Source organism: Pseudomonas sp. NKUCC02_KPG (assembly GCF_019345465.1).
Taxonomy (GTDB): Bacteria; Pseudomonadota; Gammaproteobacteria; order Pseudomonadales; family Pseudomonadaceae; genus Aquipseudomonas.
The window spans coordinates 167304-222106 of sequence record NZ_JAHKRC010000002.1 but is presented as its reverse complement, the minus strand read 5'-3'; the positions used below and the strand labels follow the sequence as shown (position 1 = coordinate 222106).

Annotated in this window: 66 protein-coding genes (2 of these 66 cut by a window edge); 19 read left to right on the top strand and 47 right to left on the bottom strand. The window is 55.1% G+C overall.

The window, feature by feature from the left end:
- From KO536_RS03945 to KO536_RS03795, 31 genes are all read right to left on the bottom strand, one after another.
- Positions 1-1151, bottom strand: partial view of a hypothetical protein gene (locus tag KO536_RS03945; protein WP_219261158.1) — the beginning only. Its footprint begins 1156 nt before the window's first position; only the first 1151 of its 2307 coding nucleotides appear in the window; the start codon lies at positions 1149-1151; its stop codon lies off the left edge, out of view.
- A gap of 118 nt (positions 1152-1269) precedes the next feature.
- Positions 1270-1731: a hypothetical protein gene (locus KO536_RS03940; RefSeq protein WP_219261157.1), complete on the bottom strand. Its 462-nt coding sequence runs from the start codon at positions 1729-1731 to the stop codon at positions 1270-1272.
- A 17-nt stretch (positions 1732-1748) separates the two neighbouring features.
- A complete protein-coding gene (locus tag KO536_RS03935) occupies positions 1749-4805 on the bottom strand; it encodes a host specificity factor TipJ family phage tail protein (RefSeq protein WP_219261156.1) in 3057 nt (1018 codons plus the stop codon).
- Positions 4744-5178 (bottom strand): C40 family peptidase, encoded by a 435-nt coding sequence (locus KO536_RS03930; RefSeq protein WP_219261155.1) that lies wholly within the window; start codon positions 5176-5178, stop codon positions 4744-4746. Before KO536_RS03930 ends, KO536_RS03935 begins: the two co-directional genes overlap by 62 nt.
- A gap of 2 nt (positions 5179-5180) precedes the next feature.
- Positions 5181-5660 carry a DUF1833 family protein gene (locus KO536_RS03925; RefSeq protein WP_219261154.1) on the bottom strand — a complete coding sequence of 160 codons (480 nt, stop codon included), beginning with the start codon at positions 5658-5660 and terminating at the stop codon, positions 5181-5183.
- A 10-nt stretch (positions 5661-5670) separates the two neighbouring features.
- The gene (locus KO536_RS03920) at positions 5671-9087 is read right to left on the bottom strand and encodes a phage tail tape measure protein (protein ID WP_219261153.1); all 3417 of its coding nucleotides are present in this window, start codon (positions 9085-9087) and stop codon (positions 5671-5673) included.
- Between the two features lie 59 nt (positions 9088-9146).
- Positions 9147-9650, bottom strand: coding sequence for a hypothetical protein (locus KO536_RS03915; protein ID WP_219261152.1), 504 nt, complete (start codon positions 9648-9650; stop codon positions 9147-9149).
- 36 nt (positions 9651-9686) lie between these two features.
- On the bottom strand, positions 9687-9863 hold the full coding sequence (locus KO536_RS03910) for a hypothetical protein (protein ID WP_219261151.1): 177 nt from the start codon (positions 9861-9863) through the stop codon (positions 9687-9689).
- Positions 9864-9937: 74 nt separating this feature from the next.
- Positions 9938-10267 (bottom strand): gene transfer agent family protein, encoded by a 330-nt coding sequence (locus KO536_RS03905; protein ID WP_219261150.1) that lies wholly within the window; start codon positions 10265-10267, stop codon positions 9938-9940.
- A 39-nt stretch (positions 10268-10306) separates the two neighbouring features.
- Positions 10307-10807, bottom strand: a complete 501-nt coding sequence (locus tag KO536_RS03900) for a phage tail protein (RefSeq protein ID WP_219261149.1) — start codon at positions 10805-10807, stop codon at positions 10307-10309.
- A 55-nt stretch (positions 10808-10862) separates the two neighbouring features.
- Positions 10863-11249, bottom strand: a complete 387-nt coding sequence (locus KO536_RS03895) for a DUF3168 domain-containing protein (RefSeq protein ID WP_219261148.1) — start codon at positions 11247-11249, stop codon at positions 10863-10865.
- Positions 11242-11745, bottom strand: a complete 504-nt coding sequence (locus KO536_RS03890) for an HK97-gp10 family putative phage morphogenesis protein (protein WP_219261147.1) — start codon at positions 11743-11745, stop codon at positions 11242-11244. The genes KO536_RS03895 and KO536_RS03890 overlap by 8 nt, the downstream gene beginning before the upstream one ends.
- A 3-nt stretch (positions 11746-11748) precedes the next feature.
- Positions 11749-11919, bottom strand: a complete 171-nt coding sequence (locus tag KO536_RS03885) for a hypothetical protein (RefSeq protein ID WP_219261146.1) — start codon at positions 11917-11919, stop codon at positions 11749-11751.
- 3 nt (positions 11920-11922) lie between these two features.
- Positions 11923-12249: a phage head closure protein gene (locus tag KO536_RS03880; RefSeq protein WP_219261145.1), complete on the bottom strand. Its 327-nt coding sequence runs from the start codon at positions 12247-12249 to the stop codon at positions 11923-11925.
- Positions 12246-12563, bottom strand: a complete 318-nt coding sequence (locus tag KO536_RS03875; protein ID WP_219261144.1) for a head-tail connector protein — start codon at positions 12561-12563, stop codon at positions 12246-12248. Before KO536_RS03875 ends, KO536_RS03880 begins: the two co-directional genes overlap by 4 nt.
- Positions 12556-12969, bottom strand: coding sequence for a HeH/LEM domain-containing protein (locus KO536_RS03870; RefSeq protein ID WP_219261143.1), 414 nt, complete (start codon positions 12967-12969; stop codon positions 12556-12558). Before KO536_RS03870 ends, KO536_RS03875 begins: the two co-directional genes overlap by 8 nt.
- Before the next feature lie 41 nt (positions 12970-13010).
- Positions 13011-14216: a phage major capsid protein gene (locus KO536_RS03865; RefSeq protein WP_219261142.1), complete on the bottom strand. Its 1206-nt coding sequence runs from the start codon at positions 14214-14216 to the stop codon at positions 13011-13013.
- A gap of 10 nt (positions 14217-14226) precedes the next feature.
- A complete protein-coding gene (locus KO536_RS03860) occupies positions 14227-14880 on the bottom strand; it encodes an HK97 family phage prohead protease (protein WP_219261141.1) in 654 nt (217 codons plus the stop codon).
- Positions 14858-16069 carry a phage portal protein gene (locus KO536_RS03855; protein ID WP_219261140.1) on the bottom strand — a complete coding sequence of 404 codons (1212 nt, stop codon included), beginning with the start codon at positions 16067-16069 and terminating at the stop codon, positions 14858-14860. The genes KO536_RS03860 and KO536_RS03855 overlap by 23 nt, the downstream gene beginning before the upstream one ends.
- Positions 16069-16260, bottom strand: a complete 192-nt coding sequence (locus KO536_RS03850; protein WP_219261139.1) for a hypothetical protein — start codon at positions 16258-16260, stop codon at positions 16069-16071. Before KO536_RS03850 ends, KO536_RS03855 begins: the two co-directional genes overlap by 1 nt.
- Positions 16257-18053: a terminase large subunit gene (locus tag KO536_RS03845; protein ID WP_257622770.1), complete on the bottom strand. Its 1797-nt coding sequence runs from the start codon at positions 18051-18053 to the stop codon at positions 16257-16259. Before KO536_RS03845 ends, KO536_RS03850 begins: the two co-directional genes overlap by 4 nt.
- Complete coding sequence (locus KO536_RS03840) at positions 18007-18465, bottom strand: phage terminase small subunit P27 family (protein WP_257622769.1); 459 nt, start codon at positions 18463-18465, stop codon at positions 18007-18009. The genes KO536_RS03845 and KO536_RS03840 overlap by 47 nt, the downstream gene beginning before the upstream one ends.
- Before the next feature lie 140 nt (positions 18466-18605).
- Positions 18606-18923, bottom strand: coding sequence for an HNH endonuclease (locus KO536_RS03835; protein WP_219261138.1), 318 nt, complete (start codon positions 18921-18923; stop codon positions 18606-18608).
- Positions 18923-19252: a phage holin, lambda family gene (locus KO536_RS03830; protein WP_219261137.1), complete on the bottom strand. Its 330-nt coding sequence runs from the start codon at positions 19250-19252 to the stop codon at positions 18923-18925. Before KO536_RS03830 ends, KO536_RS03835 begins: the two co-directional genes overlap by 1 nt.
- A gap of 208 nt (positions 19253-19460) precedes the next feature.
- A complete protein-coding gene (locus tag KO536_RS03825; protein WP_219261136.1) occupies positions 19461-20024 on the bottom strand; it encodes a hypothetical protein in 564 nt (187 codons plus the stop codon).
- Positions 20024-20239: a hypothetical protein gene (locus KO536_RS03820; protein ID WP_095023624.1), complete on the bottom strand. Its 216-nt coding sequence runs from the start codon at positions 20237-20239 to the stop codon at positions 20024-20026. The genes KO536_RS03825 and KO536_RS03820 overlap by 1 nt, the downstream gene beginning before the upstream one ends.
- Positions 20240-20241: 2 nt before the next feature.
- A complete protein-coding gene (locus KO536_RS03815; RefSeq protein WP_219261135.1) occupies positions 20242-21537 on the bottom strand; it encodes a site-specific integrase in 1296 nt (431 codons plus the stop codon).
- The gene (locus tag KO536_RS03810) at positions 21534-21743 is read right to left on the bottom strand and encodes a hypothetical protein (protein WP_219261134.1); all 210 of its coding nucleotides are present in this window, start codon (positions 21741-21743) and stop codon (positions 21534-21536) included. The genes KO536_RS03815 and KO536_RS03810 overlap by 4 nt, the downstream gene beginning before the upstream one ends.
- A complete protein-coding gene (locus KO536_RS03805) occupies positions 21736-22431 on the bottom strand; it encodes a replication protein P (RefSeq protein WP_219261133.1) in 696 nt (231 codons plus the stop codon). Before KO536_RS03805 ends, KO536_RS03810 begins: the two co-directional genes overlap by 8 nt.
- A complete protein-coding gene (locus KO536_RS03800) occupies positions 22428-23201 on the bottom strand; it encodes a DnaT-like ssDNA-binding domain-containing protein (protein WP_219261132.1) in 774 nt (257 codons plus the stop codon). Before KO536_RS03800 ends, KO536_RS03805 begins: the two co-directional genes overlap by 4 nt.
- A gap of 239 nt (positions 23202-23440) precedes the next feature.
- Positions 23441-23641 carry a Cro/CI family transcriptional regulator gene (locus KO536_RS03795; protein WP_153434356.1) on the bottom strand — a complete coding sequence of 67 codons (201 nt, stop codon included), beginning with the start codon at positions 23639-23641 and terminating at the stop codon, positions 23441-23443.
- Positions 23642-23746: 105 nt separating this feature from the next.
- Between KO536_RS03795 and KO536_RS03790 the strand changes: the two genes are divergently transcribed.
- The 4 genes from KO536_RS03790 to KO536_RS24185 all read left to right on the top strand — a co-directional run bounded on the left by KO536_RS03790 (position 23747) and on the right by KO536_RS24185 (position 26147).
- Positions 23747-24526, top strand: coding sequence for a S24 family peptidase (locus tag KO536_RS03790; RefSeq protein WP_219261131.1), 780 nt, complete (start codon positions 23747-23749; stop codon positions 24524-24526).
- A 294-nt stretch (positions 24527-24820) separates the two neighbouring features.
- The gene (locus KO536_RS03785; protein ID WP_095028357.1) at positions 24821-25204 is read left to right on the top strand and encodes a LuxR C-terminal-related transcriptional regulator; all 384 of its coding nucleotides are present in this window, start codon (positions 24821-24823) and stop codon (positions 25202-25204) included.
- Between the two features lie 376 nt (positions 25205-25580).
- On the top strand, positions 25581-25928 hold the full coding sequence (locus tag KO536_RS03780; protein ID WP_219261130.1) for a hypothetical protein: 348 nt from the start codon (positions 25581-25583) through the stop codon (positions 25926-25928).
- Between the two features lie 81 nt (positions 25929-26009).
- Positions 26010-26147, top strand: a complete 138-nt coding sequence (locus KO536_RS24185) for a hypothetical protein (RefSeq protein WP_257622767.1) — start codon at positions 26010-26012, stop codon at positions 26145-26147.
- A 174-nt stretch (positions 26148-26321) separates the two neighbouring features.
- On the opposite strand, the gene KO536_RS03770 is transcribed toward KO536_RS24185, so the two are convergent.
- Positions 26322-26681, bottom strand: a complete 360-nt coding sequence (locus KO536_RS03770; protein ID WP_219261129.1) for a hypothetical protein — start codon at positions 26679-26681, stop codon at positions 26322-26324.
- Positions 26682-26692: 11 nt separating this feature from the next.
- Here KO536_RS03770 and KO536_RS03765 point away from each other — a divergent pair, with 11 nt between their 5' ends.
- On the top strand, positions 26693-27331 hold the full coding sequence (locus tag KO536_RS03765; protein ID WP_219261128.1) for a hypothetical protein: 639 nt from the start codon (positions 26693-26695) through the stop codon (positions 27329-27331).
- 30 nt (positions 27332-27361) lie between these two features.
- Here the strand turns inward: KO536_RS03765 and KO536_RS03760 are convergent, their stop codons facing one another.
- Positions 27362-27937: a hypothetical protein gene (locus KO536_RS03760; protein ID WP_219261127.1), complete on the bottom strand. Its 576-nt coding sequence runs from the start codon at positions 27935-27937 to the stop codon at positions 27362-27364.
- 48 nt (positions 27938-27985) lie between these two features.
- Between KO536_RS03760 and KO536_RS03755 the strand changes: the two genes are divergently transcribed.
- Complete coding sequence (locus tag KO536_RS03755) at positions 27986-28366, top strand: hypothetical protein (protein WP_219261126.1); 381 nt, start codon at positions 27986-27988, stop codon at positions 28364-28366.
- A 197-nt stretch (positions 28367-28563) separates the two neighbouring features.
- Here KO536_RS03755 and KO536_RS03750 read toward each other — a convergent pair whose 3' ends face one another.
- Positions 28564-29232: a DUF2971 domain-containing protein gene (locus KO536_RS03750; protein ID WP_219261125.1), complete on the bottom strand. Its 669-nt coding sequence runs from the start codon at positions 29230-29232 to the stop codon at positions 28564-28566.
- A gap of 51 nt (positions 29233-29283) precedes the next feature.
- Between KO536_RS03750 and KO536_RS03745 the strand changes: the two genes are divergently transcribed.
- The 7 genes from KO536_RS03745 to KO536_RS03720 all read left to right on the top strand — a co-directional run bounded on the left by KO536_RS03745 (position 29284) and on the right by KO536_RS03720 (position 35708).
- Positions 29284-31233, top strand: a complete 1950-nt coding sequence (locus KO536_RS03745; RefSeq protein ID WP_219261124.1) for a DNA cytosine methyltransferase — start codon at positions 29284-29286, stop codon at positions 31231-31233.
- Positions 31234-31538: 305 nt separating this feature from the next.
- Entirely contained in the window at positions 31539-31970 is a 432-nt protein-coding gene (locus tag KO536_RS03740; RefSeq protein WP_219261123.1) for a hypothetical protein, read from the top strand.
- A gap of 166 nt (positions 31971-32136) precedes the next feature.
- Positions 32137-32643, top strand: a complete 507-nt coding sequence (locus KO536_RS03735; protein ID WP_219261122.1) for a hypothetical protein — start codon at positions 32137-32139, stop codon at positions 32641-32643.
- Between the two features lie 81 nt (positions 32644-32724).
- On the top strand, positions 32725-33651 hold the full coding sequence (locus tag KO536_RS03730; RefSeq protein WP_257622766.1) for a phosphohydrolase: 927 nt from the start codon (positions 32725-32727) through the stop codon (positions 33649-33651).
- A 65-nt stretch (positions 33652-33716) separates the two neighbouring features.
- Positions 33717-34214 (top strand): hypothetical protein, encoded by a 498-nt coding sequence (locus KO536_RS03725; protein ID WP_219261121.1) that lies wholly within the window; start codon positions 33717-33719, stop codon positions 34212-34214.
- Positions 34215-34254: 40 nt separating this feature from the next.
- On the top strand, positions 34255-34659 hold the full coding sequence (locus KO536_RS24485; protein WP_254925009.1) for a hypothetical protein: 405 nt from the start codon (positions 34255-34257) through the stop codon (positions 34657-34659).
- Positions 34545-35708, top strand: coding sequence for a tyrosine-type recombinase/integrase (locus tag KO536_RS03720; protein WP_315264841.1), 1164 nt, complete (start codon positions 34545-34547; stop codon positions 35706-35708). The genes KO536_RS24485 and KO536_RS03720 overlap by 115 nt, the downstream gene beginning before the upstream one ends.
- Positions 35709-36255: 547 nt before the next feature.
- Here the strand turns inward: KO536_RS03720 and KO536_RS03715 are convergent.
- The 3 genes from KO536_RS03715 to KO536_RS03700 form a co-directional block, all read right to left on the bottom strand.
- On the bottom strand, positions 36256-36573 hold the full coding sequence (locus KO536_RS03715) for a Fic family protein (RefSeq protein ID WP_257622765.1): 318 nt from the start codon (positions 36571-36573) through the stop codon (positions 36256-36258).
- A gap of 1729 nt (positions 36574-38302) precedes the next feature.
- Positions 38303-39202: a hypothetical protein gene (locus tag KO536_RS03705; RefSeq protein ID WP_219261118.1), complete on the bottom strand. Its 900-nt coding sequence runs from the start codon at positions 39200-39202 to the stop codon at positions 38303-38305.
- Positions 39195-40214 carry a hypothetical protein gene (locus KO536_RS03700; RefSeq protein WP_219261117.1) on the bottom strand — a complete coding sequence of 340 codons (1020 nt, stop codon included), beginning with the start codon at positions 40212-40214 and terminating at the stop codon, positions 39195-39197. Before KO536_RS03700 ends, KO536_RS03705 begins: the two co-directional genes overlap by 8 nt.
- Before the next feature lie 479 nt (positions 40215-40693).
- Here KO536_RS03700 and KO536_RS03695 point away from each other — a divergent pair, with 479 nt between their 5' ends.
- The 6 genes from KO536_RS03695 (at position 40694) to KO536_RS03670 (ending at position 46989) form a co-directional block, all read left to right on the top strand.
- Positions 40694-40915 carry a CopG family transcriptional regulator gene (locus tag KO536_RS03695; protein ID WP_307876312.1) on the top strand — a complete coding sequence of 74 codons (222 nt, stop codon included), beginning with the start codon at positions 40694-40696 and terminating at the stop codon, positions 40913-40915.
- Positions 40908-42407 carry a DNA cytosine methyltransferase gene (locus tag KO536_RS03690; RefSeq protein WP_219261115.1) on the top strand — a complete coding sequence of 500 codons (1500 nt, stop codon included), beginning with the start codon at positions 40908-40910 and terminating at the stop codon, positions 42405-42407. The genes KO536_RS03695 and KO536_RS03690 overlap by 8 nt, the downstream gene beginning before the upstream one ends.
- Entirely contained in the window at positions 42373-44043 is a 1671-nt protein-coding gene (locus KO536_RS03685; protein WP_219261114.1) for an McrB family protein, read from the top strand. The genes KO536_RS03690 and KO536_RS03685 overlap by 35 nt, the downstream gene beginning before the upstream one ends.
- 2 nt (positions 44044-44045) lie before the next feature.
- Positions 44046-45701, top strand: a complete 1656-nt coding sequence (locus tag KO536_RS03680; RefSeq protein ID WP_219261113.1) for a DUF2357 domain-containing protein — start codon at positions 44046-44048, stop codon at positions 45699-45701.
- Between the two features lie 15 nt (positions 45702-45716).
- On the top strand, positions 45717-46187 hold the full coding sequence (locus tag KO536_RS03675; RefSeq protein WP_219261112.1) for a very short patch repair endonuclease: 471 nt from the start codon (positions 45717-45719) through the stop codon (positions 46185-46187).
- Between the two features lie 490 nt (positions 46188-46677).
- The gene (locus tag KO536_RS03670; protein WP_219261111.1) at positions 46678-46989 is read left to right on the top strand and encodes a hypothetical protein; all 312 of its coding nucleotides are present in this window, start codon (positions 46678-46680) and stop codon (positions 46987-46989) included.
- A gap of 37 nt (positions 46990-47026) precedes the next feature.
- Here the strand turns inward: KO536_RS03670 and KO536_RS03665 are convergent, their stop codons facing one another.
- The 10 genes from KO536_RS03665 to KO536_RS03625 all read right to left on the bottom strand — a co-directional run.
- Complete coding sequence (locus KO536_RS03665; protein ID WP_219261110.1) at positions 47027-47821, bottom strand: DNA adenine methylase; 795 nt, start codon at positions 47819-47821, stop codon at positions 47027-47029.
- Between the two features lie 150 nt (positions 47822-47971).
- Positions 47972-48499: a lysis protein gene (locus KO536_RS03660; protein ID WP_374105685.1), complete on the bottom strand. Its 528-nt coding sequence runs from the start codon at positions 48497-48499 to the stop codon at positions 47972-47974.
- Positions 48496-49029 (bottom strand): glycoside hydrolase family 19 protein, encoded by a 534-nt coding sequence (locus KO536_RS03655; protein WP_219261109.1) that lies wholly within the window; start codon positions 49027-49029, stop codon positions 48496-48498. Before KO536_RS03655 ends, KO536_RS03660 begins: the two co-directional genes overlap by 4 nt.
- A 56-nt stretch (positions 49030-49085) precedes the next feature.
- Complete coding sequence (locus tag KO536_RS03650; protein ID WP_219261108.1) at positions 49086-50123, bottom strand: phage late control D family protein; 1038 nt, start codon at positions 50121-50123, stop codon at positions 49086-49088.
- Between the two features lie 67 nt (positions 50124-50190).
- Positions 50191-50400, bottom strand: coding sequence for a tail protein X (locus tag KO536_RS03645; RefSeq protein ID WP_219261107.1), 210 nt, complete (start codon positions 50398-50400; stop codon positions 50191-50193).
- Positions 50375-51220 carry a phage tail protein gene (locus tag KO536_RS03640; protein WP_219261106.1) on the bottom strand — a complete coding sequence of 282 codons (846 nt, stop codon included), beginning with the start codon at positions 51218-51220 and terminating at the stop codon, positions 50375-50377. The genes KO536_RS03645 and KO536_RS03640 overlap by 26 nt, the downstream gene beginning before the upstream one ends.
- A gap of 9 nt (positions 51221-51229) precedes the next feature.
- The gene (locus tag KO536_RS03635) at positions 51230-53863 is read right to left on the bottom strand and encodes a phage tail tape measure protein (protein WP_219261105.1); all 2634 of its coding nucleotides are present in this window, start codon (positions 53861-53863) and stop codon (positions 51230-51232) included.
- Positions 53864-53898: 35 nt separating this feature from the next.
- Complete coding sequence (locus KO536_RS24180; protein ID WP_254925087.1) at positions 53899-54021, bottom strand: hypothetical protein; 123 nt, start codon at positions 54019-54021, stop codon at positions 53899-53901.
- Positions 53996-54310 (bottom strand): phage tail assembly protein, encoded by a 315-nt coding sequence (locus KO536_RS03630; RefSeq protein ID WP_257622763.1) that lies wholly within the window; start codon positions 54308-54310, stop codon positions 53996-53998. Before KO536_RS03630 ends, KO536_RS24180 begins: the two co-directional genes overlap by 26 nt.
- A 12-nt stretch (positions 54311-54322) precedes the next feature.
- Positions 54323-54803, bottom strand: partial view of a phage major tail tube protein gene (locus tag KO536_RS03625; RefSeq protein WP_150628529.1) — the 3' portion only. It continues 23 nt past the right edge of the window; 481 of the gene's 504 nt are visible here — the last part of the coding sequence; its start codon lies beyond the right edge, outside the window; it ends in the stop codon at positions 54323-54325.

Sequence of the window (54803 nt, the reverse complement as noted above, 5' to 3'; positions counted from 1 at the left end):
GCATACTCGCCCGTTAGATTGAGGACATAGCCGCGAGAACCGACGGACAATGACTGCCCTGTGATGATTTTCTGCAGGAGTACCTTGCCCTCATTGATGCGAAAACCGTTAGGTAAGATGCTGTACGACTCTACAACGCCACCGGATTCCCGCAGGCAGCGCACTACGTTACCGGCGCCGACTATCGGGGCCAGCCAATTCGCGCCGGCTGGAGTCAACTGGCGATAGGACTGTCCATCGTGAACCATGACCTGTTGTTCGCCCTCAGCGGTGATCTCGCGGACCAGCCATTGCGGCGGCGCGAACTCCACCGACGCCCCCTGTGAACTCTCCACCAGATCCAGCCGGGCGGTGATGGCCACCAAGCCGGCACTCGTCGTATCACGATCAGCCTCAAGCGCTGTAATTCGTTCGTCCGGCGTGATATCGCTGGTCGCCAACACGACAGAACCGCCCGACACGATCACCATTGGATGCGGGTAGTTACGACTACGCGGCCTTTTCTTCGGCTTCTGGCGAGCGGCCAACGATGATTGATCCAGATACTGTGCATGTTCGTGGCTTGAATGAAAGATGCCATCGCGATCCAGGTAGGCCAGCATCTGATTGCCAACGCTAACCGCGAAACGAGTGCCCGTCCTCCCGCGGGGAAGCCGACGCGACGCACCCCATTCCAATCGCGGCAAACGCGAGGCTATATCGTCCACTGCCGCTGCGCTCGAATAACGCTTAACCTCTTGAGCTGCTCCACCGACATTTTCGTACTCAATGATATATTCCCGGCTGTTCGGCGAAACCACCGTAAAAGACTGGCCCGACACCGTATCCCTAAGACCCTCAGCGATATCCGCCTTGCGGCCTATGTTCAAATTAAATGTGTCCCGAGCTGCTTCGGCATCAACTCGGGCGATGCTTGCTCTGTTAGCTTCGCCTTTAGATCTTTCAGCTTCTTGCTCAGAGCGCACGGCTGCATCAATTGCAGGAATAGCCAGGGCTGCATCCTCAATCCACTTCAGGCTTTTGCGCGATCGCCCAAGCCGGTCGTCGTATTCGTAATCGTCACCATTGGCAAACTTGTCGAGGTTCTCAGCGTTATCGCTCAAGTCTTTTGCCGCAGTTGATCCAACTGGGTTGCCGGTGTTATTGGCCATGTGAATATTTCTCGCAGACACGCCTACGGCACTGCAATCAAGGCAGTGTTTAGGTCGTGAGTGTTGATAGTTCCGGCGAGCTGCCGGCAGATATACGTGAGGGTGTGTAGTAGCGGCGTTATTCGGTCTGCTCAGGCCACTTCTGATTCATGGCCCTGTCGAAAATGTCTGCATCAATGATGTAGTCCGGTATTTCCACCACCAAATCCTTGTCAACCAATGGACGCTTGAACAGCCGTAGCTGCGCAGTAAACTTCCAAAAGTCCTCACCCACCAGCACGGGGCCGGAGTAGATATCGACGAAGTTCGCACGGTAGTTTTCGAACCCCAGCGGGGTCAGTAGCGGACACTCGAACGGCAAAGTTCCAGATAGCAAGACATGCTCAAACCAGCCTTCAAACAACTGGGCCTCAGCCGCTGTAAACAACCAGGTAACCAGCACCTCGGTCGGTGTGCTGACGAAGGCGCGGCGCTGGATGGATCGACCGGTAACCAGCTTTGTGCTGGTCATCGGACTGACAGGATCAAAGCCATACCCTTCCCGCTGCGGGGTCGGCAGGTCTTCAGGGTATACAAGCATGGTTATTTGATCCTTTATCAGTCCGGCGCCATCGCATGGTCATAGGTGTAAACACGGCCGTCATAGGGCATCCCCTTCATTGAGACATTGCCATTGGATGGGTCGGCAGAGGTCACTAAAACCGGATAAGCCCACTTGCTTTCTGGCCCGAACAAAAGGTGTGGTGACTCCAACGCAAAGCTGGTGTCCGGAACAAAGTCCAGGTCATCAATTCTGACGTGAATATCATCAACCTGTGTCGCTGGATATGGGCCAGACAGCGTACCGTCAAGGCGTCTGACGCCAATCTTGTGGGCGCCACCGGCAGACCAATCCAGTGGTTCTGACGACTCAAGTATCAACCCGCCAATGACCGGCTGAACGCCAAATAACAGCGCACTCTGGCAAAGCCCCGGTGTATTACTGGCCACCGCGCAAAAGCTCAAGTAACCCGAGTTGCGCCCTGCCAGCGTGGTCGCCCAGGTGTAAGTATCCGATCGGAACAGTTGGTGCCCCCGGCGGCGCATACCCCACCGATAGGCGCGGTCTCGATCAGTCACCCCGGGCAGTTTTACCTTCTCGACTTTCAGCCCAAGGTCGTTCGGCCAACGGCATTCAACGGTTTCCCATGCCCAGCTTTTACTCGAGTAAAACTCAACGTCCACACCATCGAAGTCATTGATCGAAGGAAGCGGACCGCTGATTTTCAAGGCCGTGGTCATGTTCTGCGGCGAGTAGGTTTGGGTCTTAGGGCCGTACTCGCGCTCAAATACGGCTCTAGGCTCATCACGGACTGGCCTGATGAGCCCGTTAGCGATGGTCAGCTCAGCCCAGCCACAGGCGAGCGCATTGTTCAGCGCTTCCTTGACAATACTTGAGGCATCAATCGTCTCGTCGTAGAGCTGGCCATCGGCAACACAGGACGCGTGCAACTGGTCAAACTCTTCAAGGTCGATATCGGCGTCGGTGTAGCCCAGGGACTTGAGCACATTCAGCACCCACGGCACGATGTCGCGTGTAGGTGCAGGTGCTTGCCAGGCGCCGCCGCTGCGCAGGGGCAGGATTCGGGTGGCCTCTAGATTCACCTGGCTCTCTGATTGCGCTGAGAGTCGGTCAGCACCACGGATTTTGGCCGAGATGACTGTCATGCCCGGATAGCTGGTTGGGCGAATCTGACGCAACCCGCGCAGGCTGTACCACATCATGTCGTCGTTGACCTCGTCAGCGTTCGCGCCGCCGATCTTGGGTAGGCGCTTGAGGCGACACTCAGGGCGCATCGGATAAGGCAGCTCATGTCGGAAGGTAAAGCCCTGGGCGTCACGCGAAGCACCACTCACCCATTTCGACAATACCGTCCAAGCACCGGCCATATCCGCATCCCGGTATTCAAACTGGTGGCCTGATGAAATAGCGTACATGTCCCCTTTCTTTCCGAGACCAATCAGGCCGTTGGCCGCAAAGACGGAGTACTCGATGGCGGTGACCTTCTCCCCGACCGGGCTGCAGACGAAGGGACCGCGGTACCCACCCTGCAGGCTGGAGGGATCGAGGTTGATCACGCTGTTGACGCTTTCCAGATAGCTGAACCCAGGCCAATCCTCATCAACAGCACCTGCAGAGGTCAGACGCTCGACCTCAATAATGGAACTACCGATGGCTGTGATGCGATACCGCAACCCTCTAGGACCAATGCAGGCCAAGCCAGTGCCCAGCGCAAGGCCATTCGCAGGCGCGCCGCCGTCATAGTTCAAGGTCATCTCTGCGGGGTGCTCAGGCGACCCGCTGGTTGGCGCAGTGCCGGTGCTGCTGATTGGACTGCTGCCGAAAAGAGTCGCGTCCGTCGAAGTCAGCGGCATGCCGGTAAAAGCGGACGTTTCCGTGAGCAGTAGTCGGCCCAGCGAGGCGCTGGCAATGAATGGCGCAGCGTCCTTGGCAGCGTTGAACGCCGACACCAGACCGGCAAGGTCGGTTGTCGCAGTGTTCAGGGTGACCGGGTATGCCGTCCCGCCTCGGCTGACAGTGAGCGTCAACGGTGTCACATCAAAGTCGTAGCGTGACGGAGCACTGGAGCCCCGCAGCGTTGAAGCCGTACCTGCGCCGGGCGGTATTGCAGGCGCATAAGGCGTGTAGCTGTTGACGATGTACAACCCGCCGTTGGCACCCACGACCTCGATCGGCATGCCGACTTCAGGATTGAGCATCCCCAGCGGGCCTTGAACGATGTCACGTCCCGCGCCGCCATCGATGACCGTGTATTCGTAGTAAGCCAGCGCACGAATCACCAAGCCGCTGACCCAATCCGCAGGGAACGCGCCCGCTCCCGCAGGGATCGAGATGGTTTCGCCGTTGAACTGGTAGGCCGAAGCCCGCGCCGATGGAGTGATGCTGTTCGAAACCGTCAACTGCAGGCCAGCCGATCCGCTTGAACTCGCTCCCACTTCGGCCACGTTGTACCAGAGCATCGATGCGGTATCGCCCGACACATCCGCACCAGGCGGATAGATCGTCACGCGTGCATCGGCACCCAGCGAAATCAGTGGAGTTTCTCCCACCTTGATCTTGCTGATTGGGATATCCAAATCACCCGCCGAGACGTACAGCAGCATCTCGATCCACTGCTCCCGTGGAGAAACAAACCAGGTGCGTGGTTCAGCCAAGTAGGACGGGTATACCTTTTGGTGTCCAGCGATCTGGCGAATGGTGTCGCCCAGCTTGACCTTGTTGCCCTTGGCGCTGGCCTCGGTCAGGGGGCTGCCCTGCACAGTAGAGTTCGAAGGCATGCCGGGCATCTTCGGCACCATCATCTTCATCACCGCCTTCGCGCCCGCAAACAGGGCGTAAGTGATACTGAAGGGGTCGGTACCCTTGGGCTCGCGATAGATCTCGACATGGTCCGACGGCTTGAAAGCCACCTTATGCCAGCGCTTCGCTTCAATCAGTTCGTCATTCAGCACAATGCTGATCGGAGGCGACTCCATCCGCTGGTAGCTGGGCGACTGCTCGATCAGCCACTGCTCCAGCGTCATGCGACGGTCAGTCGTGTAGGTGACCATCGGCGCCGAGCCGGCCATCTTGTTCGGGAAAAATTCGATCACGGTAGAAGACCACCCTTGGAAAGTCAGTTTCAAACTCACGGACGGTGCGCAGTCGTACACCGCCAGGGTTGGTGTCCAGCACCTTGAGCCTGCCATCAGCCTCGACCACCACGCCGACATGCAGGCACAGCGCGCCACGGAACACCGCCGCAATGGCGCCGACTTCTGGAGGGCACGTTTCCATGCCCTGCTTAAGGTCGTGGTAAGCGTGGGTGTTCTCGCGCAGCCGGTCCTTACCTACAGCGCCCAGGCTGGGCAGCAGAGGCAGGCCCAGTAGCTGATGGCGAACCGCGATGCAAAGCCCCCAACAATCGAAGGCAATAGGTCCCCGGCCGCCATCCCGGTAAGGGGCGGATAAGTATTTTTTGAGCATGGTTAGATGTACTTCAAGCCAGGTGCGACCAATGTGGTGAGCTTGTCTCGCGGGAACCCAATGTTCAGCAGGTCAAAGAACCCGCAGGAGAACTTGGCGGTGTTGTCGGCGTACTCTCGATCCAGCACCGTGAGGTGGTAAATCGATGTTGGATAACTCAGATCGCTCAGCAGGTATTCGCGGTGAGTGATGTAAATCCGTTTCCCAGCAAGCCGGTATTCCTCGACGACCTTCTGCACGTTGCCCAGAGTGTTATCAATTTCGATGTTCAGGCTTTGGTATCCGCTGCCGTCACTCTTGGGCAGCGCATCCCCCATCGCCACACCCGGGAAGGTCAGCTCCCTGCCGTCCTCGGTAACGCACGTCCAGTCATCGAAGCCCTGAGAAAACAGCAGTGTGGCGCTCTCTCCTTCCGCCCGGACTTCGACGGTCTTGATGATCATGTCTCCGCCAGAGGCGTAGCACTGTTCGATTGGGGTCATGGATCACCTTTTAGCTAGGACTACGCTTGAGCCCGTAAACAGACTCGAACGTATCTGACGCTTCGTTACCGCCAGCACGGATCTGCGCAGCGAAAAGGGTCAGAGACTCCGACCCATCGGTATTTCTCCCGCGCTCAACCTGACCGGCTTTGCTTGGGTTTTCGATGAGATTTACGGTCAGGCCTTTATCCGCAGGCGCCCGGCTGGGAGCCGGGGCAGCAGAGGTGCTTCCCCTGCCAGTACCGATTATCGTAGGCCGACCGTTGCTCATCGCTTCCAAGGTGCCAACACCAATGCGAGCCGTAGCCTCTGCGTCGAACACGTATTCGCCACGGTGAACCGGACCGGCAATTTCGTCTTTAGGGCCAAAACCTGTAAAGCCGCCTTCCTCGAATCCAGCGCCGGCCATGGCAGTCATACCGACAGCCGCAGCAAGTGGGCCTGTCACAGCCATGGCCGCAGCCATCGCACCAGGTGCGGCAAAAGGACCAACGATAGGAATTGCAGCGGTTGATGCAAATGCGGCCAATCCAGCTTGGAGAGACATGGCTGAAGCGTTGGCAGCCATCGTTCCGGCTGCACTCACTTGAGTAGTTTTACCAACCAGCATCTGAACACCTTGGTAGATCAACCACTGAGCCGCCATGTCCGCCAAAGCCTGGAGCATCGACTTTGCGAAGTTGCCGACCATATCGCCTAGTGCATCTCCTGCGCTTTGGGCACCGGTAGCGACATCGTAAAAGAACGTACCTAGTCCGCTGGTTGCAGTGCCCAACGCTTCAGAGGTCAGGTCCGCAGCCTGCTGGGAATAGTTGCGAGCGGCATCGGCATAGTTCGACCAAGCCTCGTTGACGCCATTCATCCAGTTGGCTTGCTGCTCATCAACCGCTTGGTAGTACAACTCCTGAGCAATGATGCGTTCAGCCAATGCTTCCTTGAGGGCAATCGTTTCGCTCTTGTACAGATCCTCGCTAATATTTTTTGCTTGGAACTGTTCGTTAAGAGTGGCTACATCAGCAGCATATTTCTGCTCAAGTGCCAGGTCTGCCTTTAACCGGTCACGGGTTTTATCACCCTTGCCGACTCCTTTGAGCTCCTGCTCAAACCCATCTTTCATGGTTTGAGTGCCGACGCCTTGAGCGTTTTTGAATGCCTCCAGCTTCAAGGCGTCTTCATTGGCTTTCTTCAGCGCATTCAGGGTGTCCAGCTCGGCAGCCATGCCCTGTAGTTTTTTCTTTTGCGCCTCGGACAGTTTGCCGAGCTTGCCTTCCTGCAGCTCAAACGAGAGCTTCATCACCTCGGTGGCGTCTTGGGTTTTGTCGCCCGTGGTATTGATCAGCTCGATCTGACGCTTGTAGCCTTCCTCGGTAGATTCAAACGATTTCAGTTGCTGCTTCGCCGCGGAGTCTGAGCCAGTTGCGTTCTTCTGCCTGGCCTTGGCAGCAGCGTCGTCTGCTGCTTTCTGCGCATCTTTGGCGGCAGCGGCAGAGCGGATAGCAACGACCATGTCATCGGTGAGTAACGTGTTCTCACGGATGAACCTGTTGGCAGCATCCATGCTTGTTTTGTCTTGAGCAGTTGCCAACTGTTTTAACTGCTGGTCTAGGTACTTCTGACCTGCTTGAGCCGCGCCTGTCTTTGCTGCAGCGTTTTCCAGCTCAGCACGCGTATTGTCGTCAGTCTCCCCGGTGAGCGCTGCCATCACATCTTTCTGCTTGCCCAGCTCAGCAGACAGCTCAGACACTGGAATCTGGCTGTTTTCCATGGCCTGCGCCATCGCTTCAGTAACGCCTGGAACAGTGCGCAGTTGGTCCGCCACCGCTTTCCAGTCAACCGTCATACCGGCAGCTTGATCCTGTGAAGTTTTACGAACTAAATCCAGTGCACCCTGAACATCAGCCGGGAGGGTTGTCAGGCCAGCCATAAGGCCCGCAGCGCCACCTGCCCCCATATTTCGAAGATCGCTCTCAAACTTATCAGCGATAGCGCCGGACATTTGCCCAAGCTTTGACTGCATATCCCCAATGGATGATTCAAGCTCGCGCAAAGTTACAGACTGTGTTGCGCGGTTAAGCTTTGCGAAACGTTCGGCGATTTTATCGATCGGATCGGCCAGATCACCAAGCTTTTTCTCAAGCAATCCGGTGTTGTCGCGCAGAAGCAGGAATGCCGTAGCGGCACCAATCGCCAGAGCCGCTACACCAAGTGGGCCCCCTAGGATTCCGAGTAGGCCTGCGGATGCGCTACTTAACCCAGCCTGAGCTGCAGTAACTGCAGCCGTTGCCCGGGCTTCAACCATGCGCGCCGTGGCAAGCTGCAGTGACATTTCCGTCTGAACAGCCGTGCCCCGAGCGGCAATTGCTTCACGCTGCGCAAGTACGACTGAGGTCTGGGCTTTTTGCAGCTCTGCTTGCGAGGCGAGCAGAACAGCCGTCGCCTGTGCTTTGCGCGCAGCCACGTCACGGTAAGCAGAGTAAGTGGCTGTTGCCGCAGCACTCGCTGCGGTTGCCGCGTACCTGGTGAGTGCCGCGATGGCCGTAACAATGGCAATGTCTGCAAGGGTTTCAAAGTTATCGCCAAGCGTGGCAATACCGCTTCCAAGAACGCCGGTGAAGTCTGAAGTTTCGTTCAGGCGTCCGATGTAGACGGTGAAAGAGTTAGATAGGTTTTGCATGGCGTCACGCACTGCCACGCCCATGCTGTCTGCCAACTCGCCGTTGGCCACCGCCGCTGTTTGCAAGCCTCCAGTCAAGAGGTCCAATCCAAGCTTCCCCTGAGCTCCAAGACTGCGGATTTCTTCTGCGGTCTTACCGGTAGACTCGGCGATAGTGTCAACAACCGTTGGCATCGCTGCCAGAATAGCTTGCCAACCATCCGCTTCAACCTTGCCGGTCTGTAGCGCTTTTGAGTAAGCATCAATGGCAGAGCTGGCTTTATCTGCTGACGCAGAGTTAGTAACCAGCAGGAAGCTGAAACTGTCCATAACGTCCAGCGCCTGGCTGGTGTTATAGCCCATAGACTTCAAGCTGCCCGAGGTTCGGATGTAGAGTTCTTGAGCCTCAGCCAAGGGGCGGTAGGTTCGCTTGGCTGTCTCCAGCAAGCGATCCTGCACCTCGTTGTACTCACCAACGCTGCCGGTGGCCATACCGATGCGATCGGACATCTGGCTATAGGCGTCAGCGGTTTCGATGATTTTTCCGATTGAGGCGGCGCCCACTGCGGCTGCAAGAGCGCTCTTGATCAATCCAGAGGCGTGCTGAGCTCGGTCACCGGCACGATCGAAAGCGTTGTCGACCCGACTCAGGTTTCGGTCAATGCGGTCAGACGCCTGTCCAACACTGGAGTCTGCACGCGCCAGTTCCTGACGAAGTTGAGCTGTTGTCGCCTCGATACGGACAAGCATCCCCTGAACGTCAGTGCCTGCCATGCTTTTCTCCAGATAACAAAAAGCCGCCCATGGGCGGCTTTAAAAGTGGAAGAAGTACTTTAGATTTTGCACTCCTCACGAATGGTTTTTGTCTCTTGCTGCAATTTTGATGTATCAAACTTAGCTGTGATGTCGCGATCGGGTGCTGAAACTCTTGCGATGTACGATGTGCTAGAGGCCAATCTATCGAGATACGCCGAATTAAAAAATGGATAAAAAGTAGACTTCCCATTTGTTGATGACCCCCATGTATTGGGCTGATGCGGGTCACTATCAATCCTCGTATCGACTAAAGGATCGGAGCCAACGTAACGATTCCAGCTCAGATAAAAATCGAGCCTACCCTCAGAGCATCGAAAATGCATCTCGACAGGGCTTGGGTTTCCATCCGAAACAGGCCAAGACTTGAGAATTGTTGAGCTCGTTTTTATGTCGGTAAGTGCATCTTTGTTTTCAATATGAACCCATTTCCCGTATGGCAAATCTGTTAACACTTCATCGCTTTTTTGTTTCTCGCACCCTGCAATTAAAACAGTAGCAACCATAACGGCTATGGCTTTCATTTGGATCCCTCCCAGTAAACTGGAAACTATACCAATCTACTGTGCCTGCCGCCCCGTCAGTACCTGCCTCAGTTTCGCAGCCACCGCTGACGGCGCAGGCTTGCCCTTCTTCGGTCCAGGCTTACCACCACCAAACGGGTTGGTCATCTGCGCCCACTCGATCCGGGCGTCCATGGCCAGGAACAACTCAGGGAGCGGAGTACTCCAAGCCATATCAGGCGGCCATCCCAGCCAGCCCGTGGCTACCGCGTAAAGCCGGTCAACGTAACTGCCATCCTCGACAGCGCTTACGCCTTCGCCGGCTGATCCTTTCCCGCATCAGGCCCCTTGGGGTTGTACAGTGCTGCGAGGTAAGCATTGAGCTGAATGGATACTTCGACAACACCAGCCTGCCAAACTTTGTCAGCAACTACGTCCGCTTCCTTGCCGGTCAAACCAGCACCGCACGCAACGATTACCGCGCAACCAACAATGCTCAGCGCATTCACAGCTTGAGATGCGCCACGCAAACCGCCAAATGAAGCTTCAATTGCGCGAACTGCCCCAAGCGTAGGCTTCAAGGTATAGGTCTCGCCGTCCAGGACGATGTCGACCGTACCGAAAAGGGTCTTGCTCATATTCATGATCCTTGTGGATCGGGGCCGAAGCCCCGCAGGTTAAGGCACCGCTGGGCCTGGGAGAACTTCGAGGATTTCGGAGTTGATAGCGATGGTCACGTTGCGACGAACTACGTTGTCTGCGGCGCCCGGTGCAACGGTGTTGTTCATCACTTTGCCGCGCATGTAGAACGTGGTCGGCAGCACGGGCGGTACCGCGGCCGGATCGCCATCATTCAGGGTTACCTTGATGTTGTAGTCACCCCGTGCACGATCCTTGTGGGCGGTTTTCAGCGCAGCTTGTCCCAGATCACCGTTGTCGAGCCCGACAGTCAGGGTCAGGTCGCCCGCATCGGCGGTACCCTTGTACTTACGGACGCGACCATCACGCAGCGAGGTGAAGGTCACTGAGCTGAACGTGTCACCGAACTCGCCAAGGTCTTCGATCTCGCCTACGTCGACGTAGTCGTCTGCCTTATAAAGCGCTTCAGTGTCGGCGCCGTCCTTACTGCCTAGCCCTAATCGGCAGCCGGCTGCTGTATTGAGATTGTCTTCGGCCATGGGGATTCCTCCAAAGGCGCATTGGATAAAGCCGCAGTGCGGCCGGGTGTTGGTGTTAGTGGGTGGTGATGACGCGGACCGTAATAGATCCCTGATAGGTGACGCCGTCAGCATCGCGCTGAGCGTCAGCCTGTTCTACTCGAACCGAGACAGCGCGGCCAACTTCCAGCGGCAGTGGTCGCTCGTTGAGAGCCGCGATAACTTCACCGTTGATGCGCTTCACTTCGGCCTGACCGTGGGCATCAGACCAAACAGACAGGTAGATCAGCCGCTGCTCACGCTTGCGGCCTGCAATCGGCGAAGTGTTCGTTGAAATCTCTCGATCAAACGAGATGTACGGCATCGGCGTGTCCATCGGAGCGCCGTCGTATACCGGACATGAAACTTCATCCTCAAGCCTGGCCAGCAGCGCCGCTTGCAGCGCAATAGATGGGTCAGACATCGGACGCCCCTCTACTTGCTTTATTCAAGGTGCGCGCAACAGCAGCACGGATGCTCGCCAAAACGAACTCTTTATTGACGTCCATGGCCGGGCGCAACCATGGGTGCGCAGGACGAGCCGGGATATCAGGGTATTTACCGTAAAAGTTCGTGCCGTCGCTTTTGTTCCTGTTCTGCCGGTTACGACCTCCAGCTCGTTTTTTGCCGGTATAACCTTTGGTCCCGTACTCCAGAAACTTTAGGTAGTAGAACCGGCGCATATCCTTTTTGCCACGAATGCCTATCTCTGCATCCAGGCCGCTTTTGGACACGAATGTCTTAAGCGCGGCAGCAGATGCGCCAGTGCCCCGAGGTACCAACTCCCTCATTGTCGCCAGTACCTTGTCGGCAGCTTCCTGCATTGCCGGTACCAGCTCGTTATCCATGGTGGAGTGAATGTTTCGAAGCGTTCGACGGAGCTTGAAGTCGCCGGACATGCGCGATCGGCGAGCGGCCATGATTCACTCCTTGGGCTTGGTAGCCTTCTCCAGAGGTGGTGCGGACACAGCGACTTCCTTCACCAGGCCACGGGCCAGCAACCGTGCAGCTGACTTCGCATCTACAACAAACTCTTCGCCTTTCTCACGGTCACCAACGGCGCCGGAAAGACTGCCCTGGGCAATTACTTTCATGATTCACCATTTCGGGTTCGGTACGTTTGAACAGAGAAGCCGCAGCATCGACAAATCGTTGTCGGGCAGTGCAGCCTCAACCAGGTAAGTGACGCCCTTCTCCACCAGCCGGCAGCCGGCCTTCAAGTCAGAGCGTGGACGGACGCGAATCTCAGCGGTGATGATCGCCTTGATCTGCTCGGCAACCGGGGCCAGCCGCCCGGAAGGTATGGTGATTTCTGCCCAGACCTTTCCGGCCTCTTCCCAGGCTGAGTCGAAGCCGCCGGTTTTGTTCTTGGTCAGGACAGGCTTGAACAAGGCGCAGCGGTGACGCATTGGGCCTGCTCTCATACATTCATCCAGCGGTGAGGCTTCCAGAGTGCATTGGTTGCCATCGGAAGTTCTGAAGTGATGGTGCCCACCACAACGGTTTCACGGGCGCCGTACCAGTGTCCGATCAATAACAGTGCGCCCTGCTTGATTGACTTGGTCATCCGCAGTGCATTACCAACAGGCTCTGGCAATGCCTCTGCAGGATCGATAAGCGTCCGATTGGTCCAGGTCTCAAACGCACTCAAGGCCGCATCCATGTAGCCTTGAATCAGTGCATCTTCTTCGTCATGGTCGACCCGCAAGTGAGCCTTGACGAGAGCAAGATCAATCAACTTTTGGTACCAGAGCCTGAAGCGCGTCTTTGTTGGCAGATGGATCGAACTCAATTCCTTTGGCGGTGAGCCAGGCCTTCAAGTCCAGAACCTTCATCTTGAGAGGATCTGTTTCTTTTTCCGCTTCGATTGCAGAATCGATTTCTTCCTGGGAGCTGCGCGATGCGTAACCCTCGGGCGGGTAATTAACAGCTGGGTAACCGGCTGCAACAAATTCAGCAATGGTTGGACCATCTAACTTCAGACCGTTGGCGTCCAGCTGGCTGACGTAGGACGCCACACCGAGGTGCTCTACCGCGACCAGCGCGCAACGCTCCGAGACATCCTGCTCGCCTACAGAAATCTCAACCACATGATTTCCGTCCGCGGCGAACGGGAACGGCTTATTCACAATAATAATCGGCATAAATCCTCCGTAAGGTCGGGCGCCCGAGGGCGCCCACCCAGTCAGGCAGCAGCGCTAAGGGTCAGGATTTTCACGGCCTGGGAGTCAACCAGCATGCCGCCGACACGCTTGGTGGTGTAGAAGCCAACGAACGGTTTGTTGGTGTACGGGTCACGCAGCACGCGGGTACCGATACGGTCCACAACGGTGTAGGCGCGCTTGAAGTCGCCGAATGCGATAGCGTTGGCGTCAGCTGCAACATCTGGCATGTCTTCGTTTTCGGTGATGCCGTAACCCAGCAGGACCGAAGGTGCGCCCGCTTCCAGGCCTGGACGCCAAAGGTAGTTGCCCTCGCTGTCCTTCAGCTTGCGAACATAGGCAACGGTCAGGTTGCCCATCATCCAAGTGCCGTTAGCACGGTAGCCCGCCTTGAGGGCGTGAATAAGGTTGATCAGGCTGTCGCCAGTGATCGCACCGGCTGTACCGCTCAAGATCTTTTGCAGAACGCCGAAGGCGCGAGCCTCGTCGTCTTTCACGTCCAGACCGTAAGCCAGCAGACCTTTAGGCTTGTTGATGCCATCACCTTTCAGGAAAGCATTACCCTCCTTCTCAGCGAAGTCGCGAGCAACCTCGCCATTCAACCAGCCCTCGGCATCGAAGAAAATGTCGTCAAGGCTGGTCTGAGTGGCTTGTGGGTTCGCGTACAGCTCACCCATAAACGCAGAGATATTGCCGAGCTTTGGAGTGTTGGTTGCAGGTCGCAGGTCAGTTTCACCTACCCAGCCTGCGCCGTTACCGCCTAGGTTCACCAGACGTTTGTAGTCCGGGCTGCCGATGGTGATCTGGTTGCAGACCTGGCGCATCGGCGAGGTATCGCGCAGCAGTTCGATGATGCTGCGGTCCAGCTCTTCAGGAACTGCGAACCCACCATCAGCATCAACGCCGACCTGCAGCGCTTTGGCTTGAAGCTCACCCAGGCCTGTTTCGATACCTTTTCGCACAAACTGCATGAAGGCAGTCTTGTGCTCGCTAGCAGCCTTGGTGCTAGTGCCGTCTGGACGCTTGAGGGCTAACAGCTCTTTTTCGAGATCGCCTTTCAGCGCATCAAGCTCGCTCAACTTCTCATTGAGCGTATCGACCTGCCCAGACAGCTTGCCCTTCTCTTCTTCCAGGCCGTCGATGCGTTTGTCGTTAGTCTTTTTGAACTCGTCGAACTTCTTGCCCAGAGCTTCGGCAACGTCATCAATATCTTTCTTTTCAACAGCCATGAGAGGCTCCTTAAATGCGGGTCAACAGGGATTTGAGGGATTGCATTGCATCGTCGGCATCCGCCTCTCGCGGTGAAACTGCGCCGTAGCCCTTGGCCATAAAGGCCTTGGCCTGGGAGCCAGAAAACCCAACCTCTCGCAGGGCTCGCTCCACTTTGCTGGGTGGCGGTGTTTCGCCACGGGCCAGCAGTGATTTCACGTCAGTGATCCGGGCTTCATCGTTGGCCGGGAAGGTGACCAGGGAGACTTCCCAGAGGTCGATCGCTTTCAGGATCCAGACGCCCTTTTCCTTGTCGTATTCGTAATCGTCGAGCATGTAGCCAATGGACATACCGGTCAGGCTGCCCGCCTTCATATGGCCATGGGCACGCTTGGCTAGAGGGTCGGCATCGATGAGCAACTGGCCTTTGACGTACAGGCCCACATCGTCTTCGCGCATTTCGGTATAGATACCGATCGGCTCGCTCATGTTGTGCTGCCAGAGCATGGCCGGCAGGCGGTCTTTCTCTTTCCACTTGGCCAGGCTGACCGCGAATGCACCGCGAATTACTACGTCGCCGTAGCTATCCTCAACACCAAACACGGAGCCATAGCCTTCGAACTCGCCACTGTCGCTGACCGACTTAATGGTCAGCGGCAGGTCAAGGCGCTGTTTTGTCTGCATCGTCGCCAGCCTCTGGTTTGGTGGTCATGTTCATTGGCGTGAGGTAGATATCGCCACCTTCGCGGGGGTTCTCGTCTTCCAGTTCGCGGCAGTCGTTGGGGCTCAAAATCCCCCACTGGATGCCTTTGCCGTATGACTCGTAGCGCCCTTTCAGGTCGCCGCGCATCAGGGCACCGGCGTTGAACTTGGCGTAATGGGTAAGGCGGTCTTTCTCGCTGAGCAGGCCGACTTGGATGCGGTGCTCGATGCGGGTCATGATCGGAACCAATGAGTAGTTCACGAAGCTCATGCCCATATGCTCGATGTTGTTGAGCGTCATTTTTTCCATGCTGGCCACCAAGTGCGGCGGCACACGGAACAAACCGCAGATCTGCGCCTCGGTTAGCTTTTTGGATTCAATGAACTGGGTGTCTTGGGCGTTGAGGCTGATGGGTTTCCAGTCGAGACCCATTTCCAGAATCATCGGCTTGTACGCATTGGCTACGCCCATGTGCTCGCCCTGAAACTCTGTTTTCAAACGCCCGAACGCTTCGTCAGAAAGCTGCTGCTCGGTACGCAGAACACCGCTGGTTACAGCGCCATTGGTGAAGAGCTTCGCGGCGTGTGCGTCCATCGCCTGGCCAAGACCAAGCGCTTGCCGGGCATAGGCAATTGGATTCAGGCCGTTCAGGCCGTCCAGGGTAAAAAGCCGGACATGCCAAATTTCATCCTGCGTAAGCGTCTTTTCTCCCGATTTGAAGTTGACCTTGTACTCAACCGTCCAGTCATCCTTGAGCTTCGGGGTAACGATGTCGGGATTAAGCGGCAGAATCTCAACCACATTTCCCAGCGCCATCACCTTGTAGGCGTAGAAGTTGCCGCGTAGGCACAGGCATGCAACCAGCATTTCCCAGAACTCTTGGGCGGTCATGTAGCTGTTGGGGGCCATGGTGATCAGCGGATACAACCGGTGAGCCGTGGCTGGCAATCGAACGCGTCCGGTTTGCTTCAATAGGCGACAGGGCAACATCCCCATCGACTCAGCCAATACACGCACGCAGTTGAAAACAACCAATTGCTGCATTGCGCTGGTTGTCGTTACCCGCTGACCCGCTGCGCTTTCATAGCCTGCACCTAGTGCCTGGGCGAGCTTTTCAGATGTGTCTATGACCTGTACGCCGCTCTTTCTTCCAAGGAGTGCCCGAAGCATTAGCCGCCACCCCGCACAATCGAAACAACGGACAAGGCGATCAGGAGAGAGCCGCAGACAGTCAGAGCCAGAGGCTCACCCATCCACGCCCAAAGGCCACGGGTGAGTAGCCCAAGCCCTAGAATGCCGACGAGATCAGGCAGTGAGCCTTTCAGCGCCCCCAGCTTTGGCGTCACAGTTTCATCGCTCATAAAGTTCGAATTCCGTATTTGGAGATGTGATCAGAAAGGCTCTCGGCCACCTTCTCCGTAGCGTTGGCAGCACCAACAGCCATAGCCAAAGCAACAGCGCCGTCGATGCGACCTGTCTTTTTGCGTTTAGAAAAGATTCTGTTTTCTTGGGCGTCTGCATCCATGACGGCCGAGGCAACGTTCCAGGTGAGACACGGGTTCTCCAGAACCTGAATCTGGCCGGTGAGAATCAAGTCCTCAACCAGGTCAATGGAGTGGGTCATCCAGAGGTTAGAGTCGCGGGCCGGGCGAAACCCTTGACCATGGGGCACCAGGTTCAACTCAATACCTTGAGCCTCAAGCTCAACTTCCAGATACGTCATGTGATACGGGTCAAAGGCCAGCGCCTTTATGTCGTATTTGGCGGCGAGTTCACCCAGGCGCTTGGCTACAAATGCGTAGTTGATCGCCTTGCCGGGTGGCGCATGGATGTGGCCATCCTCCAGCCAGATGTCATAGGGCACACCATCAATCGCGGCTCGATCAAGCAGCGTGTCTTTGGGCGTCCAAAACTCAGCAATAGATTTCCCATGCTCAGGGAAGTAAAGGTTCAGGGCTGTCAGGTCTCGTTTTCCCGACAGGTCGAGCCCGCCATAACAGCTCTGCCCCGTCAGTTTATCGGGGTCAAACTTGGCGCAGCACGACAGCCATATATCGATATCAACCCAAGGGTTTGCCGCATCCACCCACTGGCAGAAGTTCAGGCGTCGAACCGTGCTCGCCTTGGCTGGCATGCCCTTCGCATCGGTGACTTGCTCTCGCAGGTACTTGGCTTGAAAGGTGTGACCCAGTGACGGGTTGGCCTTGCCCCAGCACTTCTCATCCTTGAATGGGTCATCCCCTTTATCCAAAGAGCAGATGAACGCAAAGAACCCATCGTTGAAGTGACGGTGCCGCTTGGTCACGCCTTTGGCGCCCGCCTCACAGACGTTCACGCCGAGCTGGTGATAGCTGTAGCAAACAGAGTTTCGGTCGTGTCCGCTGTTGGTGATCATCAGGATTAGCGCTTGGCGACGACCCTTGGTGCCCGCCCGCATAAACTCGACAGTCTTGTTGTTCTTGTGCTCGTGAACTTCGTCGATCAGGGCGCAGTGTGGACGCGGGCCAGACTGGCCATCGTCGGAACTGATCGGGCGAAAGAATGAGCCGGTCGCTAGGTAGGCCAGGTTCCAGACCTTCTCGTCGCGCCCGGACTTCTTGATCTTCTTCGTCAGCGACGGTGATTGATCGACCATTGCAACCGCGTCACGAAACAGGATCATTGCTTGATCGCGCTTCGTTGCTGCCGCGTAGACCTCGGCCCGGGGCTCACCATCCGAGGTCAGGCAGTAAAGCCCGATGCCTGCCGCCAGTGGCGATTTACCCGAGCCCTTTCCTGACTCGATGTACACCGTCCGAAAGCGGCGAAAGCCATCCGCACCCATCCAGCCAAAGATCGAACCGACAATGAATGCCTGCCACGGCAGCAAGATGAAGGGCTTGCCTTCGTGCTCGCCGCCATTGAGCTTGAGCACTGTCTTGAAATACCGGATCGCCCGGCTGGATTTTTCAAGATCCCAAGTCAGACCGCGCTTCGGCCCGCCCTCCAAGTCGCGCAGATGACGAGCGCATGCGTTTCGAATATCTGGGCCTGCCAGCACCTTGCCGGAATAAACCTCTTGAGCCCAGGCCGTTACTGGGTCGACCGCATAGGAAACCTTCTTGACCTCAATTGAAGAACTCGTCTTCCGGGTCTTTGTTTGGAGGTTCGCCAATGGCCTGGACCTTGGATCGGGCGGCGGGTGTCATGCCGAAATGGGTAAGGTAAGAGAGCAACCGGCGGTCGGCGTCAGCCGCCATCGCCACTGCCGGGTGCGCTTTTATCAGCCCGGCATCGGTTGAATAGGTATGGCCCTCTACGGAAATAACTTTGGTCAAGCGGCGAACCTCGGCGGCGACCTCGCACAACCGCTCAAGGGTTTGAAGATCGGCTTCAGTAAGCACGCCCATGGATGTTGCGAGCGGGCAGAACACTTTCCAGACAGCCTTGCCCTCAGCCGTCATGCTCGACGGCGGGGGCTGATAGGACGCTACCGGGAGCTGTGGCTCTCGCTTGTTTTCGCGGGTGGCACGCAATGTGCCGGTGACCTTTTTCTGGGTCGTCGGGGCAGGCGTTCGTCCCTTCAAAAAAAAGTCTCCAATTCTGGCTTTATGCGTAAAGAGGGTCGAGGGCGGTCCTACTAGACGAGAACCACTACTATTTACCCTCCCCCTAGGGGCAGTGGCGTGCCACAACTGAAATTTACAGGAATAAACAAGAATTATTCTTATTTACGACGATTCCAGTGATGATTTGGGTCGATTGGCAGGCCATTGACGTCGCATCCGACCACGACACCGGACTTCTCCTCGCGCTGCTTGGCGCTGTCGTGACAGCGCTTACAGAGGCTCTGGAGGTTGGTCGCATCGAAGAACAGCGTCACATCGCCTCGGTGAGGCTTGATGTGATCCGCAATGCCAGCGGCCACTGTTAGGCCTTGCGAGGTACAGCGTCGGCACAGCGGCTCGTCCTGCAGCTGTTTCCACCTGAGCCGGAACCAATCCTTCGTCTTGTAGAGGTGATGCCAGGGTGAAGTGCTCGCCATCAGTCAGACCGCCGGGGCAGCTTGAAGTCAGCAAAGCGGTCAGCCAGGTCGGCGATCTTCTTCACACCCAAGAAGCCGATCCAGATGCCTGCTGGTGTAGCCAGGCTGGATGGCAAGCCGAAGTACTCCAGCACCGCAATCAAGCTAGTGGTGAGCAGCATGCAGATAGTTGCTTCGAGCATCGCCTGACGCCGAGTTCCGCCACCGTAGATGATCCGCAGTGCAGCCATCACGAAGGACAGCGTGGCTGCATAGATCGTCGGAGAGTGCTGACTCAGCCATGCGAGCGCGATGACCCAGGTGTCTGGCTTATCAGGCATATGAGGCATCCGATGTCCTCCCGAGCAGGGAGCAGAATTGATTCGGCCCCGACAACACACCCAGCTTGAGGCGATGGGTGTGGCGGGGCCGAAAACGAAAAAGCCCAGCGCGATGGCTGGGCTTTAGGATTTGGGTATGTGTTCCTGCATGCGGTCTAGTATCACCACACGCAAGATCGACATGATGGGGCTAATTTACGGCCAGTCGGCCACTCAGTCAAGCGGCATCAATAAAGATTTCTTCGCGGTCGAAGAGCTCCGTGGCGTGTATCACTGCCGCCTCCTCCAAAGACTCAAGCCGCTGATGGATACCAGACCGCCATCTATGCCGGGTACGCTCAGGCGAGGCCGCCGGATCCCAAGTGTTCATGTCGTAGAACTCAACAGGCAGCACGATCATATCCGTGGACCGCTTCCCATCCTGCACGCCGCGCAGCTTGGGAATAGCCCATGCAGTCACAGCTTTGTAGATGAAGAGCTGTGGAGCAGGAGAGGAGATACGTGGAACAAGTCGCCCAATTGCCCCGACCTTGTTCGCTTTGTGCGTTGAGTACTTCGCCACCAACACATCCCACTGGGCCGGGGCAAGCTCACGGTGCAGCAGCGCATACAGGCAGCAGTCATAGTCGAACTTGTCCCGCACAGAGATACCAGCGCCCTGCCCGCCTGATCGCAGCTCGGCATCGATCAGCTTCTGCCAGCTCTGCTTGGTGGAGTTATCGATGTTGTCTGCCGCAAGCACACGCACCAGGGTGCCCATTACGTCTTTGTACATACCCATCACTTGATCTCCAACGCTACTGACTGGGTGGACTTCAAAGCCCGCACACCACATCTGGCCAACACCATGTTCTGGCAGGCATGAATAGCGCTGCAGAACTCTTTCTGTTCCATCGGGTGTTCGATGGGCAGCTTCAAGTATTCATTCCAAGCATCCCCCAGCATCTGAGCAACCTTGGCTTCTTGATCAGTCAACTCAGCAGCTGCGGTGGCCATTTTTAATCCTCTACTATGGTTGTTTTCTGAATAGCGCTGCACGCCACGCCGTTAGCGGCTTCCAGTGAATTACCGGATTCTCCGAATCTAACGCCTGTCTGCCCGTGGATCAGGTCGAAACCCTTTTGGTCTAGATGGGCGTGCCACTTCTCCAGGGCATCACGCTTGCGACTCATCACGTCCGACTGGATGTACACCTTCACGCTGTGTCCCATCGCGTGGTTGATCAGCAGCTCACCGATCAGGTGGTCGATGCCGAGGTCTGCCCAACCGGTACGGGCCACCTTGCGCAGGTCGTGACTGGTCCACTCACCCTTGCCCAGCCGAGCGAATACAGCACTGGCCTGCCCTTCACTCAACGCCTTGCCATTGCGAGCCGGAAACAGGTACTGGCCGTCATAGCCGCGGGCGGTTTGGGTGTCGCGGTACTGGATCAACAGCGCCCGCACCTGGTCGGTCAGTGGCAGGTGATGCTCCACGCTGGTCTTGGTGTGCTCTGCTGGAATGAACCACTCGCGTTCAGCAAGGCTGATATGCGGCCAGCGTGCTTGCCGGGTCTCCCCGATCCGCGTGCCGTGGCACAGCATCATCAGGGCCAGCATGGCGTCAGCCGGAGCGTTCGCAATGGCCTGCCCCAGTTCGCCCAGCAGGTCCTGCAACTGCACACCACGCAGGCGCGACGGTTTGATCCCGACCTTGGCTTTGGAGAAGTCGCTGAACTTGATGCCCGCCATTGGATTGGACGTGATCAGGCCCAGCTTCAACGCCTGCCTAAATGCCAGGGCCAGCAACTGGAACGCCAGACGCACGTAATCGATTGATAGGGCTTCCTGAAGGGGCCACATGAACAGGGTATCGAGCGTGGCCTTGTTGACCTCAACCAGCGGCAAGTCACCCAAGCGCGGCAGCAGGTGGCGCTTCATGGCCGAGGCGCCGGTGCTCTTGCGCTTGGCCGACAGACTGCGGTCACGGGCCATACGATCGGCGTACCAGGTGAGCAGCTCGCCGGTGGTAGCCCATTGGGAAATGGTCGAGCCCGCATCAGCTGAAACACGCAGGCGCACAGCCGGCAGCTCAGCCAACACCTGCTTTGCGCTCAAGGCCGGAAAGGCCCCGATGCGATGCCAGCGGCGCTTATTGACCAAGTACCAGGAGCCCCGGGCGCGGTTCTTGGAGAAGCGAAAGTGCAGCGCCGGGTGACCGGCATCCCGCAGGTCGCGCACATGCTCAAGCTTGGCATTGCGGCCAATTTCCGCGTCGGACAGCTTCACGGTCAGGGTTTTAATTTTGGTGTTCAACGGTCACCTTCCTGCGGGGGTTGCCGGCCGACAACCTCGTAAGTGGTTGGCCACATCAGGCGACCAAACGTGTGTGCCGCACTTTCATGCTCAAACAGAGCCACGGCCCGGTCGGGCTTATGGCTCAAATCGAACTTGTAGGAGCAGCAGTGAACAGCCCAGCGGTAGGCGCTCTGCTCCACCGGAGCCAGGTGAGGATTAGGCATGCGCTGCACCTCCCGAGCGCATGGCCCGCAGTGCCGCCAGAGCCTTGTTGCCCACTTCCGGCGCGCTGCGTTCAATGGCCCGTGGCGGCAAAGCCAATGGCATTTTCTGCAACGGCAAGCCCGCCAGAATGCGACGCACCGTGATCGTGTAGTTGCGCTCAAACAGCTTGATGCTCAGGTCGTGGGACAGCCGGTTGAGGTTTTCAAAGCCGCACTCTTTGGCCGTATGCCACACCGCGTCATGAGTCCACTTGGCCTGACCAGCCATCGACGGATGCGCGTTACGGCAAGCCTCGCGGTGAGCCGCAGCCAACCTCGGCAGGCCGAGCATTTCCGCTGTCGGTGTGCACCAACCGATAAACACACCCACGTTCGGCACAAAGTCCTTGGCGGCTTGGCGCGCCTGCAACAGGCCGAAGCGCAGTTGCTCAGTGCTGCAGATCCCGGCCTCAAGAAACCCGCGCATCCACTGCTGCTTGGCGGCTTTGTAGGTCGCCATATCCGGCCAAGCCTGCTTCCACGCCGGGAAGATCGAACGCAGTTCGCGGAACAGGCCGTTGATGACCTTGGCCGTGGCCTGGGACAGTTCTGCGGCGGGCTGAATGTGTTCGCTTTCACCGGCAGCGATGAACTGGCCGGTCTGCACCTTGGCCCACAGGCCGGTGGCGATTACTGAAACTTGATTCATTGGGTGGCCTCCTGATGCAGCCAGTCGGTGTTTTCATCGTCAAAGGGTTCGTCAGTACGGGACTTGCCCGGGAAGCGGCTGACGTTGGTTCCGGCGGTCTTGACCTGATCACGCTGCACCCACTTGACCAGCATGCTCACCCACTCAGCCTGGGTGTTGATCACCCCCTTCGGCTCGTAGTGGCAGGTGAACAGGGCAATCACCGCTGGAGTGAACAGAGCGCCAGACAGGCCAACGTGAACGGCATAGGTTTTTAGGATTTCTGGATCGGGCAACCAGTCCAGGGTCATGGCGACCATTTCCCGAGGGTCGAACGGTTCGTGCGCGTTGGGTGGGTTTTCTCCCTTACATTCCCCTTCCCTTCCGGGGGTGAGGGCTCGTCTAGGCTCTAGCGATTCCTCGGCGAGGGCTCGTCGAGCATTCTCCGAGTCAGCGTCGATAGTCAGTCGATATGTAGGGTGCTTGATCGTGGGTCGGTCGATCTTTTGATGCTTCCAGCCGTTGACGTGCAGGTACTCTTTACCCGATACCTCATAGAGGTCGATGAGCCCGTTCGTTGAGAGCTCGGCGAGCAGTTCACCGACCTTCGCCGAGGTGATGTCGTCGCCCGGGAATACCAGTGCCTTCAGGGTCTTGGCCGACATGGGATGGTTGCCCGCGTCGTCGCAGAAATTCCACACGCCTATAAACAACAGGCGTGCCAAAGGGCTGCACTCCATGACCTGTTCACTGGTCCAGAACTCGGGTTTGATCGTGCGGATGCGGGCCATTACACGGCCTCCTGTGCGGTGGTCGTGACAAGTAAGGGTGCAAGGCGAGGTATCACGTCAGCGGCGTTGCGTGATGAGCAAATGGTGCACATAATGGCCCCCGAAATAAGTTGTGAAGAAGCCGGTCTAGCCACCGGCTTTTTTTTGCCTGCGATTTGGTAACTGGATGGATTAACAGCTAATCCGAGGTGCTTACTTCCAACTCAGAACCCACAGATACTGGGCTCATCAATAAGCACTTAAGCGACTTGAAGCTTTGGCTGGGATGGGAATGGGCGAAGTTCGCTGGCTTGAAAAACGCCTTCCGATAGCTCAATCACCCGGATTCGGCGCCCAGCAGCAATAGCTTTGTAAATGGCCGGAGGGGTCACACCCAGAAGCCGTGCGGCCTCGGACTGCCCTTTATCGGCCACGAATTGATCGAGGGAAGTCTCTTTCATGGTCGTGCCTCTGGTGACGATTGGCACGATATTAACCATCTGTTAATTAACTATCAATACCGATGGTTTCTTCTTTGTTTTAACCATTGGTTATAAATTCTTGCCATGACTAAAAAACGCATCCTCCCGCCAGATCGCCTTGCCGAGTGCAAGGCTGCTCACGACCTCTTTCTCGCAAAGAAAAATGAGTTGAAACTGAGTCAGAGAAAGATTGCGGACGCTGCAGGCGTTACCCCGGCAGCGGTGAATTTGTATTTCAAGGGCATCAACCCACTGAACGCACAGTTCGCAGCGATCCTCTCTGAGCAGCTCCAAGAGCCGGTCGAGAAGTTCAGCCCTCGATTGGCAGCAGAAATAGAAAAACTCACCAGGGCCGCACCTGACCGCCACCCCCCTACATCCAATGCTGTGATGATTGGCCCGCTGGATGAATGGGACGACGACACTCCGCTCGATGACGACGAGGTATACGTGCCATTCCTCAAGGAAGTGGAATTGTCTGCAGGCCAAGGCCGTAGCTGTGTCCAGCAGTCCCCACGGCAGAAATTACGCTTCGGAAAGTTGACGCTAAGACGCCAAGGTGTTCAGCCTTCTGAGGCTGTTTGTGTAACCGTTCGCGGCAATAGCATGGAGCCGGTTCTTCCAGATGGCAGCACTGTCGGGGTAGACCAAGGGACAACCACGATTAGTGACGGCAAAATGTACGCTCTGGATCACGGAGGTCAATTGCGAGTAAAAACGCTGTATCGCTTGCCTGGGGGCGGCATACGAATGCGGAGCTTCAATCGTGATGAGCATCCCGACGAAGAGTACTCACCAGCCGAAATGCACGAGCATGAAATCGTAGTACTTGGTCGAGTCTTCTGGTCCTCAGTGCTCTGGTAGAGAGCACCCAAGCCAAATGAAATCCCGCCTCAGAGCGGGATTTTTTTCGCCCAAAGAAAAATAGTTAACCATCGGTATTGACCAGCTAGTTATACCGATGGTTAACTTAGCTCATCGCCGGCACACACCGGCAACAAGCCGGAGACTCGCCGGCTACCACGGCCAGGGGGAATCCTGACCCCAGCCCCCTCACGGGGACCGACTGGCTCAGCAATGAGAGCTCTTTAGAAACGGACACTTTCACTGCTGCACCTGGGCAACCGGGTGCAGCGGGAAAACAACCGAGTAAACATCATGGAATCGACAATCGTAGACGGTGCATGGAAGGGCCACCTCGGCCGAGGCCTTGCGCCACGGGAACTGCAGTTCGTGCTTTCAGTTGCCCAAGGACTGACCGCTAAAGAGATCGCTAGGGCGTTCGATATAGCGCCGGGCACCGTGGTCAAGCGGCTGTCCTGCGCCATGTACAAGCTCGGCGTTCATCGCCAAGGCGCGATGGTCGCCGAAGCGATGCGCCGACAGATCATTACCCCTCTTTGCTTGCTGCTGGTCGCAGTGATGACGATGCAAGGTCTTGATGACAGCGGGATGGCTCGCCGTGATCGCCGCCCAACTGAGCGCCGAGGCGGCGAATTGAGAATGACACGCCGCGCTGACTCTTTTGATCTGGTCGGATAATCCAAATCAACTAGCGCCACGACAGCCTGTCGCTAACTGCCCGAGCACCTGGTACTCCCCAGCACCAGGACGCATCGGTCTGATCTTCGGCATATATCGGCTTGAGTACAGACCGATGCGGACGCCAGCCCAGCAGACGCTGGACACCTGCATCACCCATACCCTGCTGACGAACAAACGGAGGATTCAGCTATGCACAAGTAAATCGTGATGGGCACGCCCGCACAGCCTTGCTCTTACATACGGTGGCGTTTTAAGAGTGCAACACAGCCCGGTTTCGACTGGGCTTTTTCATGCCTGCAGTTATTCGCCAGCTCTCCCTTGTCGCAAGACCAGAGCGCTGACGAATACCCGCAACCCAAGTCGAGGATCGACCATGCACCCATCTTTCGCCCAACGCGTCACTGCCCTCGAAGGGTTGCGCGCACGTGCCCGCCAAGCTACGGCCGAGTTCTACCAAAAGCCCGGTGTACAACCGCCACCCCTGGCCCCGCTGATCATCGTGCGGCCGAGCGGTAACAACACCTTTTCGCTGATCAATCGCGCTACTGGCGTGGTCGTAGCCGAGCGCTTCGGCCACAACAATGCCACTGCTCATGCTCGTGAGCTGGAGGCAAAAGAAGCACAGTTCAACGTTAAGCAGTTCGGAAAATTCCTGAGCAGCTGGGCTTTGCGCTTTGGTATCACACTGACCGTGTTCGCCTTCTTCGGCAGTCACATGTGAAGCGCGTCAACGCATCCGCACAGCGACGCCTTCGCCAAACCCAACACCAATTGCCACCCAGCGGACTTGAAGAGGCAAGCCATGGCCAAATCTGCAACCGAACGGAAGCGCGATCAACGCGACCGCGACAAGCTGAGTGCGAAAGAAAAAGAAGCACTCCTGCTGTCACGAAAGATTGTCACGGCCCTGTATCACAACGATGACGCCGCGCTGAAATGAACCATGGCGCGCACCGGAATTAATGAAGAGCAGGATCTTATATCCCGTTTCATTCGCGGCGCCGACCGCATGACTGATCATCAATTGGTGGAGTTTATCCGCCTTCTTTGAAGGTCACGCCTATACGTCACTAACGACAAGAAATATCGCTGCATCCGGTAACCGTAGGTTGATTTATAACTCCAATATTCGATTAACGGTTTCACGACCTCGTGCAAAGGCTGAGTTTTCGGCCAGATATTGATCCGCATATTGCCCTTGAAGCGCGGTCCTTGCTCCATCAACTTCTGATCCATCTTGAAGCACCGTGACGGTGGCAAGATAGTGTGCCAGCTGGCAACTGGAGTCTTGAGGATTAGTCTTCACAGGCCCAAAAACTCTGGTGCGTATCTCGTAGTCGAGGTAGTTCTCGTCGTTGCAATACTCTGATGGCATACAGCCTCCATAACCTTGGCTTAGATGAAACCATTCGACCTGTAATACCCCAACCAAAACCAAAATGCCACCACCGGTCACGGAGGGCGGCGCCTGCATTGGAGAACACCATGAGCAAGAAGCCAAAAGTCGATCCAGCGTCACGCAAGGTGCTGGCCTACTCCGTAGAGACAAACGACCCCGAAGAATCCAACATCCAGTTCGCCACTTCGAACGCAGCAGCTCGGCGCCAGGGTGCAGACGAGATCGGTACAGACTTCGGTGCGGTTTCATGCCGACGAGCTCATTGGGCCGACCAATATGCCGGACAGCGCTTTATCCCGGCGAAAGCATACGTCGACGCAGGCTGGTGGTTCGGCTGCAACAATTGCGGAGTCAGGTGCGACAGTGATGCCAGCTACTGGGACGAAGAGACTGGCACTGATATTCCACGGGACTTGGTGTTCGACGGGCGGGTTGTCTACTGCTCTGCGGGTTGCAAGGCCGGGCATAAGGCCGAGGTCACAGCCCGCAACGCCAGACTCGAAGAGTTCAAGGTTAGGGTTGTGGCGGACAGGCCTGGCGTCACCTTTACCGAGTTCACCGGCGGATACCCGTGGCGCGGCAATAAAGGGCTGTTCACTTTCCCCGGAGCCCAGTACGGCGGATCAGTCGCTGATACGGAAGAAAGCGCGGAGCTGAAATGGTATGTGGCCCAAGGCGATAAAGCAGCTTGGGACTACTTCATCGCCGAGCAGTCAGGCGCCTGATCAGCCCTCACCTATTGCGCTGAGCGCAGCTTAAAGATCAGCAGCCCTGATGACTTCGACTCCGCCATTATATTCATCTGTAAAAGAAGTTAAGCTCGCTAAAGCCTTCTCAGGAGCACCGTTGAGCACCCGCAAAGTTTTTTGGCTTTCATCAGACTGATACCCTTGAGTGGATATTTGATCTAGAACTTTGTGCATTCGATTTGCGTACAGGGCTATGCTCTGCACTTCCCTGGCGACCAAAGCTCCAGGGAGTTCGTAAATAGGAAGCCTTGCAATCCATAGCGTTGCGGCCTCAAGAGCGTCTCTATGCAGGGGCGCACTCCCTTCAATGATGATGTCTGGCATCTTCCTTGCCGCCTCAATTACGCGCATAGCAACAATTTCAGCAACCTCAACTGTAGCCCTCAGCGACGCAATACGCTGAAGCCTTGCTTCTTCCGATGCGTGGTTAACCTGGTCTCGAAACAACTTTCGCGACTGGCGTCCTTGCTGCCGTACAACGCCTATAGCAACAGCCAGTGCCAAGAGCGATCCAATCGCTTGAACCCATGACGCTAATCCTGGGTGGTGTTCGATCCAAAAAGAAATGCTTTCCCAGCTCATAACCCACTCCCCTGTAGATCCCGGAACTATACCGGCGAGGCTTCCCCCATGCCTACAGAAAACCAGCCTGAACGCACATTCATCGTGCTGAGCCTGAAACACACCCACCGCCGCCACAAAGCAATCACCCTATGGCGCCCAAATGACAGTGGTTATTGCTGGACACTGGAGCGCGCCGGGATCTACGAAGAAGCTCTAGTGCTGGAGCGCTTGGGCTACTACAACAGCGGCTGCTCGAACATCGCAGTGTCTTTCGAGTTGGTACGGCGCCTGGCGGTCGACATCGAGTACGACACTAAGGAGTTCGGCATCTGCCTGCCCAACAACGCCAAAACATGGAAGCAACTGCTCTCCTCAGTCATTTGCAAACCTAACTACCCGTCACGGCCTGAATATCGCGGTGTTCGATACTCCAAGGAGGCAGCATGACCGCCCTCCGCCGAACAGTCAGGATCAACGGTGGGCCCATGCGCCCGCTCGACCTGCAAACAGTCTGCGATCAATGCAACAAGTCTCGCGCCCACGGCAACCACACCAAATGCAGTACGCAGCGCTAGACTGAAGCGGCTGAGCGGCGCACCCGTGAGGAGTCATTAACTAAGTGAAACACTGTAAAGTGAAAGTTTTTATTCACAGCAACCTTCACTAGAGTCTACAACCATTTTATAGGTTCTAAAGTCAGGCCTTACTTTAAGAACTTCAACCTCACCCCCATATCCTTTTGCGGCATCAAGCACCTCTGACATTTTGATATTTAAATCGCACCCTACGATTACTTGCCTCAATTGCAATACCGAACCAATACTATAAAAAACCTTTTCAGCAAGAGGTATATCTTGATGAAAATGCACGGGAAACCTTACCTCATCCTCATAGCGCCAATGATCAAATTTCGTGCTAATCATTGTCATAAAAATTTCTTGCTCTGACGCAATTAAATTTGACGGGCTATTCACGTCCATTCGCTCAGACACGTAATTAACAGGCAAACATAAATCTTCGTCAACATCAAAGCCCAAACATATCCCTTTATGCTTATTAGCATAATGAGCCCATTGAACAGGACTCGAGTACGAACGGCTACAACATATAAAGCCCATCCCAGCAGCCATTATTTTTTTAAATCCCGACATATCATCTCGGAATCCTTTTTCGGAAAAATCAAAACAACAAAATTCAAAAGGGTCATTCAACTCAAGAAGCCTTGCAACTTTTAGGCGCCTCTGCTGCAACCCTTCAATACCATATTTAGCATTTAAAAAATGGTAAACCCTAACTTTCTTAACTTCACTCATTTATCCAAATCCTTTAAAAATTCTCTAAAAGCACCAGCTTGAGGAAGCATTATGTCTTTACAGCAGAAGATACACCCCTTCGATTTCAAAACCCAATACGGCCTTGGCTTCAACCCGCAAGACGATGAGGTTGTCGTGGATTTCTTCTGCGGCGGTGGCGGCGCCGGTACCGGGCTGGAAATGGGCCTCGGCCGGGCTGTGACAGTCGCCAAAAACCACAGCGCTGCAGCGATCAGCATGCACACGGTCAACCACCCGCATGCAAAGCACTTCACCACTGATGTGTTTGAGGGCGATCCTGACACTGAGTGCGGTGGCCGGGCCGTGGGCTGGTTCCATATGTCGCCGGACTGCACCCACCACAGCCAGGCAGCCGGTGGTCAACCGCGCAAGCGTGAGATTCGAAACCTATCGTGGATCGGCTTGAAGTGGGCAGGCATGAAGCAACCCCGGGTGATCAGCCTGGAAAACGTGAAGCAGATCCTGCAGTGGGGGCCGCTGGTAGCCAAACGCTGCAAGTCGGCCGGGCGCGTCATCAAGCTGGGTGGCGTGATTGCTCAGCCAGGTGAAGTGGTGCCGGTCCGTGAGCAATTTCTGGTACCTGACCCTAAACGTCGCGGCCAGACTTGGGCGGTTTTTGTCGCCGAGCTGCAACGCCTGGGCTATGCCGTCGAATGGCGCGTAATTAAGGCCTGCGACTTCGGGGCCCCGACCAGTCGTGAACGCCTGTTTATGATTGCCCGCTGTGATGGCCAGCCCATCGTGTGGCCAGAGCCAACCCATGCCAAGAGCCCTGCCAAAGGTCAGCAGAAGTGGCGCACGGCCGCCGAGTGCATTGATTGGACGATCCCGAGCAAGAGCATCTTTGGCCGTAAAAAGGATCTAGCCCCGGCCACCCTGCGGCGAGTAGCCAAGGGCATGCGCAAATTCGTACTTGATGCCGCCAACCCTTATATCGTGCCGATCGCGAACTGGTCCGGGGAAAGCGTGCAGTCTGCCGACGAGCCTCTGCGCACCGTGACCTCATACCCCAAGGGCGGCGCCTTCTCGATTGTCAGCCCAACACTCGTTCAAGTCGGCTACGGGGAGAGAGCTGGTCAGGCACCGCGTGTACCCAGTCTGGGTCAGCCATTGGGTACAGTTGTCGCAGGCGGGGTTAAGCATGCCATCGCAGCGGCGCACCTAGTGAAGTTCAGGTTCGCCGATGAAGGTAAGGCATTGGATGAGCCATTACCCACCATCACCAGCGGCGGTAATTACAAGCGGCCTGCCGGTGCCGCGCATGCAATGGGAATATCGACCGTGTTCATGGCGCAAATGAATGGCGGCTTCAACACGACTGCCGCGAAGAGCATCGAAGACCCCATGACCACTGTGACCAACACCGGCAGCCAACAACAATTGGTCACCGCCAACCTAGTGCACTTACGGGGCAACTGCGATGCGCGGGACTTGAACGACCCGCTGCACACCATCAGCGCAGGCGGCACACACCACGGACTGATGACGGCATTCCTTGAGCGTCAGTTCGGCGCCAGTGTTGGCCAGGGCCTGGACGATCCGGCACCTACCATCACAGCGGGCGGTGGCGGTAAGAGTTCGCTGGTCGAGCTGCAACTCTCGCCAGAAGTTGAAGCCGGTGCACTGCGGGTCGCGGCCTTCCTGATCAGCTACTACGGAACGGAGAATGTGAGCGACGCCAGCGAGCCGGCGCCGACAATCACCACCCGCGACCGCCTGGCACTCGTCACGGTGACAATCAAAGGCACGCCGTATGTGATCGTCGACATCTGCCTGCGGATGCTACAACCGGCAGAGCTGTACAAGGCCCAAGGCTTCCCGGGTGACTACATCATCAGTCACGGCGCCGATGGCAAGCCCTTCACCAAAACCCAGCAAGTGCACATGTGCGGGAACAGCGTCAGCCCGCCGCCGATGGCCGCGCTGGCCCGGGCAAATGATCCTTGGAGTCACCACCAGGACCAATCTATTGCGGCTTAATGCTTCCTACTTTTGCCTAGCCCGAAAGCACCACCATTCACTGCAAAAACACTTCGCCCTTTCTTCTTTTTCTTCTTAGGGCTGAACAAAAGCCGAACTCTCCTAGCCCTAGCTGCGCCGGACAAGTCACAGACCCTCATGCCCTCTGGACCTTTGCATGAATCGAGGTGCTTGCGGAGGCGGTTAGCGGTGAAAAGCTTTCCGCAGTGCTTGCACTTTTGATCTATCGGCCGCCCCTTCAAATCTACTTCAACAGTCATGGCTTCCCTCCATACAGCCAGCGAGCATATCAACGAGGTAACCACATGCCCACAGAAAACAAGCTCACCGCGAAGCAACAACGCACCAATCAAGTCAATCATGTGATTCGAATCATTGGCAATTACGGCCGGCGCTTCTTCTTCAACCAGAAGACCAACTGTTACGCCTGCATGGAAGTAGATCAGCGCGGCAAGATCTGGTTCATCGACGATTACAGCTCGCGACGGATCTTCACTCACAAAACAAACTGGGGAGGAAGATGGCGTGGGTTCAGCCATGGCGGCACGCTTCGCTCACTCGTAGAAGGGTTCCGAGATTACATCCGCACCGGCGAGCCACTGCACCCAGGCTATCTCGGGCCTGAGCGGCTTGATGACAGCAACATCTGGGGATACGACATCGAGGGAATGCGCGCTGTACGCGAGCAGGCCGGCGTCCTACCCGTCTTCCGACAGGCCATAACGGAGGCAGCATGACTGCCCTCCGACGAACAGTTCAGGTATGCGGCGTCCCCATGGGCCAGCTCGACCTGCAAACGATCTGTAACAAATGCAATAGATCGCGCGCCCACGGCAACCATACCAAATGCAGCAAGTTGCGCCAGGCCGAAGCGGTTGAGCGGCGCGCACGGGAGAAGCAGTAATGAGTGAATTCCAGCGAGAAGATCGCTACATAGTGGTCAAGCTCAAAAGGCTTACACATATGCAGGAAAAACACCTGCGCGCATGCCTTCACGATGAAGGAATACAGACGATTGAAAGCGTAGTTGTTGAGCGTGATTGGCCTGAATACCACCTAGTCTGGGCGATGCTTGAGCACCGCATGGCCGGCAAGCCGGTGCCTGACTTCGATCTTTGGCGCCGAGCAAATGAGCTGCAGGAACGGCTGACCGCGGCGGATCAGCGTATCGATGACCTCGCTTCACCACCTGAGCTAACCGCCGAGTTGCGCTGGATCTTTGGTCTGATGTGCTTCCAGTGCATTCACTACGCACAAGGCCTGCGCCGCCTAGGCCACAAAATCCCCGAGAAGGCCGAGCACGAACAAGCGGCAGTCATTCACTGGATGTTCGGGCATTACCTGAAAGACCCGACCAATTGGCGCCACAACGCGACAGCACAAATGAAAGCGGCAACCCCAGCCGCTTAGGAGTAGGTCCGTACTCTGCCCTCTGCCCCTCTGCATCACACCTAACTCCAAGTGAGCCGCTTTAGCGGTAAGGACGAAGTCATGCCTGAAAACAAATCGAAAACCATGTGCATCTACCACGACAACTGCGCCGATGGCTTCGGTGCAGCATGGGTAGTTCGCAAAGCCCTTGGGGCTAATGTCGAGTTTGTACCTGGTGTCTACGGCCAAGAGCCCCCGGATGTAGCTGGAAAAGACGTTGTTCTCGTCGACTTCAGCTACAAGTACGACGTACTGGCGGAGCTCGCGTGGAGAGCGAAAAGCATAATCGTGCTCGACCATCACAAGAGCGCGGCCGAAGATTTGGGGCGCTTCGAGCCATTCCACGCAGGCATTGAAGAAGATACCCGCCGCGATGACGGGACCCCACTACTCGGATGGAAAACAGCGCACGACATGGCCAACTCACAAAACGGCCCATCGATCGCCTGCTGTTTCGATATGAACCGAAGCGGAGCAATGCTCGCGTGGGACCACTACTTCCCAGGCCAAGAGCCCCCTCAGTTACTGCGGCACATCGAGGATCGTGATCTTTGGCTGTTCAAGCTTGAAGGCACGCGGGAGATCCAAGCCAACCTGTTCAGCTACCCCTACGACTTTGAAGTATGGGACCAACTGATGGCCGCTGATGTTCTCACCCTTGTATCCGATGGGGCCGCAATTGAGCGCAAGCATCACAAGGATGTAACAGAGCTGGTTGGCGTGACAAAGCGAAGGTTGCTGATCGGAGGTTTCGACGTACCTGTCGCATCCCTACCTTACACACTGACCAGCGATGCCGGCCACTTGATGGCCCAGGGCGAGCCATTTGCAGCCTGCTATTGGGATACGCCAACTGGGAGAGTGTTCAGCCTGCGCAGCACTGATGAAGGTATGGACGTTTCTGAAATAGCCAGCCAGTACGGAGGCGGTGGTCACCGCAACGCTTCAGGGTTTCGCGTCCCATTCGGTCATGAGCTAACCATTTAGTCGCTTTTAGGTTTCCCTTACAAAATTCTATAAGCCTGCCGATGATCGGCGGGCGAGGTATCCCTATGTCTGCAGTCCTTCATCGCTTCCACCAGGTAGCAAATGACGCACTCGTAAAGATCAGCGCTCACTGCCTGCCCGGTGCCAAGATAGCACTGGTGATTTACACCCCAGGCAAGCCCGAGGAAGACATCATCCTCAAAGATCAGGGTCTCGATGACAACGAAATCGTCAGCTCCCTGCGGCGACGCGGCCTGAGCATCGACGGCGACAATGCCTACAAGCGCGACCTCTGCGACGCGATTGTTGGGGCCCTGGCCATGGGTGCGCAAAACAACAACCCGCCACCGCCGAATCACTGGGGTCAGCGCTTTTGGGATATAGGCCGGGAGGAGCGCGCGGCGTGCGAAGAGTTGGTCGCAGCGCTGAAACTTACCCGCGAGAACCTGCGCGCCTGCCAAGCCACCATCCATCTGTGCGGCGGTTTCGATCCAGCCTATGTGGACGACGCCCAGGCAGCCATGAAGGTTGCAGATGCCGCGCTCGCCAAAGCCACCCGATAACCAACCTTCTGCCGCCCAGCGCGGCGGCATGGAGACAGCTATGTCAAATCGAAGCGCGGCGCAGGTCGCGCCCACCCCTCCAAGGTTCCTCCGCGCCATGGATGCGCCAGGCTATCTCGGCATGTGCCGGGATGAGTTCAACAAAACAGTTCGCCCGAATGTGCGCGAATTCCCGATAGGAAAACAAGGCGTTGGCTTTGATCGAATTGAGCTCGATGCTTGGGCTGATGCGTACGTTGAGCGCAAGTCGATTGAAAAAGCAGCCAATCAGGACAACAATCGGCCTCGCAGCGAGCGCCTACAAGGATTAGATCCATGGCGCGAAAGACAATCACCGGCATCTACAAAAAAGGCGGCATCTGGCAAATCGATAAGGTCTTCCGGGGCCAGCGATTTCGCGAAAGCACTGAAACTGGTGACAGGGAAGAAGCCGAGCAGTACCTGATTCTCAGGCTAGAGCAGCTGCGACAGGAAAAAGTGTATGGCGTTAGGCAAGTCAGAACCTTTTCCCATGCAGCTGCACGATTTCTCACAGAGTTTCAAGATCAACCCTCTATCAAGTTGTCAGCGCATCACCTGTCACAGCTGATCGAGTTCATTGGAGAAGTGCCGCTCACACACATTGATGACCAGGCGCTTGCGCCATTCATCAAGGATCGGCTTGCAACAAAAAAACTGGACAATGGAACAGTGAAGAAAGGGGTAGCAAACAGAACGGTCAACATCTCAATAGAGCGCGTGGTGAGGGTTTTAACGCTTTGTGCGCGCAAGTGGCGAGATGACGAGATGAGGCCGTGGCTTGATAGCGTGCCAATGCTCACAAAGCTGGAAGAGAAGAAGTCGAGCCGTAAGCCCTACCCCATGTCATGGGAAGAGCAGTCGATTCTTTTTGGAGAGTTGCCTGCCCACTTGCAGGCGATGGCCTTGTTCAAGGTGAACACAGGTTGTCGCGAGCAAGAGGTCTGCAAGCTGAAGTGGGATTGGGAGATTGCGGTACCGGAACTGGGCGCAAGTGTGTTTCTGATACCTGCCGATTTTGGCGGGCGAAACGAACGCTCGGGCGTAAAGAACGGAGATGAGCGCTTAGTGGTGCTCAACAACGTGGCCAAGTCGATCATTGATAAGCAGCGCGGTATCAGCAAGGAATGGGTATTTCCTTACAACGGGACCGCGATGCACCGAATGAACGATTCAGCCTGGAAGAAAGCGCGAGTGAGAGCGGCGAAACTCTGGCAGGAGAAAAACCTTCGCCCCGCTCACCCTGGCTACTTGTCTATCCGGATTCACGATTTGAAGCACACGTTTGGTCGACGACTACGAGCAGCAGGTGTAACCGAGGAAGACCGCAAGGCATTGCTCGGCCACAAGAACGGTAGCATCACCAGTCACTACTCCGGCGCCGAGCTAGGGCAACTGATTGAGGCTGCAAATATGGTATCAGCAACCGACTCACGAGGTCCGGTTCTGACAATCTTGAAGAGGAGGCAGGGATGAAAATCGGAAAAGCCCCGAAAATCTCCCGAAAATGAAAAAGGCCAATGTCGGGGACATTGGCCTAAGTCATTGAAAAATATGGTCGGGACGGAGTGATTCGAACACTCGACCCCTAGCACCCCATGTTCGCTCGTAAAATCTCTTAAGTCATTGTATATGAAGGAAAAACATATTATTTAACGGTGACAAAATGCACTCTTATTCGTGAATAGGCCAAAGGTAAACTGTGGCTTGCAGGGTGGGTTTTGCGCAGGTTTTGGTGTGCTGCGGCCCCAGCCTTTTTTTGCCGGCACTCAAAAATTGACCGTGCTGGGTGATCGCCTGCTTTCGGTCAAAACGTACCTCAACGCTAGACACGTCAATCGGTCTTCCCATTCCCGGCACCAACTTGCCAATCCGCAGCTACTGTCAGCGCCATGAATCAAAACCGAATTGCCTTGACCACGACCGCCAAAGGCGGATCGTGAGAAATGTCGTGAAGCAAGAACGCACGAACTTTAAAGGGCCGCAAGTGAGGGTTTTAACGTCTGCTAATCGCCGGTTTAAGTCAGAGTTTTTTTGCACTCAAACGGATAAACTTCGCCAGAGCCTTGCACTCCGGGCCCTTCACCGCATCCACACAAGCGTTCTTCATGGCCAACTTGGAAACGCCACCACACTCCAGCATAAAACCAGCACGTCGTGCTAACGCATCCAGGTACTCGCGTTGCGCTCGACCGTTCCCTTCGCGAAATGGATGAATATGGTTGATCTGACCAAGTGCGATGCCTGCTTCGGCAGCAAAACCTTTCAAATCACCGTTCAAGTCAGACAGAAAAGCAGTTTCCTTGAGGCGAAGCCACATATCGTGGATATGCGGGTTCAATCTCTTGCTGTGCGAGAAATATGGTGTCGTTCTTGGCAATATCGACTTTGCGGCGCTCACCCGCCCAAGGGTAAATATCTTGGAACATGAACCGATGGATAGCCTGAAGGTACTTAAGCGAGAAATCGCCTTCGATGGGCTCTTCCTGGAGCTGAATAATACGAACTGACGCAAAGTCGGTCTCGGCTTCACCCAAGGTTACAGTGTCTGAATGTACAGGAGGTTGATCAGAACGCCATTGGGATAGGCGTAAGGGTCGTCTTCAACGGAGTAGCCCGCGACCTAGTAGTGATCATCACCCTCATCGTGAGTGATATCGCTGGTCATTTGGAGCCGTAACGAGCTTTGGTCGCAGCAAGCAGTTCTGCAGAGGATATCTTGCCGTCGCGGTACTCGGCCATTTTGCTCGCCACGAAAACACTGGTACGGGCGCTTTCAAGGTTATTCGTGGACGACGTTGGCCACGTTTGCGCTACGATCTGTGAATTGGCTGTTGAGCATGGGAGTTACCCTCGGAGAATCTACGGTTTACTGTATAGAACAATGGCACCAAGCTTCAAGGTGAAACCCTGTAAACGGCTACCGTAGACCCAAAACCCAAAATCATGTAGCTAACTGCCAGCACCTCAGGTAGTGTCACAAGGCCACTGCAGTAGGCTACAGGTTAATTGATTGCTCACAAACCTTTCGAGGCACGACAATGACCGATAGAAGACCAATAAACAAAGATGTGAATGTTCCTAAACCTGGTGGTGGTGAGCAGCCCCGGTCCCGAAATCAAGATGGTCAAATACGCGACAAGCGTAGCGATGCTGGGAAGCCTAAGAAGTAGCTAGCGTTCTTATCTGCTTCTTTGAATAAAACCACTTGCGCGGAAAATAAAGATCTACTGCGCAGGTGATTTTAAATAAGTCATGAGTGATACAGTGAAGAGAACAATGCCGCACCAGCCAAACTAACTGGTTGCTTTTGTGCTATAATTCTTAGATGACTCACGATATCGCAACAAGATTAGAGTTAACAACTTCCCGCTAACATCCACTTTAGTTTCACTCCAATTCAACTATTTGAGATATAACTTTCAAGACTAAACACATAAGACAGCCGACCCTACCCACTCAACAACTGGTCCATAATGCAATGTCTCCCCCTCCGACCAATGAATATATTTTGCGAGAGGTCATCACCCACGGGAGCTAATTCCTCAACAAAATCGACCGATAGCGGACTTGGGATGGCGGTAGGTACGCCACAACCTACGACTTAAAAGCAAGTATTAAAAGCTAATAAGTTAATGATTTTTTAGCGATTAAGTTTCGATACAGGAACAATTGAAACGGCCTACGGGGCTCGTAACACTTAGCTGTATCTTTGAATTTCAGAATGAGGTAAAGGATGCGCGACCGATATTAAAATACGTTTATTGATCACACGGCAATAAACTTAAAAAAACGGAGCTCATCAAAAGAGAAAAAAAACAAAGCCTCACAACTACAGTATATAGACATTCGAAAACATTAAAGCCCAAAACTACTTAAACACTCGGCCAATGTTTTACCACGAAGTAACGAAACTAATTACAATGCTCAGAGCCCCTAAAATCAATAGCACGACCATTGAAGTCTAGCGACTTCAGAGTGATGCAGTGCTCTAGCCATGTACACAAGGGCGGGCTATCCACGACATCCCTTGCCAATAGCACCAAGGCATGAGCACACCTACCGCACCATTAAGTTTTGCCGTGATTCTCCATATCAAACTTAATGACTTCGAACAATGCTATCGATATCCAATTTATTCCCAAATCAACAATAGGTTTAAAAAAAAGATCTGGAAATATTATCTGACTCGTACTGATGTTTTTTTGCCAACCACCTTGAAGAAAGTGAAAATATCGATTCCGTAACTCTATCATAAACTGCATAAACCCCAAAAAAGTTATTTTCAGCTCTTCATCCTCAGTTTCTCCTTCGATACAATTTTTAGCTTTTTCCTTATAAATTTTAAAATAAATACTCCGCATCTCCTCGACTTCTATACTGCCTATGTCTATGTCCAAAGTTAATTTGTAAAAATTTTCCTTGGACCAATGCGTCTTTATGAAATTTTTAAAAAAAAGCAGCTCACCCTCATTGTTTTTTGTAGGCATATATTGCTGAAGACTGCGAAATGAAGCATTAAAGCTTCTTGACTTTGAAACATAAATCAAAGGAATGCTATAGCTTATACCTTCCAGTATTCTATAAAGAAAAATAAATGATTCTAGATATCGCTCGCTTTTTCGCGCAACCACACAATTAATCAACTCAAACTCAATTGATGCGTAAAACTCCTCATTATTTTTCAATTTGCAAAAATACTCTGAAATATCCTCAAGCGTTACATCCTCCGGAAACATCTCCAGAAGCGTTTTCTTATTTGATCGAGAGTTTTGCGTATATGGGAAATTTAAATAATTAATGGCTGACTTGAATTTTTTATTGAAAAAAACATCATGTATAGTACATGTGCCCGTCAACAGTCGGAAAATCCTTAATGCGGAACTGTTATTTTCATGAAGTGACAAACCTACTAAAGCACCAGCACCTTTTGAAAATATAGGGTCAATATAAACATATCTATCAGTCATGTAGAGTCAGCTCGCTAAAGTGTTCCAAAAGCTCATCGGCATCCAGATGTCTGTACTCTGCAAAACTCTTGAAATACTCGCAAGAAAGCTCTCTTCTGAACTTACCAACTTTAATCCGAGAAGGATTGAAATCTGAGAAGGCCTGATCAAATCTATCAGTGCAGCTTGCAAACTCATCTTCATCTATAAGTTTTAGCTCTTCTATAGAGTGTTTCGCCCCAGCAGCAAAACCAACAAGGTTATTAGTAACCTTAAGCCACTTAAGAGACTCTGGATTCCTCTGATAAATGGCCAATATTTTAATAAACTCTTTAAAACTAGATTTATATTTTGTTGGCTCCACTGCCATAATTTTCCCAACGAGGAGATCATCCATTTTCTCTTCAATTATTTTTTTATTATCAACAATAGGACTATCCGCCATAAAGGCTAAATACGCCTGTATAATATCGGACTTCCTAAAGGATTTTCGAGCTGCGATGGTTGATGAATCTTTTTCAGCCACAACACTAATACCAAGCTTTTTAAAATCAAAGGCATTCGCTATCATTATCTCGACTTGATGCCGAGGCGTCATAGGCCTTTGTCCATTATTTAACGTTATCATCCTATACAAAAGCTTTTCAATAGAGTCGCAAAGAATGAAATTTATATAAAGATTAAAATCATCATCAAAATCTGTAACCTCCGAGGCGCGATGTAAAGTATTGAGCCGTTGAATACCATCCAAAACGAAAGAGTGATTTATATTTTTATTAACATACGATTCAATATCTTGAACAGTCCTTAAATCCTCATCCGTCACGAATGCAACAGTTATCGGCGGCATCACGCACCCATCTGTTATATCTCGCTCAAGCTTACTATAAAATTTCTTATCCTGAAGTTTTCTTTGAAATTCTGTTTTATCAATCAAAGGAATTAGGTGCTTTATAGCTTCTGTATAAGTTGATTTTCCGAAGGCTACTTTACCGCTAATTACACCATCGAATTGAATATCGAGTATTTTCATTTGCCGTCCATTTTTTGTTCCGGTTATCCCTAGCTTACTACAGTGTGATGGCACAATGCTCGCACTGGTGTGCAGTTTCAGAAGCAAGGCCCCAGGCTGACTGTCTATACACGCTCTATCAGCCAGCACTCAGAGGTTACCCATTTACTCCCAGGACTTTACTACAGAGGAACACCGAACGAAGCCCCGTGGGTGAAGACCAGTTGAATGGCATTGAGTAGGATGGCGGCAGCTCAATTTTTCCGCTGTGCTTTTACGTGTTTTCTCTTGGGTATCCCTGCCCAAATATTTCGAAATGCTTCCACTACACAGAAATAAAAGTGCTACCCTTGCACTGTATAAAAACACAGCTAAATCATAGGTATTCATACTCAGACCATCTGTCAGCTCATGGCCAAACCAGAATGCTGATCTAATGATGCAGAAATACGCATACTGGTGCAAAATTGCACCACACAATCAAACGATGAAAACCGTATATGACCCGCAGCCCCGCAAACACAGACCGTAAGACCGTAAGGACTTCCGTCATGTTGCCTGAAGACGCTCACCTTCAGGTCCAAGCGCTGGCAGACGCCAATAACGTCTCGTCCGCATGGGTCATTCGCATGGCCATCCAACGCTTTCTAACTGAATACAAAGGTCAGCTGGAACTGCCTCTGCGGCTGTCCACACGACCAGGATCTGACTCAAATGACTGAAGCCGTCTTTCTCCGCAAGCTAGCGCGCCTGAAAACCGGAGCAAAACCTCGTGTTTTGGACCTTTTCTCTGGCTGCGGAGGAATTTCCCTCGGATTCGAGGCTGCAGGCTTCGACATGCGTGCAGCTGTCGAATTTGAACCCAACGCAGCAAAATCTCATGGTCTGAATTTCCATGATGGCGCCGAAGCTCATAGCCAGCCTATCGACATTACCCAAACTTCCCCTGCAGAACTTTGCGCTCGCCTAGGTATTGGCGAGGTGGCTGATGCCTTCGACGTGGTTGTTGGCGGTCCTCCCTGCCAAGCATTTGCACGGGTAGGCCGCTCTAAACTGCGAGAAATAGAGGCCCATCCGGAAGCGTTTATCCACGACCCCAGGGCACAACTATATAAAAAGTACCTAGAGTTTGTTGATGCGTTTCAACCTCTTGCCGTTCTGATGGAAAACGTACCCGATATTTTGAACCATGGTGGGCAAAACATCGCAGAAGAAACTTGTGAAGTGCTTGAAGCGAAAGGCTATACATGCGGCTATACGCTTCTGAATGCGGCCTTTTATGGCGTCCCCCAGATGCGTGAGCGGATGTTCCTGATAGGTTATCGCCATGAGCTCGAACAACAGGTATCGTTTCCTTCTCCAAGCCACTGGCTGGTGCTACCGCCAGGCTATGAGGGCTCACGTTCAGTGGCACTGAAGTCGCTTCGAGGACTCCTTGACGAAGCACACTCATATATCGAGCCGCCCGCCGCAACCCCGGACCTGCCTCCAGCGGTAACTGCCGAGGATGCACTGAGTGATCTACCTGCGATCCACGCCCGAGAACTCCTGGCCAAAGGAGAAATTTCTCGAGGTGCCCGTCGCTTCGATACACCAGTTGGCTACAACCGCAAGATGCCTTCTGCTTACGCAAAACTTATGCGTACATGGCCCGGTCACGAATCTGCCAAAGAAGGCCCAAAGGATCACGTCATACGTTTTCTGCCACGAGACTACGAACTATTTGCTCGTATGAACCCAGGAGATCAGTACCCAGAGGCACATGCGCATGCAGTCACGATGTTCGAGGAACGTCTCGTAGTAGCACGAGCTAAAGGCGAAAAAATCACTGAAGGGTCGGCTCAATACAAAGCTCTTTGGGATTCGATTGTGCCACCGTACGATGCCAGTAAGTTTCCGAATAAGTGGCGCAAAATGTGGCGTAACCAACCAGCGCGTACGCTGATGGCACACCTTGGCAAAGACGGCTATAGCCATATCCACTATGACAGCAATCAATCGCGGACGATTTCTGTGCGCGAAGCTGCGCGACTGCAATCCTTCCCTGATGGATTCTTATTCAGTGGCACTATGAACCCTGCATTCAAGCAGATTGGTAATGCAGTTCCACCGCTGCTTGCGAAAGCAATAGCCACGAAAATGATGACTGCCCTCACGCAAAAAGAAAGGGAGACAGAGGATGACACTAGAAGAGCGGCAGCGGAAGTTTCTTGAAGCATCGCATAAGTATTTTGGGGGTACGAAAACTACTCGTACTAACAAGCTTTTCGGCGTTTCAAACAGCGCAAAAATCGTTGAGGGCGGAGTACAACTCGGTGTACCCAATCTCAAAGCTGTGCGTGAAGACACAGATGCCGATGCTTTCATTTTTGCTTGCGTGATGAAGTTCCCTCCAGAAGACGAGGTATATTTTTCCGTTCTCATCCGGAAAGATAAAGCAAACTTCCAAAAACGCCTCGCTGATATGATGCGCCTGGGCGCGATTGCAAAAAAAACCTCCGACAATAAATCAGACGATGAGGTCGAGGAGGAAAGCAATGAGCCAGAGAGAACGTTTAAGTACAACCATTCCAACCACGTAGTAGCAGTCTACCTAGCTGGAGACGGTCGGTTGTGGATGCGAAACTCCGGCTTCTGGAACAGCTTGAAATTTGATTTAAGTCCATTCGGACCTGGGGTAGAGCCAGATGAAATAGCTGTAGCACTCTATCCACCGACAGCATCGGCACGCCGGAGCTTATTAGCACGCGAGTTCATTGGCTGGCTTGGAGCCCTTGCTGGACAAGAGAAGATTCACGAAATCTCGGTCTGGGACGATGCTGCAACTCTCAAGTCTTCTATGTACCGTATGCCGTCAAGCATTCCGGTCGAAGAGATTGAAGCTGCAGTCAAATCACAAGGCGGTCACTACCCGAATGGAGAAGTGCGCCGCTTCCATGCTGCGCTAAATTTTCTGAATCATAAGCACTTTGTCATCCTGTCTGGCCTGTCTGGTACTGGCAAAACACAGCTAGCGTTGAAGTACGCCCGTGCAATTCATGGACTGACAGAGGATACAGAGTCCGATCCTCTGATTTTTGAATGCCCAGTGCGCCCCGAATGGACCGATCCAACTGGCCTTACCGGCTATTACGATGTGTTGACCAACCGATATGTCGTTCCGCCTTTCCTGGAAGCTGTATTGGTGGCCACAGCACATCGCGAGTCACCTGTCTTTGTTTTGCTCGATGAAATGAACCTAGCACGGGTCGAATACTACCTTTCCGATGTTCTATCGTGCATGGAAACTAAGGGGGCGCTACAACTTCACTCCAATGGCATACCTCTGGAAGGCACAACAGGAGCAAGTATTCGTGCTGAACTGCCACTACCGCCTAACTTGTTCATCATTGGCACCATAAATGTCGATGAAACGACCAATCCAGTCAGTGATAAGGTACTCGACCGGGCATCGGTCATAGATATGTCGATAGTTGATGTACCCGGATTTCTCACATCTCTAGAAGCCCAACATCCTGATCTCAAAAATGCGCGCGTAGCAGCCGAGCCAAAGCTTACGGAAATTCACCGACTGATGCAGCCACACGGATTAGGGTTTGGTTACCGATTGATTGAAGAGTGTGTGCGTTATCACGCCTTCGATGCGGAGCACCTCAAGACTCCTTCCATTGAGGTCACCGACCAGCTTTTGGTGCAAAAAGTCTTAGTCAAGTTGCGCGGTGCCGAACGACAGCGCTCACTACTTACCAGCTTAGAGAGGGCCTGTCAGGGTATGCCTAAGGCAGAGTCCTATATCCGGAAACTGTTGACCGACTTGGACGACTTCGGCTCCTTTCAGGCGATGCGCTGACTGTGACGAAACTCTATATTCAGGCCCAAGGTGTCGGACCAGCTTGGCAGGTTTGGCCAATAGCAGAATCAATTCCTCCAGGAGTCGTGTGCGAAGGTAACTTCTATATTTTCGAGTTGCGAGAGGGCGACGACGCCCTTAACACGGATTTATTGATTGATGATGTACCGATTGAAGCTCTGCGGTCTCGCCAGCCGAACGTAGCGCGCTGGCGCTGGGAACCGGGCTTTCATGCTGGAGTTGTTGAGGCTGTCCTACGCATTCCGGGCACAGGTACACGTCGCTTTGAAATAACAACCGACCCGGATCTGCGTAAGCTCACAAGGGATGATTTTGACACCATGGTGCGTGAAGTGTTGGAAGACACCTTCGCGCTATTCTCACTCAGCGCATTCCGTAAAAGCATAGCTCGCCAACCCGGCAATAAACCGCCACCCCTTGCACGACTTGAGTTCCTGCGTTCACGCGTGGATGAAATTTCAGATGCAATTGCAGCAATCGCTCGCTCGCCCCGCCACTTCCTACGTTCCGAGGAGGTAACACTACCTTCACACCGTGCCGCGCGCGCCACAGGGCCTGAGATCATTAAATCATTCCGGTCCGGAGCAATCCGGACCGAAACGGTTCGACCATCACGTCTTCCTGCCGTGCTGAAAGGTCGCTTGCCAGCCCAAATAACGGTACGGCGGAGCAGAAACAGTGTGGACATACTGGAGCACAGGCAGATCAAAGCGTGCCTCAAGTCATGGTCAGCTTGGCTTGCAAGTGTTGCTGAAGTTCTCGCAAAAACAGACACAGCATACAACTCGGATTTAAGTACGACCGCAGGCAGCTGGGCACTCCGTACGCGGAAAATTGCTCGCCGTCTCAACGATTTATCAAATTCAGGCTTTATGGCTGACGTTAGTGAAGGACCAGCACTACTTCGCATGTCTTCGCTGTTTCGTAACGACCCTGTCTATCAACGCTTTTATCGGCTTTGGCAGGATATGAACTTGGGACTTGCTGCGCTCTTCGGCGACTTTTTGCAGATGCCATTGGCAAGGACATTCGAGCTTTACGAACTATGGTGTTTCCTGCGCCTTCTGCGCTCAGCAGTTGAGCTGTATGGACCCACAGGTGTCGATTTGAGCAGCCTGTTTAGTACCAACTCTGTGGGCGGCGTGACAATCGCAGCAAGCGCTGTAATCGTACCGATCGGGCTAGGTAAGGTACTGTGCTTTCAGCGGAAGTATTCCGAATACTGGGTAGATTTCGATGGGAAAGGGAGCTTCAGCCGTTCAATGGTTCCCGACATAGTTCTCGCTGGCACAGGGCTCGGAAACAGCCAAGAACAGCGTGTCATCGTCCTGGATGCTAAGTACCGTATAAACAATGGGTTGAACGAGGCGCTAAATTCGATCCACACCTACCGCGATGCATTGGTTCAAGAAACTTCATGCGGTCAAATCGAAGACATTGTAACAGCGGCTTACCTTCTTACACCGCATATACCGAATCTGAGTACAGACTTTCGTACCACACCTGTACCAGGTCGCCTTTTCCATCCACAGTACCGAAAGAAGTTTCGTTTCGGCGCGGTCAATTTAAGACCTGGGATGAGCCAAAATGATCTGAAAGACTGCCTAAAAATAATCGTCGATGATGCAAGTTCGTAGGGGAGGAAGAAATGAATGACTGATGTTCTTACTGCCAAACAGCGCCAACTCAATATGAGTCGCATTCGAAGCCGTGATACTAAACCAGAAATGCTAATCAGGCGCGGATTGCACGCAAAAGGACTAAGGTACCGGCTACATGACAAGACCCTCCCTGGACGCCCCGATCTTGTTTTTCCACGATATCGTACAGTAGTATTCATTCATGGTTGCTTCTGGCACTTCCACAAATGCGCTCTTTCGAAATTACCAGAAACACGAAAAGACTTCTGGCGCCAAAAACTTGAGCTTAATGAAGTCAGAGACAAAAAAACAGTAACTGAACTTTTGGATACAGGCTGGCGCGTCCTTGCCATCTGGGAGTGTGCTTTGCGAGGGAAGCATCGCATGACTGATATTGACGTACTTGCTCACGCAGCTAAATTCATTCGTAACACTCAACCCACCACACTCACTATTTCGTCACTTAACGAGCCATACACTTGAAATTTTTCTTAAACTTATAATGTAAAACTCATCCTCCCTGCCCAACGACCCACTTAAAACAAACTCAAACCTGCAGATAAGTTCAATATCTACATCACTCAGATAATGTAGTTTTAGTCGGAAGCGTCCCCTCTCAATGAGTGCATACTAGGAAAAGGGGTTTTGCCCGCGACTACTGCCACTGGAGGCTTTGAGCGTTATGAACAACACATTCATGACTAGAAAAATTAAAGACCTAGAATCCATGAAACTCCCCAGAAATCTCTATAGGTACATTCTTCTCATGGGAATTGACCGCAAGGAGTTCACCTATTATAGAGAGTGGTTACAGTACTGTGAGCTTTATAAAGTCATGGCTACCCTTCAAGGCTCAGATGGCTTTGAGGTAATAGCCGCCCGAGTGATTCCATTTGTAGAAAAAAGCCGACCAAAGCCATCGAAACCAGCTCCCTCGCCTACTTAGGCTCGCCCCCCCAAGAAGAAGCACCGCATGAATAGCAAAGAGCGCCGCCGCTTGAGCGAAGAGGAGTTACACTTTCTGAGTTTGGAGGCAATGAGTAAAGCAGAACGCTTTTTAGCGAAAGAACTCCGCAGAGCTAAACCCATTCCAAGCAAAATGATAAAAGACTGGAACGCATCACCTAAAATTGGTCTCGGTATTGAAAGCACGCTGGTACCTCCACCGAAAACCAGACAAAACCAAGTTAAATTAGATGCTCACACGATCTCTGCCACACATCAAAATACGACATCTCATATCTTGTACACCGCAGGGTGGACACTAGCACAGGATGAGAATTAGTTTACATGGCTCGTGCTTTATACTTTGCTCCGAGACCTTAAAATGACCCTCCCAGTACCTCCGGAACCCAATTCATAACAATCAACTCCCCCGTCACCTCTGCCTTCCCCTGCCGCTGATTCGTGGTCGTGTACCTGATCTCGGTCGTCTCAAAATGAAACCCTTCAAATACCCGCCGAATGTCCGGATGATCGTTGATGCTGACCATCACCTTCCCTTTGCAGCGCCGCATAAAGTCAGCCATCCGCTCGTAGTTCTCAAACGGGAAATCCACGCCGTAGCCAGCAGTCTGCCAGTAAGGTGGGTCCATGTAATGGAAGGTGTGCGGCCGGTCGTAACGCTCTGCGCACTCAAGCCAGGGCAGGTTTTCGACGTAGGTGCCAGATAGACGCTGCCATGCAGTAGATAGATCCTCTTCTATGCGCAGCAGATTGATTGCTGGAGCAGTTGTTGCGGTACCGAAACTCTGCCCTGAAACCTTGCCACCAAAGGCATGGTGCTGCAGGTAGAAAAATCGCGCCGCGCGCTGGATGTCGGTCAGGGTTTCCGGGCGGGTCATTTTTTGCCACTCGAATATCTGCCGTGAGCTGAGGGCCCACTTGAATTGACGCACGAATTCTTCCAGATGGTTCTGCACCACTCGGTACAGGGTCACCAGGTCGCCGTTGATGTCGTTAAGCACTTCGACCGGAGCAGGCTGTGGGCGCAGGAAGTACAGCACCCCGCCGCCGGCGAAGACTTCGACATAGCATTCGTGGGGTGGGAACAGGGGGATAAGGCGGTCGGCCAGGCGGCGTTTACCGCCCATCCAAGGAATGATGGGTGAAGACATATTATGCAAGACCTTTACTGTATGGATAAACAGGTTCTAGGCTCGCCCCGCTTTGTGCTCGGAGCAGGAGCCTTGACTGGGCTTGCAGGGCTAATCTGCGGGTTTGGTGGCCGGACTGGATGTTGACGCATCCAGCTTCGGCCGCTCTTTTTATTTCGTGTCTGAGACTTCTTTGGCGTAGGCCTGACAGGCCTGCAGCGCGATCAGTCCTTGATCGCCGTCGCCGGTGATTCCGATAATTCGTTGAGCATGCGCTGGGTCAAGTTGGGCTCTATAGGCGCCATAAACCATGCCGCCGGTGCTGGTGGTGGCTTGCATTCCGTCACAACCAATTGCGGTGGTGGCGTCGAGTTGGACTGACAGCCGCAGGTCAGCAGTAGCAAGGCGATCACGCAGGCGTGCTTGTTTTGTTTTTTCATCGGTCAGGGCTCGGTAATGGGCTTGGTCGCTGGCTGCCAACCACTGCTCCAGGGCGAGGCGCTTGCCCTGCTCCGCCAGGATTTGCGCGGAGTTGGCATTGGCCAGATGGGTGAGCGCGGTTTGATGTGTTGCCTCCTTGGCGGCCAGTTGCCGGCCGTAAGCGTTGGCCTGCCACTCCCATGCAGCCCACGCACTGCCCGCCATCAGGGCCAGGATGATCAGCAGCACCCCACCCCGCTTCACCGCATCGACCTTCACGCCAACACCTTAAGCGCCCGGGCGTACAGCGCCTGTCGATCGGCCGCGCCGTTCTGGCCACCGTTGATGCGCTGGGTGATCTTGTCGAACTGGCCCGCGTCGGCCAGTGCGCTCAGGCCCTTGGTCGCCCAGAACCATGCCGCTGACATGCAGGCGTGCTGTGGTTTCTCCAGCAGCTCGGGCTGCTTGATCAGGTCAAGGCCCAGCCCTTCACCGCACGCCATGTAGTTGGCCCGGCCGGTGACCTGGATCAAGCCACGCCCCCGGTACTTCGAGCCGTCGCCAGCCACGGTGTTGCCCAGGTCTTTGCGGCCTTCGTATCGAGCTTGGGCGGCCGTTGGGCCCCAGATTTCCTTGACGTATTTGAGCTGGCCAGACTCGTGGCCAATCTGGGCGATAAACGCAGCTACGCGCTTCGGGCCAATGATCTGGTAACGCACCATCGCGGCGTTGAGCACCGGCACAAAAACGCCGGCAACTGGGCCGGCGTTGGGGAGAATCTGCAGGAGTTGTTGCTGGGTAATCGACATAAGTTGCCCTTACGAAAAAGCCCGCACAAGGCGGGCCGGGGGTGGGGATTTTCGGGTTATAGTTGAACGATTTTTAGGGTCTTCTCAGGCTTTTTGCCTTTGACCTTGGCCTTACCCTTCTTGCCGGCATTGCACTCGATCGTCGTCGACCAGCCAGACTGGGTGAATACCTGCTCCCGGGAGTCCACCAGATACTCGCCATCGAGCCCGTTCTTGAACCCCTGTGCGTTGATCATCCGCTCTGCGAACAGATCAGAACGCCCGGGCATTTCCAGCCGCACACCTGCAGTCGAGCGATTGAATGCGGCCAAGCGCGCCTTGGCGGCCTGTTCGGCGGCGGTCTTGTTCGGGTGGATATGCCGATCGGTATGCACCGGCGGCAGTCCGTCCGGGGCGTCGTCGTTGTTCAGATTGACCACCGCCAGTTTGCCGGTGGCTTTGTCCTGATACTTGGTGCTCACAGCCTTGTGGGTCGAGCGATCGCCCAGCCGAAAGCTGTAGCGGCTGACGTCCGTTTTGTTGATGGTCACGACGCCCAGCGTTTTGCCGCTGGCCGTGACACCGCCCTGACGCGGCATAACGATCAACTTGCCGTCAGCGACCTTGGCCGTGCAGTCATGCAGCCGGGCCAAGCGGGTAATAAAGTTAAAGTCAGATTCCCCCAACTGGTCAGCCCGGGGCACGATCGTGGCCACCGTGCAGGCCGGCTCCCAGCCGTTACGCCGCGCCACGGCGCTGACGATGGTGGCCAGGGTGTCGCCCTCCCAGCTACCGCTACGGGTGGTCTTGCCACTGCCGCGCATGTCGCTGGCCTTGCCGCGTATCACCAGCGTGTCCGGCGGGCCGGAGACTTCGACCTCATCGACCACATAGCGGCCCTCCCGGGACAAGGTCGACCCGGCATAGCCCAGATAGATTTCGATGCTGGCACCGCGAGACGGCAACGTCACGGCGCTGTCGCGGTCGTCAATGCGCAACTCAAACTCGTCAGACTCCATCCCGGGCTTGTCCGAGGTGCGCAGCAGCAACAGCCGGTCGTTGATCATGCGGGTGATATCGCTGCCATCGGCAACGACGCGGAAAACGGGCGTCATATCTAACTCCAACAAAAAGCCCCGCACATGGCGAGGCTTAGGTTTTAAGGCGCGTTACGCGTAACGATCAGCTCCAGAGCTGTACGGCCTGCTCATCGGTGGTCAGCGCCAAGTCCGGCAGCACGATCAGCACACCGCCGCGATACGGCTCAGGCTCGACGGCCAGCCCGGGGTTGGCCTCCAGCACCGCCTCCAGGCTGCCGTTGAGGTGGCCATAGGCGTTGTGGCAGATGGTGTAGAGCTTGTCGCCTTCAAGCGTTCTGCAGGTCTTCGCCATAACGGACAAACTCCAGACTAAAGCCCTGCTTGCGGGGGATTCCGCCCTGCAGGAACGCGCTCTGATCCTCGGTGATCGAGGTCAGGCACCAATCTCCCAGGACGTAGCCATAGCCCGTGGTCAGGCCCAGCGGCACCAACATCCCGCCGATGCTGCGCAGGGTGTCCAGTTGCTTGAGGCCGCCCCGGTGCCCGGGAAAGATCGAACCTTTGAGGGTGATTTTGTCGTCACCCATGCCCACCGCCTGCTGTGCCGGCCGACGCATCAGGCGCTCTTGCGAGGCCCAGCGAAAGCCGCTCTGGCGGTTCAGTTCTTCAAAGGCCGCCGTGTCCAGGTTGAAGTAGTACGGCGGCGCTTCGTGCTTGTGCGGCTGCAGGATCAGCAAGTGAGGGAACGGCTTCACCGCTTCCACCGCCGGCGTGGTATCAGTCGCAAAAATGCTGGTCGGCAGGATGTTGCCCAGTGCGGGATTGATCTTGCCGGCAATCTGGTTGATCGCGTTCTTGGCCCGGGTGGTCTGCTCGCCCAGCACCTCCAGCCGCTGCTCGATCTGCGAGGCGGCACGGGCGGCTTGGTTGTAGACCGCGACCACCGCGCCCACCTTGGCCTGTGCGGCGCTGATACCGCGCATGACCCGCTGCAGCTTTTCTCCGACCATCGGCCCAATGACCGGCAGGGTCTCCAGCTCGGAGGCCGCGCCGGTCATTTCACTGATTGCGCCGTTGACCGGCCCCATCATGCCGTCAAGGTTGCGCCGCCCTGCCTCCCCGGCTGTGGCCAAGTAACTGACCGTGCTTTGCATCTGCTCCATATAGGGCATATCACCTCCTTACCCGGTGTGTGGGGCGTCGTATAACTTGCGGTCATTGGCCCGGCGGGCGTTGTCTTCCATCTGCCGGGCGAAGTCATTCAACTGGCCCTGCATCATGGGTTGCAGCTTGCGCATCAGCTCGTCGGGGTCTTTCACATCCCCCTCAATGGTGATGGGCATATGCGGGGCAAAGGTGAACGTTTGATCAATCGGCGCCGGCTTGGCCTCCGACTTGAGCATCAGCGGCGACGGGGCTTGCGAGCTGCCCGCCTTCGCGCTCATCGAGCGCACTACATCACCCGGCTCTGCATCGTTGCCAAACAGCGATTTGGCAAACGACGTTTTGCCGAACATACCGCCCACGGTCTCGCCACCCATGCCCCCCAGAAACGCGCCGACCAGACCACCCACTGCCGTGCCAATGATCGGCACCACCGAGCCGATCGCGGCGCCGGCTGCAGCACCGGCCACCGAGCCCGCCAAGCCGCCTGCAGCACCACCGTAGCCCTCGGCCTTTTCTTCGGCGGTCTTGGCCGTGGTGTAGGTGTCAAAGGCCTTGATGCCGGCCTCTAACACCGAACCGGCCGGTAAGGCTTTACCCACCCTGTCTACCGCACCGATCAGGCGCGTACCAAAGCGCGGCGGAACCGGCGAGGGTGGCGGAACCGGCGGACGGGGCGGACCCCGGCGCCGCGATCTGCGACCACCACGACCGCCACCACCCGGGCCACCGCCGCCAATTTCCCGGGCGTTGACCACAAAGACCTTTTGCGTGTGCTCTGGACCGCCCTCGTCGCCCCCGCCCTTGGCCTCCCGGATCACATCAAGCAGCTTCAAGCCTGTTTCTACCGGGTCCAGCTTGGTATCTGCAGCGCCTTCACCCTCTCCCCCGTCATCCTTGCGGCCCATCAGCGCGTTGAGGCCTGCCGAGACCAGCGACTTGACCGCGTCCCCCTTGCCGTCCCCGTCATCGTCACCGCCGCCCAGAGCATCCTTGGCGTTGGTCACAAAAACCGACTGCACACCGGCGCGGCCTGCACCGCCCCCGCCGCCCAATCCGCCCCGGGCCAGATTGACCAGCCCCCGGCCAATCTTGAGCGCGCCCAGCAGACTGGTCACGACGCTGGCACCGGTGGCCAAAGCCGTCAGCCCCATCACCAGCTTGGGCGACTCGTCCGACAGCTTGGTGATGCCCTTGACCACTGTGGTCAGCCCAGTGGCGACCGCATCCGTAACGGGCCGAATGGCATCGCCCACGCTGCGCATGGCATCGTTGCCCGCCTGAATCGTCTCGGCCCATTTTTGCGATGAGGTGTCGCGCCGCTCCGACAGGTTTTTGTCGAGGATGCCCGAGGCGCCTGCCGCCTCATTTTTAAGCTGCTCGTACAGCGCTTTGTTCTGCACATAGGCGGTCAGCGCCGACTTGACCTGCATGTCGGCAAAGATATCGCCAGTGCGCAGGGCCTGCTCCAGACTGCTGAGCATGGCCTTGGCTTTTTCCGGGTTCGCCTCTTTACTGATCTGGGCCGTGGCCTCGGCCATCTTGGCCGCTTTCTTCGGGTCGGTGGCCTCGATGTACCGCTTGGCCAACCCAAAACTGGCCTCCAGCGTGGACATGCCTCCCTGAATACCGGTGTTTAGCGAGCCCTGATAATCAATGCCGGCCTTCTTGTAGGCATCCACTACTTCGCCGGAACCAATTTTCTCCATCCAGTTTTTCAGGTTGTTGGCCGCCTCGTCGGAGGTGCCGGCAGTTTTCATCTGCACCTGGAGCATCGCGCCCAGCTGCGTCACTGCATCCATGCCAGTAATGCCCTGTTTCTGCATACTTGCGAGCAGTTGCGGGAACCAGCGCGCCATGTCGCTGGCTTCAAAGCTGCCCGCCTGCCCTTGGAATGCTACCGCCTCCAACGCCTTTTCCAGCGCCTTGGGGTCGGTGATATTGGCGTTACTCTGCAGTGCTTGGATCATCTTGGCAGTGTCGACACCAGACGAGCCCTGCCCAACGACGAACTTGGCCGCCACCGGCGCAAACTCCATCGCCTGCTTAAGATCCATCCCCGCGCCGACCAACTGGTTAACCACATCGGCCACTTCGTTGCGGCCCATGCCGATATCGTTCGACGTCGCAATGATGCTGCGCGACATGTCGGCCTCTTGCGCCGATCGGGCCACGCCGGCCTTGATCGCAATATCCCGGATAATCGCCTGATAATCGGCGCTGACCTTGGCCGTGACGGCCACCATGCCGGTGGCCACGACCCCCTGCGCCACACCAGCGCGCACCTGCTGCTTGCCCTGATCGATCTGGCCAAAGCCTTTGGCCTTCAGCTCAGCGCTACGGCCGGCGCGGCCAAGACGCTCGTACTCCCGAGACAACCGGCCGACTTCCACGCCTTCCTTGCGCAGCACCCCCAGGTTCCGCTCCAGTCGGTTTTTGAGTGCTTGCGCGCCCTTCTCGCCTTCAGCGTGGGCCTTTTTCCACTCATCGCGCAGGCGCATGGTTTCGCCGATCGTGCTCTGCAGAACCCGGGCTTTTTTGCCCTGCTCAGTGAGCTTTTTGACGCGGCTTTCAACGTCTTTAAAAGCAGCGCCCACGGTCGAGCTCACCGCTCCGCCGATCACCAGGCCGAGCGCCATGTTGTTTGCCATAGAAGTGCCCTGTTACGTGTAACGGAGGAGGCAGCTCAATCCGTGAGCCACCACAGCATGCGGTTAAACGGCATGGCCTCGATCTCACTGGCCGAGAAGTGAAACTCCCGGGCCAGGTACTTGGCCGCCGCTTTAATCGTGGTAGGCGTAAGGTTCATCATCTTCGACCAGGCGAAAATAACCGGCCTGCAGACGGTTGTAGTCGACGATGGTCATGGCGCTAATGTCCTTGTCGCCCGATCCGGTCAGGGAGGCAAACAAGATCAGTTCGCGCTTCTCCGCATCACCGCCGGACTGGACGGTGGCTTGCTGTACATCCTTGACCGTTGGGGCACGCAGGCTGATCCGATCGACTTGGATCTGGTTGATCTCGGTCGGTTTGCGCAAGGTGATGGTGGCACCTTCAGCCGTCAGTTCCAGCCAGCTCGGTAGAGTTTTAACAGTCATTGTCATATTTCCTTAGAGGCCCAGGGCGTTACGCACGTCAGCCAGTTGGTCCACGCCATCAATGACGCGCACGCAGTTGATCGGATCGATTTCAAACATCACGCGCCCGTCGATTTCGAGCTTGTAGTAAGTGACGTCCACGGCGTACTTGAACTCGGCCTTGGACCCGGCCGACCACTCGCCCGGGTCGACTTCACGCAGACCACCACGCAAGGTGGCGACCACGGCGGTGACTGCGCCTTTCTGGCCCTTGAAGGCACCGCGAAACGAGGCATCGAAACCCGTCTGGTCAAAGGCACCGAAGTACTTCAGTACCTCGCGGCGAATACCGTTGGTGGCAAAGCTGGATTCCAGTTTTTCCAGGCCCATGTCCATCGCCACCGGCGCGTCCATACCGCCGCCGCGATATTCCTCGGTTTTCACCGTAACCTTGGGCAAGCTCAGGCTCGGCACATCGCCCTGCAGGCTTTGGCCAGCGATAAACATGTTGGTG

What these genes read in the sequence shown, in the direction of transcription:
- KO536_RS03940 (WP_219261157.1), bottom strand. Translation starts at nt 1,731, where the DNA reads ATGCTTGTATACCCTGAAGACCTGCCGACCCCGCAGCGGGAAGGGTAT.
- KO536_RS03930 (WP_219261155.1), bottom strand. Translation starts at nt 5,178, where the DNA reads ATGCTCAAAAAATACTTATCCGCCCCTTACCGGGATGGCGGCCGGGGA.
- KO536_RS03925 (WP_219261154.1), bottom strand. Translation starts at nt 5,660, where the DNA reads ATGACCCCAATCGAACAGTGCTACGCCTCTGGCGGAGACATGATCATC.
- KO536_RS03920 (WP_219261153.1), bottom strand. Translation starts at nt 9,087, where the DNA reads ATGGCAGGCACTGACGTTCAGGGGATGCTTGTCCGTATCGAGGCGACA.
- KO536_RS03915 (WP_219261152.1), bottom strand. Translation starts at nt 9,650, where the DNA reads ATGAAAGCCATAGCCGTTATGGTTGCTACTGTTTTAATTGCAGGGTGC.
- KO536_RS03910 (WP_219261151.1), bottom strand. Translation starts at nt 9,863, where the DNA reads ATGGCTTGGAGTACTCCGCTCCCTGAGTTGTTCCTGGCCATGGACGCC.
- KO536_RS03905 (WP_219261150.1), bottom strand. Translation starts at nt 10,267, where the DNA reads ATGAGCAAGACCCTTTTCGGTACGGTCGACATCGTCCTGGACGGCGAG.
- KO536_RS03900 (WP_219261149.1), bottom strand. Translation starts at nt 10,807, where the DNA reads ATGGCCGAAGACAATCTCAATACAGCAGCCGGCTGCCGATTAGGGCTA.
- KO536_RS03895 (WP_219261148.1), bottom strand. Translation starts at nt 11,249, where the DNA reads ATGTCTGACCCATCTATTGCGCTGCAAGCGGCGCTGCTGGCCAGGCTT.
- KO536_RS03890 (WP_219261147.1), bottom strand. Translation starts at nt 11,745, where the DNA reads ATGGCCGCTCGCCGATCGCGCATGTCCGGCGACTTCAAGCTCCGTCGA.
- KO536_RS03885 (WP_219261146.1), bottom strand. Translation starts at nt 11,919, where the DNA reads ATGAAAGTAATTGCCCAGGGCAGTCTTTCCGGCGCCGTTGGTGACCGT.
- KO536_RS03880 (WP_219261145.1), bottom strand. Translation starts at nt 12,249, where the DNA reads ATGAGAGCAGGCCCAATGCGTCACCGCTGCGCCTTGTTCAAGCCTGTC.
- KO536_RS03870 (WP_219261143.1), bottom strand. Translation starts at nt 12,969, where the DNA reads ATGCCGATTATTATTGTGAATAAGCCGTTCCCGTTCGCCGCGGACGGA.
- KO536_RS03865 (WP_219261142.1), bottom strand. Translation starts at nt 14,216, where the DNA reads ATGGCTGTTGAAAAGAAAGATATTGATGACGTTGCCGAAGCTCTGGGC.
- KO536_RS03860 (WP_219261141.1), bottom strand. Translation starts at nt 14,880, where the DNA reads ATGCAGACAAAACAGCGCCTTGACCTGCCGCTGACCATTAAGTCGGTC.
- KO536_RS03855 (WP_219261140.1), bottom strand. Translation starts at nt 16,069, where the DNA reads ATGCTTCGGGCACTCCTTGGAAGAAAGAGCGGCGTACAGGTCATAGAC.
- KO536_RS03850 (WP_219261139.1), bottom strand. Translation starts at nt 16,260, where the DNA reads ATGAGCGATGAAACTGTGACGCCAAAGCTGGGGGCGCTGAAAGGCTCA.
- KO536_RS03835 (WP_219261138.1), bottom strand. Translation starts at nt 18,923, where the DNA reads ATGGCGAGCACTTCACCCTGGCATCACCTCTACAAGACGAAGGATTGG.
- KO536_RS03830 (WP_219261137.1), bottom strand. Translation starts at nt 19,252, where the DNA reads ATGCCTCATATGCCTGATAAGCCAGACACCTGGGTCATCGCGCTCGCA.
- KO536_RS03825 (WP_219261136.1), bottom strand. Translation starts at nt 20,024, where the DNA reads ATGGGTATGTACAAAGACGTAATGGGCACCCTGGTGCGTGTGCTTGCG.
- KO536_RS03820 (WP_095023624.1), bottom strand. Translation starts at nt 20,239, where the DNA reads ATGGCCACCGCAGCTGCTGAGTTGACTGATCAAGAAGCCAAGGTTGCT.
- KO536_RS03810 (WP_219261134.1), bottom strand. Translation starts at nt 21,743, where the DNA reads ATGCCTAATCCTCACCTGGCTCCGGTGGAGCAGAGCGCCTACCGCTGG.
- KO536_RS03805 (WP_219261133.1), bottom strand. Translation starts at nt 22,431, where the DNA reads ATGAATCAAGTTTCAGTAATCGCCACCGGCCTGTGGGCCAAGGTGCAG.
- KO536_RS03800 (WP_219261132.1), bottom strand. Translation starts at nt 23,201, where the DNA reads ATGGCCCGCATCCGCACGATCAAACCCGAGTTCTGGACCAGTGAACAG.
- KO536_RS03795 (WP_153434356.1), bottom strand. Translation starts at nt 23,641, where the DNA reads ATGAAAGAGACTTCCCTCGATCAATTCGTGGCCGATAAAGGGCAGTCC.
- KO536_RS03790 (WP_219261131.1), top strand. Translation starts at nt 23,747, where the DNA reads ATGACTAAAAAACGCATCCTCCCGCCAGATCGCCTTGCCGAGTGCAAG.
- KO536_RS03785 (WP_095028357.1), top strand. Translation starts at nt 24,821, where the DNA reads ATGGAATCGACAATCGTAGACGGTGCATGGAAGGGCCACCTCGGCCGA.
- KO536_RS03780 (WP_219261130.1), top strand. Translation starts at nt 25,581, where the DNA reads ATGCACCCATCTTTCGCCCAACGCGTCACTGCCCTCGAAGGGTTGCGC.
- KO536_RS24185 (WP_257622767.1), top strand. Translation starts at nt 26,010, where the DNA reads ATGGCCAAATCTGCAACCGAACGGAAGCGCGATCAACGCGACCGCGAC.
- KO536_RS03770 (WP_219261129.1), bottom strand. Translation starts at nt 26,681, where the DNA reads ATGCAGGCGCCGCCCTCCGTGACCGGTGGTGGCATTTTGGTTTTGGTT.
- KO536_RS03765 (WP_219261128.1), top strand. Translation starts at nt 26,693, where the DNA reads ATGAGCAAGAAGCCAAAAGTCGATCCAGCGTCACGCAAGGTGCTGGCC.
- KO536_RS03760 (WP_219261127.1), bottom strand. Translation starts at nt 27,937, where the DNA reads ATGAGCTGGGAAAGCATTTCTTTTTGGATCGAACACCACCCAGGATTA.
- KO536_RS03755 (WP_219261126.1), top strand. Translation starts at nt 27,986, where the DNA reads ATGCCTACAGAAAACCAGCCTGAACGCACATTCATCGTGCTGAGCCTG.
- KO536_RS03750 (WP_219261125.1), bottom strand. Translation starts at nt 29,232, where the DNA reads ATGAGTGAAGTTAAGAAAGTTAGGGTTTACCATTTTTTAAATGCTAAA.
- KO536_RS03745 (WP_219261124.1), top strand. Translation starts at nt 29,284, where the DNA reads ATGTCTTTACAGCAGAAGATACACCCCTTCGATTTCAAAACCCAATAC.
- KO536_RS03740 (WP_219261123.1), top strand. Translation starts at nt 31,539, where the DNA reads ATGCCCACAGAAAACAAGCTCACCGCGAAGCAACAACGCACCAATCAA.
- KO536_RS03735 (WP_219261122.1), top strand. Translation starts at nt 32,137, where the DNA reads ATGAGTGAATTCCAGCGAGAAGATCGCTACATAGTGGTCAAGCTCAAA.
- KO536_RS03730 (WP_257622766.1), top strand. Translation starts at nt 32,725, where the DNA reads ATGCCTGAAAACAAATCGAAAACCATGTGCATCTACCACGACAACTGC.
- KO536_RS03725 (WP_219261121.1), top strand. Translation starts at nt 33,717, where the DNA reads ATGTCTGCAGTCCTTCATCGCTTCCACCAGGTAGCAAATGACGCACTC.
- KO536_RS24485 (WP_254925009.1), top strand. Translation starts at nt 34,255, where the DNA reads ATGTCAAATCGAAGCGCGGCGCAGGTCGCGCCCACCCCTCCAAGGTTC.
- KO536_RS03705 (WP_219261118.1), bottom strand. Translation starts at nt 39,202, where the DNA reads ATGACTGATAGATATGTTTATATTGACCCTATATTTTCAAAAGGTGCT.
- KO536_RS03700 (WP_219261117.1), bottom strand. Translation starts at nt 40,214, where the DNA reads ATGAAAATACTCGATATTCAATTCGATGGTGTAATTAGCGGTAAAGTA.
- KO536_RS03695 (WP_307876312.1), top strand. Translation starts at nt 40,694, where the DNA reads ATGACCCGCAGCCCCGCAAACACAGACCGTAAGACCGTAAGGACTTCC.
- KO536_RS03690 (WP_219261115.1), top strand. Translation starts at nt 40,908, where the DNA reads ATGACTGAAGCCGTCTTTCTCCGCAAGCTAGCGCGCCTGAAAACCGGA.
- KO536_RS03685 (WP_219261114.1), top strand. Translation starts at nt 42,373, where the DNA reads ATGACACTAGAAGAGCGGCAGCGGAAGTTTCTTGAAGCATCGCATAAG.
- KO536_RS03675 (WP_219261112.1), top strand. Translation starts at nt 45,717, where the DNA reads ATGACTGATGTTCTTACTGCCAAACAGCGCCAACTCAATATGAGTCGC.
- KO536_RS03670 (WP_219261111.1), top strand. Translation starts at nt 46,678, where the DNA reads ATGAATAGCAAAGAGCGCCGCCGCTTGAGCGAAGAGGAGTTACACTTT.
- KO536_RS03665 (WP_219261110.1), bottom strand. Translation starts at nt 47,821, where the DNA reads ATGTCTTCACCCATCATTCCTTGGATGGGCGGTAAACGCCGCCTGGCC.
- KO536_RS03655 (WP_219261109.1), bottom strand. Translation starts at nt 49,029, where the DNA reads ATGTCGATTACCCAGCAACAACTCCTGCAGATTCTCCCCAACGCCGGC.
- KO536_RS03650 (WP_219261108.1), bottom strand. Translation starts at nt 50,123, where the DNA reads ATGACGCCCGTTTTCCGCGTCGTTGCCGATGGCAGCGATATCACCCGC.
- KO536_RS03645 (WP_219261107.1), bottom strand. Translation starts at nt 50,400, where the DNA reads ATGGCGAAGACCTGCAGAACGCTTGAAGGCGACAAGCTCTACACCATC.
- KO536_RS03640 (WP_219261106.1), bottom strand. Translation starts at nt 51,220, where the DNA reads ATGCCCTATATGGAGCAGATGCAAAGCACGGTCAGTTACTTGGCCACA.
- KO536_RS03635 (WP_219261105.1), bottom strand. Translation starts at nt 53,863, where the DNA reads ATGGCAAACAACATGGCGCTCGGCCTGGTGATCGGCGGAGCGGTGAGC.
- KO536_RS24180 (WP_254925087.1), bottom strand. Translation starts at nt 54,021, where the DNA reads ATGAACCTTACGCCTACCACGATTAAAGCGGCGGCCAAGTACCTGGCC.
- KO536_RS03630 (WP_257622763.1), bottom strand. Translation starts at nt 54,310, where the DNA reads ATGACTGTTAAAACTCTACCGAGCTGGCTGGAACTGACGGCTGAAGGT.